Origin of the sequence: Gorillibacterium massiliense (assembly GCF_000455485.1) — a bacterium.
GTDB classification, from domain to species: domain Bacteria; phylum Bacillota; class Bacilli; order Paenibacillales; family NBRC-103111; genus Gorillibacterium; species Gorillibacterium massiliense.
Window position 1 is genome coordinate 1 of sequence record NZ_CBQR020000149.1, and the last position, 57,671, is coordinate 57,671.

A 57,671-nucleotide genomic window follows, 5' to 3' on the forward strand; every position below is an offset into this window, starting at 1 on the left:
TAGCACCTCTTTGGAGGTGCACTTCGGAAGCCAACACAGGTAATAGATAATCTAGCGCGATTGCTTCGCATCCGGTTTTCAGGGCATAAGCCTTGTACGTTTGGTGATGATGGCGGAGGGGAACCACGCGTTCCCATACCGAACACGACCGTTAAGCCCTCCAGCGCCGATGGTACTTGGACCGCAGGGTCCTGGGAGAGTAGGACGTTGCCAAGCACAATGAACCTCGCACGATTACGTGCGGGGTTTTTTGTTGCGTTTGGCCGTCCGTACTCGAACCAGTCCCCGGTCAGACCGTACCATCTCGAGATGAGACTTGGGCCAAGTGAAGCCGAGATCTGGGGAGATAGCCACGATTATCGTGCCGGGTTGATTATTAGTTTAAAGTTAAAACTTCATTATATACAGCGCATTAGAACGGTGACGCAGCAGCGTGTTGGTGCTGTTTTCTCCCTTTTAAGGCATAAAAAGCACGAAAAAACGTTAATTTTTTCCCAGCATAGAACCAATGCTTAGTTACACAGGCTAAGAAGTGAAAAAACGTAACGTGCTGCCTTGACATGAAAAAAGGGGGTTTGTTACACTACCAATAATATTTAAAGGGTATTCTAACAGGGGGGGTTAAAAAACGTGTGGGAAAACAAGTTTGAAAAGGAAGGTTTAACATTTGACGATGTGCTGCTGGTGCCCCGTCGGTCTGAGGTGTTTGGACCAAAACAGGTAGATGTTTCTACCCGGTTGGGAAGTAACCTGAAGCTAAATATACCGCTGCTCAGTTCAGCCATGGATACGGTAACGGAGGCTGTACTGGCCATCGCTATTGCCCGTGAAGGCGGAATTGGGATTGTACACAAGAATTTATCTATTGCTGATCAAGCCGGAGAAGTGGATCGGGTAAAACGCTCCGAGAGCGGCGTCATTACCAATCCATTTTCCCTGACTCGGGAACATCGAGTTTATCACGCTGAAGAGTTGATGAGCAAATACCGGATATCCGGCGTGCCGATCGTGAATGAAGAGAACAAGCTGGTGGGTATCATTACCAATCGGGATTTGCGGTTCGTACATGATTATTCGATGAAAATCGAAGACGTCATGACGAAGGAAAACTTGGTTACTGCACCTGTTGGTACAACGCTGCAAGAAGCGGAAATTGTCCTGCAAAAGCATAAGATCGAGAAGCTGCCTCTGGTGGATGAAAATTATGTACTGAAGGGCCTCATCACCATCAAGGACATCGAGAAAGCCATTCAGTTCCCTAACGCTGCAAAAGACTCTCAAGGGCGTCTTGTCGTTGGAGCGGCTGTCGGTGTGTCTAAGGACACGACGGAGCGTGCTGCGGCGCTGGTTGAAGCTGGCGTCGACGTTTTAGTTGTAGACTCGGCGCACGGTCATCATATCAATATTTTGAATACGGTGCGCAACCTTCGTGACAAATACCCGGATCTGCTGATCATTGCCGGCAATGTGGCTACAGGAGACGGCACCCGGGATTTGATTGAAGCTGGGGCTTCCATCGTTAAGGTGGGCATTGGCCCAGGCTCGATCTGCACGACACGGGTTATCGCCGGCATCGGTGTACCGCAAATCTCCGCGATCTATGACTGCGCTACGGTAGCAAGAGAGTACGGAGTGCCGATTATTGCGGACGGTGGCATCAAATATTCCGGTGACATCACAAAGGCGTTGGCTGCTGGGGCGGACGCTGTGATGATCGGTAGTCTTTTTGCAGGGACGGAAGAAAGCCCAGGTGAGCAAGAAATTTATCAAGGCCGACGCTTTAAAGTATACCGGGGTATGGGTTCCATTGCCGCAATGAAGGAAGGCAGCAAGGACCGCTACTTCCAGGAAGACGAAACAAAGCTGGTGCCGGAAGGGATCGAAGGCCGCGTTGCTTACAAGGGGCCTTTGAAGGACATCGTGCATCAAATGGTGGGCGGTTTGGTTCAAGGCATGGGCTACTGCGGAACACGGACTCTCCTAGAGTTGAAAAACGACACCACTTTCGTACGCATCACAGGAGCAGGGCTCAAGGAAAGCCATCCACACGACGTGCAAATTACGAAGGAAGCGCCGAACTACTCCCTGTAAAATGACGATAAAATGGGTTAACTTGTTGGATTAGGGAAGCCGGGGTGGAAAACCCCGGTTTTTCTTTTTTTGCACGGGGGGCTATGTTACAATAGGAAAATGCAAAACTAGTAAAGTGGGAGTGTGAGCAGTGAAAGTCTTGTCTCGAATGAAGAAAAAGCTGGCGATCGTCACCGTGTTAAGTTTAGGGGCTGCTTATATCCCCTTTTCGTCCACTTCTACTACTGCTTATGCGGCAGCAGACACCAAGTTGGACATTCAGGCCAGTTCGGCGATTTTGATCGAAGCAGCCACTGGTCAGGTTTTGTATGAGCAGAATGCGGATGAAATGCGCGCGCCTGCCAGTATGTCGAAAATGATGACGGAATACATCGCACTGGATCAGATTGCCCAAGGAAAATTAAAGCTGGACGACATCGTGACGACCAGTGAGTACGCGGCTTCCGTTGAAGGTTCAGGTCAGCAGCTGGCAGAAGGCGATCAGCTTACTGTTGACGACATTTTTTATGCAATCTCGGTAGGTTCAGCCAATGACGCGGCGATTGCCCTCGGCGAACGCATAGCAGGCAGCGAAAAAGAGTTTGCCAAGATGATGAATGACGAGGCCAAAAAGTTGGGCCTTTCCGATAAAGCTTATTTTGTGAACGCCTCCGGATTAGAGCATATTGACGTCCCTAAGAAGTTCCAGGACGAAATGCTGGAGGGCGAGACTACTTTGTCCGCGCGGGACACTGCCAAACTGGCTGCCCATTTGGTTAATGATCACCCAGAAATTTTGAAATATTCTTCCACCGTTACGAAAGATTTGCCTGGCAAAGACCCCATGGAAAACTGGAACTGGATGCTGGAAGGGAAAAAGAACACCAAATTCCAAAAGGATTACGCCTATGTAGGAATGGACGGTCTTAAAACCGGGCACACCGACAATGCAGGCTGGTGCTTTACCGGAACGGCTGAGCGCAACGGAATTCGCTTGATCAGTGTCGTTATGAATACGAAAGCGGAGAAAAACCGCTTTACCGAAACCCGAAAGCTAATGGACTACGGATTCAGCAATTTCGAGTTCAAGAAGGTTATTTCCAAGGATGAAGTAGCGGACGCCGTGAAAACCATCAAGGTGAAAAAAGGAATTGCCCTTGAGGTGCCGGTTGCCACCGATTCCGAAGAAACGATGCTCGTAAAGAAAGGCGCCAAAGACGAGGAGTTTGTGAAGTCGGCGAAGGCGGAAGTTGAGTTTTTGAAAGCCCCGGTGAAAAAAGGTACGGAAGTGGGCACCCTGACGGTGAAGTACAACGGCATGGAGAAGACCGTTAAGCTGGTAGCGACCGAAGACGTTAAGAAAGCTGGATGGTTCAAGCTGTTTATGCGGGGGACCGGCGACTTTTTCTCCAGTTTGGGAAAGAAGATTAAAAAATTATTCTAAGATTCATTCAACCGTGAATCTTGGGAAAATACTTTCTATATAGGGGGTCTGGAGATGTCACTTACGGAAACAGGAACGAGCCGCGTTAAAAAGGGAATGGCCGAAATGCAAAAAGGCGGCGTCATTATGGACGTTATGAATGCGGAACAGGCGCAAATTGCTGAAGCCGCTGGAGCTTCCGCTGTTATGGCGCTGGAGCGGGTACCTTCGGATATTCGCGCCGCCGGCGGCGTCGCTCGTATGGCCGATCCGACGATAGTAGAGTCTGTTATGAAGGTCGTCACCATTCCGGTTATGGCGAAAGCCCGGATCGGACATTTTGTGGAAGCGAAGGTGCTGGAATCTCTGGGTGTCGATTACCTCGATGAAAGCGAAGTATTGACCCCGGCAGACGAGCTGTACCATATCAACAAAAAAGAATTTACTGTACCTTTCGTTTGTGGAGCACGGGATTTGGGCGAAGCGCTGCGGAGAATCAATGAAGGCGCCTCGATGATCCGTACCAAGGGTGAGCCGGGAACCGGCAATATTGTGGAAGCCGTACGCCACATGCGCATGATGTGGGCACAAATCCGCAAAGTACAAGGCATGTCCAAAGACGAGTTGTTTGCGGAAGCTAAAAATATCGGTGCTCCGTATGAATTGCTGCTGTATGTCCATGAAAACGGCAAGCTGCCGGTGGTCAATTTTGCAGCTGGCGGCGTAGCAACTCCGGCGGATGCGGCACTGATGATGCATCTGGGTGCGGACGGCGTGTTTGTTGGTTCGGGTATTTTCAAATCGGAGAATCCGGAAAAGTTCGCGAAGGCGATTGTGGAAGCTACAACCCACTATACGGACTATGCTCTGATTGCCGAGGTTTCCAAAAACCTGGGGACCCCGATGAAAGGGATCGAAATTTCCAAACTAGCAAATCATGAGCGTATGCAAGAGCGCGGCTGGTAAGGTTCGATAACGAAACCGAATAATACGCCGCCGCGAAACAGCGGCGGCGGTTTGTCGCTTAAAGGAGGGTCTCCAAAATGAGGATCGGGGTATTAGCCCTGCAAGGCGCAGTAGCCGAGCATGTCCGCATGCTGGAGAGCGCAGGTGCTGAAGGTGTCGCGATCAAGCGTACCGAGCAATTGGATGAGATAGATGGGTTGATCATTCCGGGCGGAGAAAGCACCACTATCGGCAAGCTGATGCGAACATACGGATTCATCGATGCGATACGGCAATTTTCCGCAGACAAGAAGCCGGTGTTCGGCACATGTGCAGGCCTGATCGTTATCGCCAAGGAAATCGCAGATCAACCGGAGGCGCATCTGGAACTGATGGGCATTCGGGTTGCCCGGAACGCTTTTGGCAGGCAGAGAGAAAGCTTTGAGACTGATTTAGCCGTAAAAGGTGTGGCGGATGATGTGCGTGGTGTATTCATACGTGCGCCGCTCATTGAATCGGTGTATGATCATGTTGATGTGCTTGCTGAATATAACGGGCAGATCGTAGCTGCTAGGGAAGGACATTTGCTCGCGGCTTCTTTTCACCCGGAGCTGACGGATGATTTCCGGATGCATTCGTATTTTTTGGATATGGTTAGGGAATACCGACATTAAAGAAGGGGACGAGCCGGTGTAACCGGTTCTGAACCACTCCTTGGGAGGAGTTTTCAAGTGTACGACGCCAAGCTGTTGAGAAATGATTTTGAGTTAGCAAAACAAGGAATGGTCAATCGCGGTAAGTCGCTCTCGGATATGGAGCGTTTTACGGATTTGGATATCAAGCGACGGACGCTGCTTCAAGAGACGGAGCAGTTGAAAAACCGCCGAAACGTGGTGTCCCAGGATGTAGCTGCCAAGAAAAGAGCGGGTGAGGACGCGGAATCACTTATCGTGGAAATGCGGGATGTTTCGGATCGCATCAAGGCGATGGATGATGAAATCCGGGTCGTTGAGGCGGAGTTGAACGAAATTTTGCTTGCGCTGCCGAATCTGCCCCATGCCAGCACACCGGTAGGCAAATCCGAAGATGACAATGTGGAAGTTCGCCGTGTGGGTGAGCCTACGGTTTTTGAATTTTCGCCAAAAGCCCATTGGGAGATTGCTGATGATTTGAAAATCCTTGATTTTGAAGCCGCTGCGAAGGTGACCGGTTCCCGTTTTGTTTTCTATAAGGGATTGGGAGCGCGCTTGGAGAGAGCCTTGATCAATTTGATGATGGACCTCCACAGCAACGAACATGGATACGAGGAGATGCTGCCGCCTTATCTTGTTAACCGCGACAGCTTGACCGGCACCGGACAACTTCCCAAGTTTGAAGAAGACGTGTTTAAAATCGATGGGATGGACTACTTCCTCATCCCGACGGCAGAAGTGCCGGTGACCAACTATCACCGGGAAGATATTTTGGCAAACGATGATTTACCAAAGTATTATGTAGCTTTTAGCGCCTGTTTCCGTTCGGAAGCCGGGTCGGCTGGGCGGGATACCCGCGGGCTAATCCGCCAGCACCAGTTCAATAAGGTGGAACTGGTGAAGCTGGTGAAGCCGGAAACGTCCTACGATGAGCTGGAAAAGCTGACTGCGGACGCGGAACACGTTCTGCAGCTGCTGGGGCTGCCTTACCGGGTGATGAGCCTGTGTACGGTGGATTTAGGCTTTTCTTCGGCGAAGACCTACGATTTGGAAGTTTGGCTGCCTCAAAGCGGCATGTACCGGGAGATTTCCTCCTGCAGTAACTTCGAGGATTTCCAAGCACGCCGCGCCAACATCCGCTTCCGTCGGGAAGCGAAGGCGAAGCCGGAGTTCGTGCACACACTGAATGGATCGGGCTTGGCATTGGGTCGGACCGTAGCGGCTATACTGGAAAACTACCAGCAAGCCGATGGCTCTGTTATCGTTCCGGAAGCGCTGCGTTCGTACATGGGTGGAGTGGAGCGAATCACCGCCAAATAATAGTGGTTGCTGACCTATGGCAATCTATGATAAAATGCTTTTGCTGTGCATTGCGCCGGAAGACCCGGTTCAGTGCCCACCTGGAGAGGTGGTCGAGTGGTTTATGGCAACGGTCTTGAAAACCGTCGTGTCTGCAAGGGCACCGTGGGTTCGAATCCCACCCTCTCCGTTTAGAAAAAGTCGCCTGCGGGCGGCTTTTTTGTTTAGGAGAGGGCCTTGGGATGAAGAACCCAAGGAGTGGGGGCGTCGGAGCATATTCTTCAGGAGAGGGCCCTGGGATGAGAACCCACGAAGGGTTCGTCGGAGGTGGCTATGGCCGGCGACAAAAAGCGTTTGTTCCGAAAAAAAGACGCAGAGTACTGGCGGTCATGCCAATACTTTGCGTCTTTTCGGCGGACTAAGTTCATTTGCCTTCCTCGTCGGCCGACGGACCGTAGAAGCCCGGCATAGGAATATCGAGAAGCCGCAAATATAACCCGAGTTGCGCCCGGTGGTGGATCATGTGGCTTAACCCGAAGGAGCGAAGCGCGATCGCACGCGGTTGGCGTAAGATGATATGGTCGCCGTTCCGCAAGGTCCATTCCTCTCCGAGCGTTTTCTCGTCGCATTCGGCTAATAGCTTTTCAAGCTTGCTGACATTCGCGTCGAATTCCTCCAGCAAGTCCTCACGTTTTATCAAAGCTTCCCGCCGAAGCGGCACGGTCGAAAGATCGAACTCAGGGTAAAGAAAAATCGCGATTTGCCAGTTCAGCAGATTGATCAGGTGCGTGGCCAGCCCGCCCAACGTCATCGATTTTACGTGAGGCTTCCACGAAATATGCTCCTCGGGCAAGCGCTCCAGGATGCGTCGCGTAGTGGCCAGCTCGTGCATGGCGTCTCCGACGATCAGTTGTTTCACCATAGATTTCTTCTCCCTCCTTATATCGCAAGCATAATATAAACCCGGTCGAGTGAAAAGGCTTGTCTCGTTTAGTGGATACGGGGCACAAGCAGCGGTCTTGAAAACCGTCGTTTCTGCAAGGACACCGTGGGTTCGTCGGAGCTAAAGGATCTCGTAGGGATCCACTTGGGAAGCATATGCTTAGCTTCAGGAGGATCGTTCTATCATTCACTGAGCTGTCTCGGCAATCTCATGCTCTAGGTATAGCACCTTTGCTTTCTCATCATAGGCGAACAACTCGGCATATCGCCCCCAATCAATTAATGTATCTAATTGGTGAATGGCTTCTTCTGTACCGAAATGCTTCTCAAAAATCTCTACAAAGAATTCGCGATCCATTTTATTGTTTGACTTCGAGTGCAAGGTCCACATGATTTTTTCCATGATTCGAACGTGCAGTTGAACTTGATCTTTGAAAATTTCCTTCCGCTGAAGAACGCTAGCCTCCGCAAACTGGTGTCCTTTGTCTGTCAAATCGATATCACCCTGAAGGATTGTGGCAAACCCAAGCAGTTGGGCTGTTTCAACAATAGGCAGAAAGTCTTCGAGGTTCAGGCTTAATTGATCGGCCAGCTTGTATAGATCTACTTGATTGCCAAGATCGTCAATCAACTCGATAAAACCGGTGAGTGCCCCGGTTCGAACTTCGGGAATCTTCTCAATTTTCTTTTTTAGTTCTCCGGGCAACTCGACTGCTTTTATTTCGCGTTTTGTCAGAATCGAGTAGATGCGATCGACTAGTGCAGTGAACTGAGGCTCTTGTTTATCCCGCCAATGCGGCATCTGAATTTGAATATCGGATATGACACGTGCAGGATCCCTCGACAAAACGATTGCCCGATCTGACATATAGACGGCTTCCTCTATGCTGTGCGTGACCATGATAATACTTTTGGTCGGGATTTTTTTCTCGGTCCACAGCTCTAGCATATCGCGCTTCAAGTTCTCCGCTGTCAAAACGTCCAATGCAGAAAAAGGTTCGTCCATCAGCAGGATATCGGGTTCCATCACTAAAGCCCGGCCAATACCGACACGTTGACGCATGCCGCCCGATAATTCCTTCGGGTAAGCACCCTCAAATCCGTCTAATCCGACCATATCAATAACAGAGAGTGCTCTGCGTAACTTTTCTTCCTCCCTGAGCGGCCGGTTTTCGAGTCCGAGTTTTACATTTTCCAAGACGGTCAGCCAAGGGAATAATGCAAAGGATTGAAACACCATGCCGACTCCAGGATTTGTGCCTACGATCGATTTTCCATTATACAGAATTGCACCTTGCGATGGAGAAACAAGACCGGCAATGATGCGAAGGAGTGTCGATTTTCCCGACCCTGAAGGCCCCAGAATCGAGACGAATTCGCCTTCCTTGATACACAGGTTAACATCCTCTAGGATGGTTACATTCGATTGACTTGGCAGATCATACCGTTTGCTGATTTGCTGCAGCTCGATCAATTTTTTTTCCATGTTTATCACCTCTAATTAACGTGATACTTCTTTTCCGCTAATGCATAAAGCCTGCGCCATACCAAGCGGTTCACAAGAACGACCAGCAAACACATCACGATGATTCCCCATATGATTTCCGGCCAATCCCCTTTGGTTGTCGCTTGAGCGATAAACGAACCTAATCCCGAAGCTTGAAGATCATTGTTTTTCCAGGATACGATTTCGGAAACGATGCTGGCGTTCCATGCGCCTCCGCTGGCTGTTATACACCCAGTAACCAGAAACGGAAAAACAGCAGGAAGGATTAGCGTTTTCCATGTTTGCCAGCGTGTCAGTTTGAGTATAGCGGAAGCTTCCTTCAGATCAGACGGAATGGACATGGCACCTGCAATGACATTAAACAAAACGTACCACTGCGTTCCCAACATCATTAGAGGAACCGCACCGTATTCTAGCGATATCCCGATTTTCAAATAAAGGATGGTGATGATCGGAAACGCCATATTGGCGGGAAAAGAAGCAAGAACTTGCACAATCGGCTGCGCAAATCGGGAAAGACGCGGATTGGTTCCAATAAAAACGCCGACAGGCAATGTCCAGATAACGGCCAGAAGCGTAGAGAAAAACACTCGAAAAGCTGTCAACAATCCAAGCACGATGACATGAGCAATTTGGCTCCAACTCAACTTGGCGATTTCAAGAATTCCTTCCACTAAATATTTCAAGGCGAACGCAGCAAGGAAAATCCCAAGAGTCCATTTCAAGCCTTTTCTGAAGATTGAAGGAGATTGCCGCAAATGAGATCGTGAACGTTTGGCCATGAAATGAATGAACTGATCGTGTAGGTGTGCTCGAATATTGTGATTAAGAAGTCTGACAAACCGCGCCCTTTTAAAAATATCGAATACCCACGATTTCGGTATTTCTCCGGCTTCTGTTTGTTCGTTTTTGAACTTCTGACTCCATGCCACAATCGGACGCCAGAATAACTGATCGACCGCAACAATCATCATCACCATGGTCAAGATAGCGTATAGGATGGCTCGGATGTTTCCTTCATCCGCTGCTAAAGCCATGTATGATCCAATTCCGGGCAATCTAATATCCTGATTCAATACGGTGATGGACTCGCTGGCCGCAAGAAAGAACCAGCCGCCCCCAAAGGACATCATGCTGTTCCAAACAAGTCCGATCATGGAATAGGGAACTTCCAATTTGGAGAAACGATGCCATGACCCCAATCGATTCATTTTGGCCGCTTCGTTCAGATCATTGGGGATCGTTGTCAATGAATGATAAAAACTGAAGGTCATATTCCATACCTGTCCGGTAAAAATAGCAAAGATCGAAGCGCACTCAACCCCCATCAAGCTTCCTGGAAACAAAGCCATGAAAGCAAGTACGGTAGCGGATAGAAAACCAAGGACCGGTACGGATTGCAAAATATCGATCGCCGGAATCATAACCTTTTCTGCAATGCGATGGTTGGCGGCAATACGGCCATAAACGAATGTAAAGACCAAGGATGCGGCAAAGGCGATGAACATGCGAAGCAGAGAACGTCCCGCGTAATAGGGGAGCCATATCGGATCGAGACTCAATGTCGATTGCTGCTTGGGAGAAAACGGCACGCGCATACCCGAACCCAGTTTTACCGCGGCATAAAGAGTCGATAACAGAAGGAGAATAACCAAGATATCCGCCGCGCCGAATTTCTTTTTAGGATGGAATAGATTCCGTAACATAGGTAACAGCCCCAATCTTAACAAAATAAAAAAACTCTCCACTGGCAGGGGCAGGGAGAGTTCCGTATTCTTTCTTCATGTATGGGTAAATCGGGGCTGCCTAATTTCAGTCATAAGGGGTGTCGTAAAGATTGACTGAAAATAGACAGTGCCATCCCGCCATGAAGGAATGAATGAGCTTCCTGCCTGAAAATAAAAAGGAATGGTGGTTTAATCCGTATAATCGACTACTACTGTCCATTTTCAGTCCCCCCTTTGCACATAAATATGAAAATCCCCTTGGTTTGGTTCCAAGGGGTTCGATTTCATGACAAATAAACCGATTCCCCCTAGTCCAGTTTTGGCACTATACAACGTAAAGAGTTTCCCCTTAGCTACCTTAAGAAAAGCCTTAATCCGGCAATTCCTGTTCTACCCATTGGCATCTTTCGATATTTCCGGGCAGCAGCCTATGTTTGTATAGGAGCCTCACCTAACGAGGACATTATAATTTCCAAGGTGGATATTACTCCCATTTCATTTGCATGTCAACGATTATTATCAAAACCATTGTGTGCATCAGCTTCGGTTGTGCGAAAATGCCGATCCAGCGGGACGAAAACCGTACGGCCGGGTTGCGCGACAGCGAGCATTAAAGCCAGCTTATCCCACGGCGGGCATTACATAAAATCTCCGCATTTTCGCATCTTAAGCAGGAGGGAGGTGACGCCAGTGGAGAGGGAAGCGAGAACGCATATCGACGATGCTTTGCTGCAAGGATGGCAAGAGCATCTTCCGGAGACGCTGAATGCGGCGGATCGGGCTCAAGTGGTGCGGGATGGGGCTGATCCTGGGAAATTGCGCATCCATATCGACACGGAAGGCCGCTCGGGTTATACCTTTGATTTTGCGGTGAAATACTTGGATGACCGGGAGATCAAAGTGGATTTCATCGACGTGGACAAGGATCGAATCAACGTGGATGAAAGCCCGGAGCCTATTCAAAACTTGATTGAGGACTATGTGCGGCATATTCATGAGTGTGCGCAGCTTATACACTAACCCCATGTCCCGCTGAAGGGTTAAGGAGAGGCGACGATGACCAAACAAAAAGCAGTGGACAAAAACGCTCAAAATACGATAGACGAGTTGGAGCGGAATCCCGTTAACAGCCTTGATGCGAGTCAATTGCAGCGGAAGCAGGATGACCGCAGGCGTATAAGCGCCAACAATCACCGGGCTTCCAAGTCCTAAGGAAAGAGGTGCATGTGAATGCCAGTCGATAATCCTCAGCCGGTGAACCAACCGGGAGAAAACCGCTCGCGCAATGAAGGTCGAGGGCCCCAAGAGCCGCTGTCCGGCTCGAAAAAAGTGAAGAACCGCAACCACTCCCGGTCAAACAAAGGCGAAGGCAGATAGCCTGTGAGGGCGACAAAACATACAACGACAGCAAGCTGGAGCTCCATTTCAAAAAAATGGAGCTTTTTTATTTCCCCATATTGACAAAATAATCCTGTTCCTTTATTGTGTGTATATAGATATACACACATAAACACTGTGAGGGGAAAGGAGTATCTCATGTCAAAACCAAATCTAACCGCACTTCCCTCGGCGCGAAGCCGAATATGGAAACTGGCCCGAATCGATATGACTCGCAATTGGATCGGACTTTTGTTTTCAGCTGTTTTTATTCTTTATATGGCTAGTATGAGCTGTTTATATGGTTCCGCTAATTCAAATTCCGGAACAGGAAACTTTCATATGGGCCCGTTTTTACAAGATGTCGCATATCTAGCGGCTGCCGCCGTTATGGGATTCGCCATGAGCCGGGATTATTTGGAGTATTGGAAAACGCGGCCGTTTACGAGAAAGCTGACGGTACTGTGCACACTTCCTATCGAAACGAAGGATCTGGTGGCTGCCAAGTACTTGACGACTACCCGCAATCTATTAATTAACGGACTTGTCTTTTTTGGCACACAGTATTTGATTTCAGAAGATATAAGAAAAACACTTCCCGGATTTCATTATGTGTTATTCGTTATCTTTTGGTTGGGAATTTTCATTGCCTTCACGGCGTTCTATCTCTACTTGGAAATGGGTTGCACCGAGAAGAAATACTTGCTCAGCAATATGATAATTGGAGCCATTCTGTTATTAGTTTTCGGGCTGATAAACGGAATAACAGGAAGCGGCCTCATTTCTCATTCCATGGAATGGATATCGTCGTATGGAATCGCCGCCTCACTGCTTTCTCTTCTTGCGGGGCTAGTTATAACGGCTTATGTCGCGGGAAAAACAGTGCAGAAGCTCGATAATCGGGACGTCGCATAGGGGGGAACAGCATGCGTGTTCCGATTCGGATATCAACTGAAAGCGCCGAGCCGATGTATCACCAGATCAAGCAGCAGCTTCGGGCCTTGATCATCAGCAATGAATTGCCGGAAGGTACACTGCTGCCGTCAATCCGGGAGCTTGCGGGGGACTTGGCTTGCAGTGCTATTACTATACGTCGAGTCTATCAGGACCTGGAAAATGAGGGGATGATCCGGACGAAACAGGGTGCCGGAACGTTCGTGGCCGGGGTAGCACCGGAAGAACGGGAGCAGCATCGGATGACGAAGTTGCGGGACACTTTTCGCCAGGCGGTAGAAGAAGGACACCGGTTAAACTGCAGCGACGATGAGATGCGCGAGATGTTGGAACGGCTGTTGATGGAGGAGAGGCAATGAAGGAAATGAGCAAGATGACATTGGCGGGCAGCGGTCATTACGGGATTGGATCAGCGCCGTTCGCTATGGAACTGGAAGCATCGTCTGCGGCTATGACGCTTCAGCGTGTCGTGAAATCGCGGGATAACGGCTTCATGCTAGGCCCGCTTGATTTTGAAGTAAAACAAGGGCTTGTCACGGCCGTCCTGGGACCGAACGGTTCCGGAAAAAGCACACTCTTTCGCTTAATCATGAACTTGCTGAAGCCGGAGGAAGGGGAGATCGCCATCCTTGGTGGAACTGCCGCTCATATCGATGTGCGGGCCCGAATCGGTTATGTCCCCGACTTGACGGATTATGCGGGAATCGCCAAGACGGTTGGGGAGTTGGCTGACTTTTACGCCTTTTGGTATCCCCGGTGGAGTGCCCGCCAATTTACCGAACTGCTGGATGCTTTTCGTCTCTCCCGCAGCTTCAAACTGAAAAGCCTGAGCAAAGGAATGGAGCGGAAGTTGGCGTTTTCTCTGGCGCTCTCGCAAGAACCCGATTTTCTGCTTTTGGATGAGCCTACCTCGGGTATGGATATGACGTCCTTTAGGCTGGCGATGGATTTCTTGCAGTCTTTTATGGAGGAAGGAAACCGCACGATCCTGCTCGCTACTCACAGTGTGGAGGAAGTGAAACGGTTGGCGGACTATATCGTATTTTTAGATCAAGGAAGCGTACACGGCGTTTATGAAAAAGACTCCTTGTTTGAAAACTGGCGCCGCGTATGGGTGGATCGGATGCCCGAAAATCCGGGAGTCATAGCAGGAGTCAGGGCGGTCGAGATGAACCCGACCCGACTCATTACAGAGGATTGGCAGAACACGGAAAGGGATTTGAACCAGCGGGACATCCGGATTTCTCATGTTCAGCCGCTTGAGCTGGATGAGTTGGCCGGTTATTTACATCAGGAGAAACGATAAGGCAAAAGCTTGCAGCAGTCGCAAAATCGGGCCGCATTGCAGTCCGAAAGAATGAGTCGATGGGAGATGGGTGAAAGTATGTACGCACTCCAACTGGAGAACATCACCAAGCGCTACGGAGAAAAGACAGCGGTAAACGGGTTATCCCTGAATGTTCAGCAAGGGGAGATTTTTGGTCTACTTGGCGGCAATGGGGCGGGTAAGACAACGACGATGCGGATGGTATTAGGGCTGATCAACCCGGACGAAGGTAAAATTCAATGGGAAGGCAAAGGCTATTCCCAGGAGCTCCGCCGCAAGACCGGCTATTTACCGGAGGAGCGGGGGCTTTATGCCAAGGTGAAGGTGAGCGATCAACTTCTCTATTTGGCGGAGCTGAAGGGCAAGTCCCGCAAAGATGCGGACCGGGCCTTAAAAGAGTGGCTGGAACGCTTCGGGGTACCGGAATATTACGACCGCAAGGTGGAAGAGCTGTCCAAGGGCAATCAGCAAAAAGTCCAATTCATCGCCGCTATTATTCATGACCCCGATATTCTCATTTTGGACGAAGCCTTTAGCGGGCTGGATCCGGTGAATGTGGAGCTGCTCAAGTCGACGGTGACGGATCTGCGAAAACGCGGCAAAACTATCCTCTTCTCCAGCCACCGTATGGATCACGTGGAAGAGCTTTGCGAGAACATCTGCATCATGCACAAGTCCAACACGGTGCTGAAGGGGAGCCTGAAGGAGATCAAGCAGTCTTTTCCGAAGGAACGGGTGCTGCTGGAAACGTCCGGCGTCCCTGTGAACGGGTTGGAAAGAATACAAGGGGTTACGTCGGTCAAGCCGTACAGTGAGAACACCTATGAAATCCGCATCGACCGGCTGGATGCCGCGCAAGAGGTGCTGCGCCTTGCCTTGGAGCAAGCGGGAAGCATCAACCGGTTTCAAATTATGGAACCGACGCTGAATGAAATTTTCATCAAAAAAGTGGGGGCTGACCATGAATAGCTTGCTGACGATTATCCGTTTTACGCTGATGAACCGGCTAAGGTCCAAGTCGTTTCTCGTGACGACGGTGCTGTTCGCCTTGCTTATCACCATTGGGGTCAACCTGCCGAATATCATCGATTCCTTTACAGGCGAAGGGAAAGCCGTGAAAGTAGGGATGCTCCAAACCAGTTCGGCGGTCCCCGACAAGCTGTCCGCACACTTCAAAAAGGATGAAAAGCCGGACGTCGAGATCGTCCAATATCCGGACCAAGGGTCTACAACGGCTAACGATGCGTTTATCCGGGAAAAAGTGGACGCCGGAGAAGTGAAAGGCTTTCTCGTACTCACCGAAAATCAATCAGCGGGCTTCCCCGATGTGGTGTACCGCTCCCATGCTTCTTTTTTGAGCGGCAGCAGCACCCAAACCAAACTGACCCAAGGCCTGCAAGCGGTGAAGCAGGAATTGGCGATCCAAGGCGCTGGGTTGACTCAGGAACAATTGAAACAGCTGTATTCCCCGCTTACGTTTAAAACGGAAATGCTCAGCCAAGGAGAGGGAACCGGCGGCGGAAAAGACAGTGGTATGAGCGAGGATCAGGTAGCGGCTTCCTTTATTCTGGTATACGCATTGTTCATCCTCATGTTCATCGTCAATAACCTGTACGGCAATATGATCACTATGGAGATCACCTCGGAAAAAAGCTCACGGGTCATGGAGATTCTCATCACCAGCGTATCTCCCGTGAAGCAGATGTTTGGCAAGGTGTTGGGCATTTTCATTCTGGGCTTCGGCCAGACGCTGCTGTTTATCGCCATCGCTGCTCTCAACTTACTGATCCCGGCTAACCGCGTCTTTTTCGATAAACAGAACTTACACTTCGGCGCTGTACCGGCTTCCTTTTATGTCTACTTCGCCTTATTCTTCATCCTCGGCTTCTTCCTGTTCGCGATGATCTATGCATCCGTCGGTTCGGTTGTGAGCCGTACGGAAGAGCTGGGGCAGGCGACTATGCCGGTGGTTCTGGTGCTGCTGGCGGGCTTTTATATCGGGATCTACGGGTTCAACGATTCGTCTTCTCTCTTCGTCAAAATATGTTCGTTCATTCCATTTTTCAGCCCATCGGTTATGTTTATGCGGATCGGGATGGTCGGCGTCCCCCTTTGGGAGATCATTCTATCCCTGGCCATTTTGCTGGCGTCCAGTCTTGCTATGGGTTGGCTTGCGGCGAAAATCTACCGCACTGGCGTGCTGATGTACGGCAAGCGCCCTTCTTGGAAGGAAGTCATCAAGGCGATGCGGGCGTACAACGGGTAAAAGGAATGGAAAAGAAAACGGTGAGGATCGTCTGAACTATAGGCAGATCCCTGCATGGTTCCGAATGTCATGCGGAGAAAAAGCGGAAAACCTTGATGGCCGATGGGGCTCATCAAGGTTTTTTTCGATGAAAGAAATGAAAGCGTTGACAATTCCAAGAGCAGCGTGCTACTATCTTTGTAGAAAATAGATAAAACGTTTAACCAAGTGAAGGAGAGGGGAGGAGCCAATGCCCATCACGATAAAAGATGTCGCTCGTGAAAGCGGTTATTCCGTTGCGACCGTTTCCCTCGTGCTGAACGATAAGGAAAGCCGAATTTCCAAATCAGCGCGTGCGAAGATTTTGCAGACTGCAGAAGCCATGAATTACCGTCCCAATCGGCTGGCTGTCGGATTGGTGACGCAAAAAACCCATACGATCGGACTCATCGTACCGGATATCAGCAACATCCACTTTGCGGAAATGTGCAAAGCCATTGAGCAGGAGTGCCGCAATAACGGCTATATCGTGCTGCTTGGAAGCTACGGATCTTCCGACGATCAAGCCTACGAATACTTCAAGGAGTTTATCGATAAGCGTGCAGAAGGCATCATCCTCGCCAAGCCGCTGATGACCGAGCTGAGCGAGAAAGAGAAAATGTGCTTCAGCTTGGCGGAGAAAGCCAAGGTTCCCGTGGTGACCTTTGAACCGATTGCCGCTGCCAAAGGCGTACGGACCGTCGGTTTCGATTTTGAGACCGGAGGTTATCTGGCAACGAAGCATTTAATCGATCTCGGACACCGGCGCATCGGCTGCGTGACAGGTCCTCAGAAAATGCTCTCGTCTCTCGGCCGTCTTTCGGGCTACAAGAAAGCGCTTGCCGAAGCAGGCATCGAGTTCGATCTCGACCTTATCTATGAAGGTGACTTTACTTTAGGTAGTGGAATACAGGCCTTGCCCTATCTGCTGGGACAAAATGTAACCGCCGTTTTTGCGTTCAACGACATGATGGCGATGGGAGTCTACAAGGCAGCCCGCAGCTATCAATTGAGAATTCCGTCTGATCTTTCCCTGGTCGGCTTCGATGATATCGATCTGAATGAAATTTTGGAGGTTCCGCTCACTTCCGTCACGCATCCGGCCAATGCCATGGGCAAGGAGAGTGCTAAGCAGATCTTGAGTATGATTGAAGGCGAGGAACGGGAGCACGGCATTTTGTTCCGTCCGTCGTTGAAAGTAAGAGGAAGTGCTCGCAGGTTGTAGCACTTTTTTTTCAAAGTTGGTAAAACGTTTTACCAAAATGTACCGAGTCTTAAGGAAAAGAGGTGGCCACATGCGGACACAGGAAAGCGGCGATCTGTTGCTAACGATGGAAGGCATTTGCAAGTCCTTTTCCGGCGTGAAGGTGCTGGAGGATGTTTCCCTCCGCTTGCGGAAGGGAAGCGTACATGCCTTGGTAGGAGAGAACGGCGCCGGCAAATCTACGCTTATGAAAATTTTGACCGGCATGTACGACGATTACGAGGGGACGATTACGCTGGATGGGAAAGCGGTGAGGTTTCCCGACGAACGCGCCGCTCTGAATGCCGGCATCTCCATTGTCGCTCAAGAGCTCACGCCCATTCCGGATTTGACGATTGCGGAAAATATTTTCATCGGCCGGGAACCGACCCGGTTCAAAGGGATCATCTCCTATAAAAAGCTGTACGAGATGACCCGGAAACTGATGAACACCCTCGGTCTCGACTACGATCCGCGGACTAAAATGTGGGAGCTGAGCGTGGCGGAGACGCAAATGGTGGAGATCATCAAAGCCATTTCCCGCGACAGCCGCTTGATCGTCATGGACGAGCCCACATCCGCGCTGACCGATGCGGAGACGCGCTACTTGTTCGGGCAAATCGAGCAGTTGCGGGCGAAAGATATCTCCATCATCTTCATCTCCCACAAGTTTGATGAAATATTCCGCATTTGCGACGAGGTGACCGTCCTGCGGGACGGCAAGTTCATCGGGTCTCAGCCGATTGAAAATCTCGATCAGGACAAAATCGTCACCATGATGGTTGGCAGAGAAATATCGGATATTTATCCGACGCTCTCCCCTTCCGGCGATACCGTCGCTTTCGAAGTGAGCAACTTGGGCCGCTCCGACAAGTTCAAGAATGTTTCCTTTCAGGTTAAAAAAGGTGAAATCGTCGGCATTTCGGGCATTATGGGCGCGGGACGAACGGAAGTGGCCCGGGCGATTTTCGGCCTCGACCGCCTGGATGTGGGCGAGATTATGCTGGATGGAGAGAAGCTGGTCATCCGCTCGCCAAAGGACGCGATTAAAAAAGGCATCGCCATGGCGTCGGAAGACCGGAAAAACCTCGGACTTGTGCTGGTGAAGTCGATAAAAGACAACATCTCGCTGCCGAATATGGATATCTTTTCGCGCAGGTGGGTGATTAAAAGCAAGAAGCTTCAGAACGAAGCGAAAGCCATTAGCGCCAAGCTATCCATCAAGGCGCCTTCCCTCGATACGGATGCGGGAAATTTAAGCGGCGGCAATCAGCAGAAGGTTGTTTTGGCCAAGTGGCTCGTTCGTTCGCTTAAGCTGCTCATTCTGGATGAACCGACAAGGGGCATCGATGTTGGCGCCAAAACCGAGATTTACCGGCTCATGCGGGATTTGGCCAAAGAAGGGCTGCCGATTTTGATGATCTCTTCGGAGCTGCCGGAGGTGATCGGGATGAGCCACCGCGTTCTGGTTATGGCAGAGGGCCGCATTCAGGGGGAATTGTCGCGGGAGCAGGCGACGCAAGAGAATATCATGCAGTTGATCGTCGCTGCAGGGAAAGAAGAACATGAATCGGGGGAGGCAACGAGATGAGCACACCTGCTAGCGCTGAAAAAGCCGTCCGTGAAAGTCTGACGGATTGGAAGCTGCTGTACCGCAGATACGGGATCGTTTTGATTTTTATCGCCATTTTTATCATTTCCGCCATGTTGAATTCCAACTTCCTTGAACCGCAAAACTTGCTGAACATCGTCAGGCAGAACTCCGTCATCGCCATTCTGGCCTGCGCCCAGACGATCCTGATCGTCAGCGGCATGATCGACTTGTCCGCCGGCTTCGTGTTAGCGCTTTCCGGCTGCGTGGCCTGCGGCGTCATGGTGAGTACCGGCTCGGTATCCGCCGCGCTGCTTACCGGCATCGCCATCGGTGGCCTTTGCGGCTGGCTGAACGGTTTTCTCATTACCCGCTTCTCCTTGCAGCCGTTCATTGCGACCTTGGCCATGGCGAACGTGGCAAACGGCATCACTCAGGTCTACACCGGAGGCAGCGCCATTTCCGGCATTAAAGATTTGAAGTATGTCGGCCAGGGCAAGGTTGGGACGATTCCGCTGCCTATCATCATCATGGTCGTTATCGTGCTGCTTATCTGGTTTATCATGAAGCACACCAAATTCGGCCTTTATATCTACGCCATTGGCGGCAATGAGAAAGCGACAATCGCTTCCGGCGTTCAAGTCAACCGGATGAAACGGCTGATCTTCCTGCTGAGCGGTCTGCTGGTCGGTCTTGCCGGCGTCGTCTTGATGGCACGCCTGAATTCCGGACAGCCCTCGGTCGGCACCGGCAAGGAGTTCGACGCCATCACGGCGGCCGTCGTCGGCGGGACCAGCTTCAACGGCGGAATCGGCAACGTATTCGGCACTCTGGTAGGCGCGCTGATCGTCGGGATGATCAACAACATTCTGAACCTGATGAACGTGTCCACGCAGTACCAATTGATTATCAAAGGCCTTTTGATTGCCGGAGCAGTCATTATCGACATCCGCACGAAGACGGCCAAATCCTAAGGGCCCGAACACCCGAGACGGAAAGGAGGCGAGGCCGCGTATCCGGCAGTTCTCTTGATTCCCTAAACAGCACTACCAGGCAAGGAAGAAACAACCATCATGAATGTGGAGGTCTTTCAGAGATGAAAAAATCGATTCTCAGCATCCTTGCAATCCTTCTCGTCTTATCCGCTTTCACGGCATGCTCCAGTAAAGCGAACAACTCCGGCGGGGACAATTCTTCTTCCGGCGGCAAGAAGCCGTTCACGATCGCCTTTGCCAACGTAAATGACGTGTACGCCTATTGCGTGAAAGTGCGCGAATACTTGAAGGAGCTGGCCGGGAACGAAGGCATGAAAGTATTGGTTGCCAACGGCGCCGGCGACGTGAAAACGCAAAACGACCAAATTGACAATTTTATCGTCCAGAAAGCGGACATGATCGCCGCCATTTCCATCGACCTGGATGGTTCCGTACCGGCCGTGGAAAACGCGAAGGCGGCGAATATCCCATATATCTCCCTTCTGACCCATGTGAACACGGACGGCTATATCTATATCGGTTCCGAGAACAAGCAAGCCGGCGAGGTTCAAGGCGAGTATTTGGCCAAGGTGCTTCCGCAAAACGCGAAAGTGCTTTACATGACCGGACAAACCAATGACCAGCAATACGTGGACCGCAAAGCGGGACTGACCGAGAAGCTGTTTAATGCACGTCCTGACGTGAAGTTGCTGGCCGAGCAATCCTCGGACAACCAGAAAGATAAAGGCATGTCCCTGACGGAAGATTGGCTCCAGCAATACCCGGAATTTGACGCCATCATCTCTCAGAATGACGACGCTGCTCTTGGAGCGATAGAAGCCTTGAAGGCGGCTAATCGTTTGAACGGGGTTACCGTGGTCGGCATTGATGGAAGCGACGAAGCTCTTAAATCCATCGAAGCCGGGGAAATGACGATGACCGTATTCCAGGATGCAAAGGCTCAGGCACAGGCCGTCGTAGACGTGGCGAAGAAAATCCGTGACGGTGAGGACTCGAAATCGATTACGAATATAATGATTCCGTTCAAAACGGTAACGAAAGAAAACGTTGGCGAAGTGAAGTAAAGAGAGCTTCACGAATGAACAAAAGGATAGGGTGAAAAGAGATGGATTTTCTACAGGTAAGCGGGCGTGCTATCGTAAAAGAAGACGGAAGCGAAATCCGTCTGCGCGGCGCGAATATCGGGGCTTGGATGAACATGGAAAACTTTCTGAACGGTTATCCGGGCTCGGAAAACGCTCTGCGCCATGAATTCAAAGTGCGGCTGGGCGAGGAGAAGGCGGCTTATTTCTTCGACCGCCTGCTGGATGCTATGTTCAGCGAGAAGGATGTCGCGTTCCTGAAGGCTTCCGGCATGAATCTGCTAAGGATTCCGGTGAATTACCGGCAGTTCGAAAGTGATCTGGAGCCGTTCCGCTACAAGGAGGAAGCGTTCCGCCGGTTGGATCTGGCGCTGGAATGGTGCGAGAAGCATCAGATCTACGCCGTCATCGACATGCATACGGCGCCGGGTTTTCAAGGACCCGACTGGCACTCCGACAATTCTTCCCAGCGGTCATTCTTTTGGGAGCAAATCCAATTCCAGGATCGGTTCGTTGCACTTTGGGAGGAAATCGCCAAGAGGTACAAAGGGCGCGCGGTAGTCGCCGCCTACGATTTGTTGAACGAACCGGTTTCAAACTCCACCTTCGGTCGGTTTCCGTCTCCGTATAAGAGCGACTGGGATACGATCAACCGGGTATACCGGAGAACAGCGGAGGCGATTCGCCGCATCGATCCCCGGCATATTATCGTGCTGGAAGGTGACTACCTCGGGTTCTATTTCTCTGGCTTTGAGGCGCCGTTCGCGGACAATCTCGTTTACAGCAGCCATATCTACCCGGTGCCGGCCATTCGGGAAGGCGAATATCCGGGAGTAATAGACGGGGAAATGTGGGACAAGGCCAAGCTGCAGGCGGAATTTTTCAATTCCGAAGGCGCTGAATTTTCCCGGAAGCACAACGTTCCGTTATGGGTCGGCGAATTCGGAGTCTCCTATTCCCGGGACGGAGAAGAGAATTCCCGCAGCCGGGCGCTGGCTCATCTGATCGAAGCTTTCGAGGCATTCGGCGCGCAATGGACGGTTTGGACGTTCAAGGATATCGGCCATATGGGCCTTTTGCAAATCGATCCGCAATCCGATTATGCCCTGAAGATTAAGCCGATCTTCCAGGCGGAATATCAGTTTACGCGGGACGGAGGCGAAGGCAGGCGCAGGGTTTGCGATCTAGCTGACTTCATGAAGGAGAAGATCGGCGATCCGGACATTGATCAGGGTCTTAATCGGTATTTGCTGGAGATGAGCATTAAGGAAAATTACCTGCACCTGCTGCTTATCCCCTCGTACGTGCGCATTTTTGAAAACCTGTCGCCGAAGGAAACCGTCGAGATTCTGGATGCTTTTTCTCTTGACCGGTGCATCCGGCACGAGGCGTTTGAAGTCGTGTATAGATACTTACCATGCTCATGAAGTCGTTTGGCTGAAACCGCAAGAGAAGAAGGCTGTTTCCTGGCTGCGTAAGCAGTGAGGAGACGGCTTTTTTGCGTCTTTGTTGTTTTTCGGACACCCACTTTGTGGGGATTATTGCCAAATTGCGGAAGAGAGTGTAAGCTAGTGTTAGTATGTTAGTACATACTTACATTTTGGGATTGAGGGGATATCCTATGGGGATTGGGACATTTCACCTAAGCAAAAGCAAATGGCGAACCGCCATCGGTCTGTTTGCGATCATGATCGGTTATTCGATGGCATTGCTGGACACGACAATCGTAAATATCACGCTGCCGAAGATGAGCGAGTTTTATGGGACCGACATGAAGACGATCTCCTGGGTGCTGAATGGCTACAACCTTGCCTTTGCCGTTCTGCTGGTTACCGCTTCGCGGCTAGCCGATCAGTTTGGCCGTAAGCGCGTTTTTTTGATCGGAGTTGGATTGTTCACGTTATCCTCTTATTTATGCGGCGTATCGTCCAGCGCCGATCTGCTCATCGCCTTTCGGGTTATGCAAGGCATTGCAGGAGCGATGCTAGTGCCTGTAACGCTGCCGATGTCCATGCTGCTCGTGCCGAAGAATAGGCAGGGGCTACTAATGGGCGTGTGGGGAGCCTTAGGCGGATTGATGTCTGCGGGCGGGCCGGTTCTCGGCGGGCTATTGGCAGAACATGCGGATTGGCAGTGGATATTCTTTATCAACATTCCGACGGGCATCATCACATTCCTGCTTTGCCTGGTTTTGATTCCGGAATCCATTGATACGACGGCTTCTAAGCGAATCGATTGGGTGGGGGCGCTGCTTTTGACTGTCTCGATGTTCTCCTTGACTCTGGCCCTTGTACAGGTTAGCGATAAGGGTTGGACATCGATTTCTATCGAGCTGCTTCTTGCCATTGGGATTGGCGCGCTGGTACTCTTTTTCCTTGCGGAGGCCAGGGTGACTGAACCGATGCTGCCGCTGTGGCTGTTGAAGGTTCGGCCGTTTTCCGCCGGTATGGGCGGCATGTTTACCTTGAGCGTGGGAATGACCGGCATCGCTTTTCTCGTCACGTTCTATCTGACGATGTCGCTGGGCATGTCCCAGCAGGCGGCAGGCGACACCATCGCGGTGATGCCGCTGGTATCGATTGTCTTTGCCGGAGCGGCCGGGCCGCTTTCGCAAAAATTCGGCAGCCGCTGGTTATCCATTGCCGGTTTGTTAATCTTCGGTGCGGCGATATACCTGTTCGGCTGGTTAACTCCCGATTCGACCCGCGCCGATGTGATCTGGCGAATGGCCGTAGCCGGTATGGGACTTGGCATCGCCATGACGCCCATGACGATGGCTTCGATGCAGGCGGTGCCTGCCGACAAATATGGGATATCCTCCGGCGTCAACAATATGACGCGCACCCTCGGGCAGGTCATCGGCATCGCCGTGTTGGTTACTCTTTTCAATGCCAACGTCAATAGCGAGATGAGCGGTGCCAAAGCGCAGGCTGTCGCCCTTATACAGTCCGATGCTGGCTTGAATGCTCAGGCCAAAAGCAGTCTGTTGGCCCATCTCGAGCAGATGCAAGGGGCTCAAGGCAACTCTGTGCCGACGGGTGATCAGGAAATGAGAGGAATTTCGGAACAAATTGCGAAATTGTACAGAACCGGATTTTCCCGGGCTTTTGACGACACGTTTAAAAGCATCAGTTGGTTCATGGTGCTCGGTGCGGCAAGCTGCTTTTTCCTGGAACCGGTTCGTCGAAGAAGTGAGAAGAGAGGATCGTTACGATGAAGAAAAACGATACACGGGAACGGCTGCTGGCTGCTGCCCGGGACATGTTCAGCGAAAAAGGCTACACCGCTGCAACGGTCCGGGATATCGCCGATCGGGCAGGTGTCCGCGAGATCACGCTGTTTCGGCATTTCGAGTCGAAAGAGCGGCTGTTTTCCGAGGCCATCACAGACAATATCAAAAAGGTAACGCCGCAGGGTTTGCTTCCGGAAATCTTTCAAACGCAGCTGTCCGGGGACTTGCTGTCAACTCTGCGCGAACTGGCCAAAACGTACCTTGCTTTTTGCCGGGAAAGCATTCCCTTTATGCGGGTGGGTATGATAGAGGCGCCGCGAAATGCCGAATTTGCCGGTTTCATAACGGAAATTCCCCGGATGCTGGAACAGCAGCTGGCTTCCTACCTGGAGGCGCTTCATACGGAGGGGAAGATCCCTGCTACCGATACCCTGAGGATGGCGAAGATGTTTTACGGAGTGTTGTTCTCGCACGTTTTTGCTCAGTATATGTTTAAAGGCGACAGCGAGATCAACCTTGAGCAGGACGAGGCCATGCTGGAAGCCTGTGTAAGCTTGTTCTCCAAAGGAATAGGCGCGGTTGACGCCAGCGGGAACTAATCCCTTCGCGTCAGCCCGCGCCTATTTTTTTGTTCCTTTAGATCGTCTCCAGCGGCTTGCGGAACCCGTATGTCGGTGCTTCGCGTTCTACCGGTGCAGCCCATTTTACGGCGTTGGAAATGACTTTCAAGACATTCGGATCGTAGTAGGTGGGGAAGGTCTCGTGGCCGGGACGGAAGTAGAAGATCTTGCCCGCGCCTCTTGTGTAACAGCAGCCGCTGCGGAACACTTCTCCGCCCGCGAACCAGCTAACCAGCACGAGTTCATCCGGTTCAGGGATGTCGAAGTGCTCGCCATACATTTCTTCCTTCGGCAGTTCAAAATATTCTCCAATGCCTGCGGCGATAGGGTGTCCCGGGTTGACGACCCAGATCCGTTCTTTCTCGCCGTCGGCTCTCCATTTCAGGTCGCAGGTGGTGCCCATCAGCTTTTTGAATATCTTTGAAAAATGGCCGGAATGCAGCACGATCAGCCCCATACCCTGCATGACCCGCTTGTGTACCCGTTCCACGATCTCGTCATTGACGTCGTCATGAGCCATGTGTCCCCACCACAACAGCACGTCGGTGTCCGCCAGTACCTCTTCCGTTAGCCCATGCTCCGGTTCGTCCAGGGTGGCTGTGCGGATCGATGCGCCATCCACAGAAAGACCCCCAGCGATGGCCGTATGCATGCCATGGGGATAGATGTCCCCAACCTCTTTGGACATTTTTTCATGCCGGCCTTCATTCCATATCGTAACGTTGAGTTTGTTTGCCATCACGGTATCGCTCTCCTTATCCGTCGGTTTTCACCATCATTTTAAGGGATGCCTCCGTCTGACGAAATGGCCGCTTGGGTCAAAAACTTCCGGTATTCTGTCATGCGAGTTGCGGAATCACGGGTTTATGGTAAGCTCTTTTTATATGATTCTGTAGTCGGATTTTAGCCGGAAGGAGTAGAAGGCTCTCTATGCGTCATCCTGATATGCGCCATGAGCAGGTGGTTTACCAAAACCCTTTTCTCCCCATAAAAATTTGGCATTTGGAGGGCGTTTTCCCCGAGCCGGAGGAACGCCTTCGCAAGAAGGAGCAGGACTGGCGCCAGCAAAAATATACCGAATGGCACTACCATGAGGAAGTGGAGTTCCTTTTGATTTTGCGGGGGGAATTGACCTGTTTCCGGCGGGAGGAGCAGTTCGTTCTGCGGGAAGGGGATATGGCTGTGTTCGGCTCGCTGGAGCCGCATATGACGATGATGGCGAAGGAGGGCGGGGTGAGCTATCTCGTCCTGCAGATTGATCTTCGCAAATATTGGGATAGCAGCGTCATTGGCAGCATGCAGCATTTTTCCGAGGTGATTCGGCCGCTTAGTTCGTTGAATTACATTTATCGCGAGAACGATGCTGTCCGGCATCAGACCGCTGCGCTGTTGTACGAAATAGATGAAGAGATGAAACGCAGCGAAATTGGCTATGAGCTGGCTGTATCTGCCCGGATCAAAACCATGCTGCTGCTGCTCCTCCGCAACGACACCCGGAAGATGCTGACTTATAACGATAACGGTCTGATCGGACGGCTTCAGCCGGTGCTGGATTTTATTGAACGGAACCTGGGCGGGAGACTGTCTGTATCGGAGCTTTGCGTTATGGTGAACATGAGCTATACCCATTTCATTAAAACGTTTAAAAAAGCGATGGGCCTGTCGTTCAGCGATTTTGTCGTCTTTAAGCGCATACGCAAGGCGGAGCAGCTTCTGCTCACCGGAGACAGCAGTATTGCGGAAGTGGCGGAAGCGGTGGGGTTTTCGAATCTCGGTCATTTTTATGAAATGTTCCGGCGGTACAACGGCTGCTCGCCCAAGCAGTTCAAAGATCGGCTGCGGGGTCCGGATAAGCGGGCGTACGATGTTCACCGGGATATTTTTCAAGGGGAGGCTATCGGATCATCTTTATAAATTCGCTTGCGGCAATAGATAGCGGCATGTTTCGCGTCGTCATGATCCCGACTTGAGCGGGGGGCAGCGGGATGTCCAAGCGGATCTCGAACAACGATCCCTCCTCCAGCTCTTGCTTGACAAACTCCCGGGTTACATACGAGATGCCGAGACCTTTTCGCGCTAACTCGATGAGCAGTTCGACGCTGCCAACCTCGATTTCCGGTTTGAGGGAATAGCCGTAGCCTTTAAAAACCTCGGTAATCGCCATGCGGGCCCGGCTGTTTCGGGAAAACAGGATGATTGGGTACTCCAGCAGTTGCTCCAAGGTGAGAACCTTATCTTTTAACTCGGAAAAAAGCGAACCGGCGACGAAACTGTCCTGCAGTTGAAAGCTCTCTTTAATTTCCAGCTGGGGATCGGTGATAGGCATGCGGACGACGCCCAGATCAATTTGCCCTTCCTTTAAAAAGGAGATGATTTCTGGTGTCGTGCCATGATTCAGGTAGAGCTTCACTCCGGGATGCTTGCGGTGGAAGTCTTCCAAATAAGGAAGCAGATAATGTTTGAACAGCGAGCCGCTTGCGCCGATTCTTAGCTCGCCGTCATCCATGTTTTTGAGCGCGGTCATTTTTTCTTCGGCTAAGGAGATCAATAACTGGGACTGCTCGATATAGGAGTACAGAATGGTGCCTTCTTGGGTAAGGGTGACGCCGCGGGCATTCCGGTGGAACAAGGGGAGGCCGAAGCTGTTCTCCAGTTGTTTAATGGCGTGGCTGACGCTGGGTTGGGTGAGGTACAAGGTCTTGGCGGCCTGGGTCAGGCTTCCCGTTTTTGCGGCCCAATAAAACACTTTATATAATTCGTAATTGTTTATTATAGACATGGTTTATAGCTCCTGTAAAATATATCGATTACTTATATAGGTGCTAATCGTATTATAGTGAAATTATGTGGAATAGACCAGCGTTTGGCCTATGTCGAGCCATTCCAATCCATACCAAAAGGAGGACAAATAGATGTCTATTACGAAAACGATTGACCAGCTAGCTGTCGATACGATCCGCACGTTGTCCATCGATGCCATCAATGCCGCCAACTCCGGCCACCCGGGGCTTCCCATGGGAGCTGCGCCGATGGCTTACGCCCTTTGGGCCCAGCATTTGAGCCATAATCCCGGAAACGCCAAGTGGTTCAACCGCGACCGCTTCGTGCTGTCGGCGGGCCACGGCTCCGCTCTTTTATATAGCCTTCTGCACCTGTTCGGCTATGGCGTATCCATTGACGATCTGAAGCAGTTCCGCAAGCTGAACAGCCTGACCCCAGGTCACCCTGAATACGGCCATACCGATGGCGTAGACGCGACGACGGGACCTTTGGGACAAGGCATTGCGATGGCAGCCGGTATGGCTATGGCGGAAGCTCATCTTGCCGCGAAGTATAACCAAGAAGGCTTCCCGGTAGTCGACCATTACACCTATGCTCTTGTAGGTGACGGCTGCTTGTCAGAAGGTATTTCTTACGAAGCCATGTCTATGGCCGGTCATATGAAGCTCGGCAAACTGATCGTGCTGTACGATAGCAACGACATTTCTCTGGACGGCGAACTGAATCTTTCCTTCAGCGAGAATGTGCAAAAGCGGGCAGAATCCGCCAACTGGCAATATCTGCGCGTAGAAGAAGGCAACGACGTGGCCAAGATCGCCGAAGCCATTGCCGTGGCTAAGCTGAACGCAGAGCAACCGACGCTGATCGAAATCCGCACCATCATCGGATACGGCAGCAAAGCGCAGGGAACGAACAAAGTACACGGCGCTCCTCTGGGCAAGGAAGAAGCGAAAGCGACCAAAGCTAACTACGGCTGGAACTACGAAGAAGAGTTCACCGTTCCGGAAGAGGTTAAAGCGCATTTTGCCCAATTCAAAAATAAAGGCACGGCTGTTGAAGCTGAGTGGAACAAGCTTTTCGCTGCCTACTCCGCCCAATACCCTGCTGAGGGCAAGGAACTGGCCGGCGTTATCGACGGTTCCCTTGTGATCGATGCTGCCGACATTTTGACCTTCGACAGCTCCAAGACGTTGTCTACCCGGGTAGCCAGCGGCGAAGCGATCAACCATTTCGTAAAATCCGTACCGTCCATTTTTGGCGGCAGCGCAGACCTGTCCCACTCCACTATGACCGAGATCAAAGACGAAGCTATTTTTGCCGTTGAGTCCTATGCTGGACGCAACGTATACTTCGGCGTACGTGAACATGCCATGGGCGCAGCCGGCAACGGCATGGCGCTGCACGGCGGCGTGAAGCCTTTTGTCAGCACGTTCTTCGTGTTCTGCGATTACCTGCGTCCGTCCATCCGGTTGGCGGCCCTGCAAAAGCTGCCGGTTATCTATGTCTTTACCCATGACTCCATCGCCGTCGGCGAAGACGGCCCTACCCACGAGCCGGTCGAACAATTGGCTGCGCTGCGCACCATCCCGGGTCTTACGGTCATCCGTCCGTCGGATGCCAATGAAACGGCAAGCGCATGGGCTTACGCGCTGGAGCAAAAACAAGGTCCGGTCGCGCTCATCCTGAGCCGCCAAAACCTGCCGATCTACGAAGCGACCCGTGGAAACAAGGCTGATGTAGCTAAAGGCGCTTATGTTTTGACCGAAACGAATGCTAACCCGGACGTCATCCTCGTCGGCACCGGTTCTGAAGTTTCCCTGGCTGTTAACGCCAAAGCCGAACTGGAAAAGGAAAACCTGTCCGTTCGTGTCGTAGCTATGCCGAGCCGTGAACTGTTCGACCGTCAATCCGCTGAGTACAAGGAAAGCGTCCTTCCTGCCGCTGTAACCAAGCGTCTCACGCTGGAAGCCGGCATTTCCCTGGGCTGGGACCGCTACGCCGGACCTGCCGGAAAAGTGCTGTCCATCGACACCTTCGGCGCATCGGGCAACGGCAACGAAGTGATGGAATACTTCGGCTTCTCCGTCAAGAACGTGGTTTCTCTGGTAAAAGAATTGCTGTAAGAAGATTACGCCTGAGGCGGCAATCTTATAAAGATAAAAGCTCAATGATCGGGTTACGACCGATCATTGAGCTTTTTTTCTACATAAGTATTTTATTGGTTTGCCACTATAATAGCCTTACTCCGCTACGGTAAATGCCGCTCGACCAGTGTCTGGGGTCCCCGCTAAGGATTTGTTAAAATTCAAAGCTGCCGATTTTCCAACTTCCGCCCGTTTTAACGAAATTATATTGGGCTTGAGTGGGACGAAGTTCCCCGTCCACTTTTAGGATCGAGTCCACAAGGACGTCTGCCGATGTATCGGTGACATTGCGAAATTCGTAATGGAAAGTGGCGATGACTTTCTTTTGCGGAAACTCGGGAACATTACGTTTCCCTTCCGGGGTGAAAAGGGTCCAGTATGTTTTTTCGTCCTGGTTATTGATGCTTTGCAACTGTTTGTTGATGATGGTGACCCAATCGCTTTCGGGAGAGCTGTACTCATCGGGGGAAACAAAGGTAGTAAGCTCGTTAATTTCGATCTGGTTCTTTTGCGGATTCCACTTCGCCTGCGTGCCGGTGAGTTTGTCCAGATCCTTCAGCGCCACATAGGTATGTCCTTCATAATTCAGCAGGGGCAATTCCAACTGCGCCTTTGATTGTCCTACTATCACGGGATAATCGGCTTTCGTCAGGATGTACTTGACTGCTTGGGGGGAACTGGCGGCGGCCGTGCCTGTAAGGACGATGCCGGATAGCAATATGCATGCGAAAAGCTTGCGGTGTCTCATGATACCCTCCTTGTCCATAAAAGGCGAGGCGATTTATCCATTTTCAGGATATCAAATAGACAACGCAAAGCGGATAATAGTTGCATGGGTTAAACGTGAATGATTTGAAGGTGGGGCCAGAGGAGATGCCAGTTTTTCTTGGCGATGCGGGCCTCGTAGACGGCTGCCGTCTCCCGGCTTGCCAGCATGCAGGGGTTCGCGCGGACAATGCCATTTACGGCATCGGCTATGCCGAGACGGGCAGTGAGGATCAGTTCGCTGTCATCGGTCATGGTAAGCCCCAAAGCCGTAGCCGTCTCGGCAAATTGGGAGATAGCATCTTCAGCGGAGTCGAACGGGGCGAATCCGTTGACGAGGTGCATGCGTGCTTCGTTCTTGACCGACCAAGGGACAGATGGGTCCAGACGGCGAAGCTGATCCTCCAGCGTTTTTTCGGTTTCTTCGGAGATGTCGGACGGATCGAAATAGACCACATCCACATCCGGAAGCGGCGTACGCTCGGTATAATCGTAGATCGTATCCCATATTTTCGAACGCACAAAACCGGCGCATACCCACCAATCGGGCAGCCCCAACGTTTTGGCTTTTCTCAAGATTCCCATCATCCACTCGTCCTGCAGGACCACTTTCAAAATATCCTCTTTCGTTTCCAGCCGCACGATCATCCCTCCAACGCGAACGCATATTCCTATTATAAAAGGAAAACCGACGAATGCAACCAGAGCACAAGTATGCAACCATATTCTGGCATACGGAGTCTATTAAAAGAATGCAGGAGTTGGCGAATGCATAAACGGAGGTTGCCTTTATGATAAAAAGAAGACTGGCCATCGGGCTCGCTCTGGCCTGTGTCGCTGCGGCACTTGCCGCGTGCCAAGGGGCAAGAGGGGCAAACGGCGGTGTTAAGGCAGCCGATTCTGCTCTGCCGACGGCAACCAAGCTTGAAGGAAGTCCGACGAATGCCCGTAAAGCGGGCGACGTGTCAAGTCCGGAAGCCACCACAGAAGAGACAACGGCACCTGCGCAGCTGCTTGACCAGTCCGAGGTGTGGACGCTGCCAAAAAACGGCGATAAATTCCCTCAGACGATTTTGGATGACACTGTCCCCGTGCAGGATGACGGACAGACGCGCATCGTCGGCCGTTCTCGGTACGGCACACTCAGCTTGCGGTCGCTGGATAATGAGCGAAAGACCAAATACGATTTCATTTTTCATGGAGATTATGAAGTGGTATGGAAAAAAGCAGACGACAGCAAAGAAACGCGCATCAGCCTCTTGTATGATCTGTATCTGCCCTCGGATGCGGGAACGGCGGAGATGCAGGTATATACCTTCGGCGATTATGATGTGCTGCTGATGCAACCGGTGTATGCCTGGTATCAGTCTATCGGCGTGCCGCAAACGGAAAACGTATACGCTTTTGCCGTTGGAGCGGATGGTGTAGCATTTCCCCTGCGATTCTTTTCGGAAAAGGCGGGAGAGAAGACGGACAGCGCCATTATTCCGGTGGAAATCAACAATCGGATCACGCAGGAAAACGACCGGCTCCTGATGGATACGCTCTTGCCGGATCTTACGAAGGTGGAGTTCACGCCGGATTTTCCGCAAAAGCGGCTGATGCTCATCTCTCGTGAGGATGTCAGTGTGGAGCATAAAAAAGCGTTTGATCTCGCCGTTCGCTATGCCGATGTGCTGGAAGCAGCTATCACGCTGGAATGGCAGGAAGCGCGTTTATACATGAGGGGGGAAGTGAAAACGATGGCGGACGTGCAGCCGTATTTTACCGATGCGGGATGGAACAGCCCGGTTTTGCAGGAGGCCATTCGCCAGGGGCGTCTGCCGGATAACGGCGGCACCTTCAGCCGCCCCTTCCGCTGGGACCCGATTTACTGTGAATTCGCGGGGGAGAACGAGCTGCATTTTACCTATACGATGAATACGGTGAACGCCATCGGCGTGGCCTACTATATGGATGTCGTGGTGAAAAAAGATGCTGCCGGCTGGAAGATCGCCCAAGTCGACAACATGCGGCGACAGCCGCCTTATGATTTTCAAAAGACGAACGGGTCGTAAAGGGAGAAGGCAGTAGACGCATTACCTTTGACGCCGGCCTTAGCCCTTGGGTATACTAGTGTAAAGAATAAAAAAGCATGAACTGGAGGAGCCTGTCATTGACGGGCTCTTTTTGCGCTTGTTCATGTAAAAAATTTCCACAAATCGGGAGGTTGGAGATGGACCAACAAGCGCTTATCGCCATCATTATCTTCATTGCCAGCTATGCTCTCATCATTTCGGAGAAAATCCACCGCACCATCGTCGCCATGATCGGCGGGATTCTCATGGTGCTGCTCGGGATCGTCGATCAGGAGACGGCCATTCACCACATCGATTTCAACACCATCGGCCTGCTGATCGGCATGATGATCATCGTCGGTATCACCGCCGATTCCGGGGTGTTTCGCTATTTGGCCATTTGGTCGGCGAAAAAGGCGAAGGCCGATCCCATGCGGGTTTTGCTCATATTGTTCGTCATGACGGCGGTGGGTTCCGCCTTCCTGGACAATGTAACAACGGTGCTGCTCATGGCTCCGGTTACCCTCAGTGTGACGCGACGTCTGCAAGTGCCGCCGGTGCCGTATCTGATCTCACAAATCATCGCCTCCAATATTGGGGGAACGGCGACGATGATCGGCGATCCGCCCAACATCATGATCGGCAGCGCGGTGAAGGAGCTGTCGTTCCTCGACTTCATCGTGCATTTGGCGCCCATTGCGGTGGTTATTTTGCTGGTTACCGGGGCAATCTTTTGGCTCATGTACCGTAAAAAGCTGTCAACTTCGGATGAGCTGAAGCAGGAAGTCATGGAGCTGGACGAGCGGGCAGAGATTACAGACCGTAGGCTGCTAGTCCGCAGCTTGATCATCCTCGGGTTGACGCTGGTCGGCTTTTTCCTGCACCAGTCCCTGCATTTGGAGTCGGCCACGGTGGCCTTGGCGGGGGCCTTCCTTTTGCTGCTGCGGTCGGGGGAGAACCAATTGGAGCGTTCCCTGGAGAAGACCGAGTGGACGACGCTGTTCTTTTTCGTTGGCTTGTTCGTGTTGGTGGCAGGGCTGATCGAAACCGGCGTTATCGGCGATTTGGCGAAAGGCGCCATGAAGTTGACCGGGGGCAATCTCGCCGGAACGTCCATGCTGGTGCTGTGGATGAGCGCTATCGCTTCGGCTTTCGTGGACAACATCCCCTTCGTCGCTACGATGATTCCCATGATTCAGGAGATGGGGACGCAAGGCGTATCTAATCTGGAGCCAGTCTGGTGGAGCCTTGCTTTGGGGGCGTGTCTCGGCGGAAACGGTTCGCTGGTAGGTGCCAGCGCCAATTTGATCGTGGCGGGTCTTGCGGCAAAAGAAGATCATCCCATCACCTTCGTCCGCTTTTTGAAAATCGGCTTTCCCCTGATGCTGCTGTCCGTCCTTCTCGCCAGCGGGTATGTTTGGCTGCGGTATTTGCTTTAGAGGTTTGCAAAAGAGCAGCCGGTGCCATTTTCCCGGTAAGCAAAAAAAATCCCGCTGCAGCTTATTAAAGCAGGCAGCGGGATTTTTTAATCACGTGAGAATGGAGCAAGGGAATGGGCGGTCAAGAACGTCAAGCCATTGACGACCTTCACTGTAACCGGAATGAGCAGCAGCCCGACTGCGGTGTAGCACCAGGCTTCCGTCCATGTGGAGTAAGGAAGGTTCAGGAGGTGGAACAAGCTGTTCTCGAAAATATCGATGTTTAGCGTCTGCTCCAAAATGTAATAGACAAGCGGGCTGGAAATGCAGGCGATGGTTACGGACAGAAAGGTGACGACGAAGACGAAATTGATGATGCCCAAAGGAAAACGCAGAAACAGGCAGAGCATATCGGTGTAGGATCTTGGGTTCTTGAGCATCGACCAGATTTGCTGGAAAAGGGGCAGCTTCAGCTCTTCGCGGACCGTTTCTTTTTCCGGTAGAGCAGTTGATAGGAAAGGGCGGGCCAACTGCCGTTCCAAATGGATGAAGCCCCGGGATGCGGTGAGGACGATGACCAGGAGCGGGAAGCCGATCAAGGTGATCATCAGACCGACGGACACACTCAGGCCGGTGACGAGAAACACGAAATAGAAGATGCCGAGGGGAAAGGACAAAAGCAAATAGACAATTTTGTAGAGAAATGCGGCTTTCCGCGGCTTCGGCGGATTTTGCGCATGAATTTCATTTGCAGGGAGCGTAATCATGGGAAGTCTCCTTTACGTTTATTTGATATCAGCTTACCGAAAAAACACTTTCCGCATAAGTAACAAACGTAATTCCTTTTCCGATTGATTTGACACTTAAGCCATGAATAATGTCATATGACATTTCATTGCTCGTACTTATTGAGATGTCATATGACATTCCCAATGCCAATTTATTTGAAGTGTCATTAGACATTTCCAATACCGAAATTCGGGATTTACAATAAATGGCCGGCGGTGGTATGATTTTGGAAACGTTTCCGAACACGTACGGGGCAACCAGGCGCAATGGACATTTGAAAGAAAACCGGCAAGGGGCGAATCGTTCGACACCATAAGGCTTTTTTCGGAAACGTTTCCGATGAAGGAGAAGACGGACGGGAGGTTGGAAGGGCGAATTCAGGATAGAAAGGAAGTTTAAACTTGAAGACGACGATAAAAGATTTGGCCCGAGAGCTAGGGCTAGCGGTAAGCACCGTTTCCCGGGCGTTGAACGGAAGCTACGGCGTCCATCCTGAGACGATTGAACGGGTAAGACAAAAGGCGATGGAGTTAGGGTACATCCCCAATATGGGCGCTCAGCAGTTGGTGGGCAAAAGCAGCAAACTGATCGGGGTCTTTATTCCCGAATTCGAGTTCGAGGCGACTCCCGAGTTTATGGAGTTTTTTCCATTGCTGCACCAAGCTTTGCGTAGCTTTGGCAAGGACGCGATTCTATTTTCCATCCCTTATCCGGGGGACACCGGCAAGACGGGCAGCCGTTTGAACGAGTGGATTGTCATGCGCAATCTGGAAGGGTGCCTATTTCTCCCTCCGTTTTCTACGAATCATCCGCTCATTCGCGACGCGCTGGAACTGAACATTCCCTGCGTCAATTTCGCAGACGCTCTCGGTCCACGCTGCTCCATCGTCAATTCCGACGACAGGGAAGGGGGACGAATGGCTGCTCGGTATTTGGCGGAAAAGGGTCACCGGACGATCGGCTATATTAACGGCCCCGGGCATCTGCACATTTGCCGGGAGCGGTATGCCGGTTTTTGCGAAGGGCTGGCGGAGTTCGGTATTGCCCATAGCCCGGATCAGGCAGCTGAAGGTGATTTCAGCGGGACAAGCGGTGGAAAGGCTGCCCATATGCTCCAGAGCACGGTAGATGGCATGACCGCGGTGTTTTGCGCTAACGACTTGATGGCGATGGGCGCCATGTCGGCTTTTGCCCAGGAAGAGCGGCGGGTTCCCCAGGACCTTTCGGTTATCGGGTATGACGGTACCTTTTTTACCGCATACGTCTATCCTCCTTTGACCACTATCCGGCACCCTTATGAGCGGCTGTCCACAAAAGCGGTGGAGCTGCTGATGGAATTGCTAAACGGAGGGACGGGCAGAAGAGTTGTGATTCCCCCTGCCATAATGGAGCGGATGTCGGTGAGCCAGCGGGAACTCGGCATGTAGGCATTTTTACGGAGATTAGTTTAATTCTTATGCCTGTGCCTAACCCCATAGATGCTCGTTTGTAGGATGAGCTATAATGGTTGAAAGTTGAAAAAATGGATAAATATCCACTGGTTGATTTGAAAAGAAGAGGGATATTTCAGGGATGGTTGGGAGGCGAACTATGACTGCTGGATCAGGCGATGCTCTCATCGAGGTTGAGGGCGTCAAACGAATTTTCGGCCGCGGCAGCGGCGCGGTGACGGTATTGCACGATGTCAGTCTGGAGATCCCCGCAGGCAAACTCATCGCCTTCAAAGGAAGATCAGGTTCCGGCAAAACGACACTGATGAATCTGCTCAGCACCCTGGATCGGCCGACAGAAGGCCGGGTGTGTTTTGAGGGGCAAGATTTGACCGGGTTATCGGACCGGGAACGGGACGAAATCCGGCGGACGCAGATGGGGCTGGTGTTTCAATCCTTTGCTCTCATTCCGCTTATGTCAGCTTACGAGAATGTGGAATTCGTCCTACGGATATCCGGTATTCCGGCCAGAGAGCGGGAAGCGGCGGCCATCGCCGCGCTGGATTTGGTGGGACTGAAGCCCCGTATGCACCATCGTCCCTTTGAGCTTTCAGGAGGGGAACAGCAGCGGACGGCCATCGCCCGCGCCATTGCCCATAAGCCGAAGCTGATTTTGGCAGATGAGCCTACGGCGGAGCTGGACAGCCGGACCGGGCTGCACATCATCAAGGTGTTTCGCGATCTGGTGCAGCAGGGCTTGACCGTTGTGATTACCACCCACGATCCGGCCATTATGGAAATCGTGGATCACGTTTATGAATTGGAGGATGGACGCATTGTCGCAAACCATTAAACGGTGGGTCGTTCTTGTAAGCGCTGTCTCCCTTGCCGCGGCCCTCAGCGGCTGCTCGCTTTTGCCCAAGGAGGATGAAGCTCTCGCTCCCCCGCTGGTGAAGCCTGCACAGGAAAACTACAATACCGTCAAAGCGGAAAAGGGTACGATTACGAAAAGCATTCAAGGTACAGCTACTTGGGAGTCGGTTTCCACGGATGTGGCGATGTTCAAAGGGCAAGGAGGACGCATAGGCGAAATCCTGGTATCTGCGGGTGATAAAGTCAAGAAGGGCGATGTGCTCATTAAGTTGGTAACCGACGGCCTTGATTTGCAACTGAAAGAGCAAGAACTGTCGCTGGAACGGGCGAAGTACGGCCTTAAGCAAGCGCAGCAAGGCGGACGGGACGCGGAAGAAGTACGGATCGCCAAGCTTCAGGTGGAAGTTGAGCAGATCAAGTATGACCGGATGCAAGAGTTGTACAAGAGCAAGCAGCTTGTCGCCGATATCGACGGCCAGGTGGTGTTCGTTGAGGACTTGCAGCCGGGGGACATGGTGGACGCCTACCAGACGTTGGTGACGGTGGCCGACCCGACGAAGCTTCATCTGGCGATGCGAGTGGATAACAGCTCCGAAATCAGCACTGCGGAAGTAGGTATGGCTGCCAATGTGGAACTTAAGGAGGGCACGAAGCTTGTAGGCAAGGTCGTGCAAACGCCATCCTCCTCGCCGCAGACGATGAATAAAGATTTGGCTGAAAAATACGCCAAAACCTTGTTCATCGATCTGGATAAGATTCCCGGCAGCGTGGAAATCGGCGGCTCCGCCAATGTGGAGATCGTGACGCAGCAAAAGGAAAATGTGGTTAAGATTCCGAAGGGCGGACTGCGCAACAATTTCGGCCGCTATTTTGTACGGATCTTGGAAGACGGGACTAAGCTTCGGGAAGTGGATGTCGAGACGGGATTAACCGCATCGACGGAAGTGGAAATTACCAAAGGACTGGAAGCGGGCCAAACCGTCGTCCTGCAATAGCTTGGTATTCTTGATGACAGGGAGGCTTTCGAGTGGCCTTATTTCTCATGTTGATCCGAAAAATGGCACAAAACAAGTGGTTAGCCGGGAGCCTGTTCTTTGGAATGCTGATGACGGTGGCGCTGGTGAGCACGATGCCGATCTATACCGAGGGCGTTCTGTCGCGAATGCTGGTTAAGGATCTGGAGAAGCTGCAAACCGACAGAGGCATCCGCCCCGGCATCCATTATTCGCTGGTGAACTACATGCAATCAACGAACGATTCCCGGAAAAAGGCGATGTACGACCTGGATCGTTTTATGGAAAGGGAGCATAAGGATTTCGGCCTTCCGGTGATCGAATACGTTACTGATCGAAGGACCCAGTCAGCCCGTTTGGTACCGGAACAGTTCGACCCGAAAAAAGCCGATTATCCGTATACCGCCTTGCGCTCCTATAGCGGGATCTATGACCATATCAAATTGACCGACGGCAGGCTGCCTTCCGACAAGCCAGTGGATGGGGTTTACGAGGCGCTGGTAACCGATCAGACGCTGCGGAAGTACAAGATGGTATTGGGGAATGTGTTCTATCTCAAGGACAAGAGAATAACAGAGACGATCAAAGTAAAACCTGTCGGCGTCTTTGAAAAGAAGACGGATAACGATCCCTACTTTTATAATGCGCCGCTCAGCGATTTTGCCAATTTTTTAGTCGTCGACGAAAACTTGTTCCAGACGGAGATTCTGGATAAAAACAAAGTCGATCTGCAGGGGAGCTCATGGTATACCGTTCTGGATTATTCCAAAATCGAACTGAACAATGTCCACCAATTTCTTGCCGCTGACAAACTTGTTCGTAAAACGGTAAACAGCAAAGTCAGCAGCATTTATGCTTCCTACGACATGCCGGCGCTGGACACGATCTCCCGTTATTTTGACCGGGAAAAGCAGCTGCGCAAGCTGATGTGGGCGCTGAACGTGCCGGTACTGATCATGCTGGGCTTTTACATGTTCATGGTATCGAATCTCATCGTAGAGCGGCAAAAGAATGAGATCGCCGTCCTCCGCAGCCGCGGGGCCTCCCGCTGGCAAGTGATCACATCTTTCGCCGGGGAGGGATTGATTTTGGGGGGAGCCGCCCTGGCTTTAGGGCCGCCCCTCGGCTTGTTCCTGACGGATATGCTGGGTGCGTCCAGCGGCTTCCTCGTCTTTGTTCAACGGGCGAAGCTGCCGCTGCATTTGACGGGCAAAGCGTATCTTTACGGAGCCGTCGCCGCCGCCGTCGCTTTTGTCATGACGATGATTCCCGTCCTGCTGGCAACCCGGGTGTCCATCGTCGGGCGCAAGCAGGAGATGGCCCGTTCGTCGAAGCGGCCTCTTTGGCACAAGGCGTTTCTGGACGTTCTCGCCTTGGGCGTATCCATTTACGGGTTGATTACCTTCCGCAGCCGGTTGAAGGATATGAAAAATCTCGCTCTCGGCGTGGACGATCTGAAGCTGGACCCGCTGCAATTCATCGTTCCTGCCCTGTTCATCCTGGGGGCCGGATTGTTTTTGCTCAGGCTTTATCCGTACGTGCTGCGGTTCATATACTGGCTGGGCCGCCGCTGGTGGTCCCCTGCAGCCTATTCCACGCTGATTCAAGTGGGCCGCTCCAGTAGCCAGTACCAGTTTCTGATGATATTCATGGTGCTCACCATTGCCGTAGGCGTGTTCAGCGCCGGGGCGGCCCGGACCATCAACAGCAACATTGAGGAGCGGATTCGCTACGGCAACGGTGCGGACATCGTGATACAGCCCGTTTGGGTCAACGACGCCCCTACGCCGACTGGGCCGGGGGCTCCTTCAGCGGCCAGCCAGCCTTCTTCCAGCTTGTCGAAGCCGCTGCACTACCTGGAGCCCGCTTTTTACCCCTATACCAAGCTGCCGGGAGTCGAGCAAGCGGCGAAGGTGTTTATCAAAAGGGAGGCGACCTTTACCGCCAACCAGAAGAATGGCTCCGCCTCCTTGGTCGGCATCGATACCGATGATTTCGGGCGAACTTCCTGGTTCCCGGATGGGCTGCTGGCGCACCCGTTTAATGAATATTTGAACGTTTTGGCGTCGGATTCCCGGGGTGTGCTGGTTTCCAAAACATTGGCGGATCAAATGAAGGTAAAGGTCGGCGATTCCATCTATGTCGGCTGGGAAGGCGTGAATGAGCAGCCGTTTATCGTTTTCGGCATTATCGATTATTTCCCAACGTTCAACCCCAATCCCAGGGGGGTAACTGCAGGAACGACCATCAGTGCGCCTATGCTCATCGTCGGCCATTTGTCCCGCATTCAGTTCCAATTGGGGCTGGAGCCGTATCAAGTTTGGCTGAAATTGAAGCCGGGAGCTTCTATCGCGGCGCTTTACGACGGAATTGAGAAATCTGCTGTGAACATCAATGGCGTCGTGAATACGCGGGATAGTCTAGTCAATGCGAAAAATGACCCGTTCTTGCTGGCAGTAAACGGTATCCTCACGCTGGGGTTCCTGTTATCCATGACCGTAACCTTCACCGGCTTTCTGCTCTATTGGATTTTGTCGCTCCGGGGAAGAACGCTGCAAAATGGTATCCTGCGGGCGATCGGCTTGTCCTTGCGGCAACTGATCAGCATGCTGGCGCTGGAGCAATTACTCACCTCCGGCGTGGCCATCGGCATCGGCGTGGTGGTCGGAAACGTCACGGGCCGGTTGTACGTGCCGAATTTTCAGATGGCGTTTAATCCCGGCAGCCTGGTGCCGCCTTTCCGGGTGATCTTCGCTTCCGTCGACTTTGTCCGCTTGTATACCGTTGTCGGGGTGATGTTGGCCGTGGGCTTGATCATTATCGGTTACATGCTGTCCCGGTTGAAAATTCATCAAGCGCTGAAGCTAGGGGAGGACTAACCGATGATACACTGCGAAGGCTTGGTGAAAATCTACAAAGCTGCCGATCTGGAAGTATTCGCTCTGCAGGGGTTGGACCTTCATGTCGAGGACGGCGAGTTGATGGCCATCATCGGCAACAGCGGCAGCGGCAAATCGACGCTGCTGAACATGTTGGGCGGCCTGGACCGGCCGACGGCGGGAACGCTGACGGTGGACGGGCGCAATATGCTGAAGATGTCGGAGAAGGACCTGGTCCGGTACAAGCGGGAAAGCGTTGGTTTCGTCTGGCAAAACAACGCCCGCAACCTGATCCCTTATTTGACGGCGATGCAAAACGTGGAGCTGCCCATTTTGCTGAAGGGTCGCCGCAGAAGGGAGCGGGCGATCCAGCTCTTGGAGGCGGTGGGGCTGAAGGAGCGGATGCACAACCGGCTGCATCAGCTCTCCGGCGGGGAACAGCAACGGGTGGCCATCGCTATCGCCTTGGCTAACCATCCGAAGCTGCTCCTGGCGGACGAACCGACAGGGTCGCTTGATTCCCGCATGTCCGATCAAATTCTCGACTTATTCCGGGAATTGAACCGAAACATGGGCATCACCGTGGTCATCGTCACCCACGACCCGCTGCTCGCCAAGAAGGTCGATCGGGTGGTCGCCATCCGCGACGGCAAAATCTCCTCGGAAATGCTTCGCAAACGCTCTTACTCGGAGGAATTGGCTGAGTTGGAGCAGGGCGGTGTGACCGGGGATGGAGCGGACGAAGAGACCCACGTCGAATACGCCATCCTGGACAAAGCCGGCCGGCTGCAGGTGCCTGCCGATTATTTGAAAGCCATCGGCATCAAGAATACCAACAAAGTGAAAGTGGAGCTGGTGGAGGGCACCATTGTGCTGACTCCTCCGGAGGAAGCGTCGTAACGGCTAGAATTATGGAAACAGCGGCAGATTAGGACCGGAACCGGTCCTTAACTGCCGCTGTTTTATTGCATAGAGGTTCTCATTTTATGAAATAGTGGCCTAGTTCAAGATCTTCGATTAACCTGGGGTACATTGGCAGCCATCCTAGCAACTCCTGAGTTTGCACACCCGATCCCGGCATGACGCTCGGAATGTCCACCCCTGCAAGAGTGCCGAGAAAGCCGAAGTGGGCGACTGCCTCATCTTGTGAAAGGCTGACCAGCGGAACGTTCAAGTGCTTGCCGATGACGCCGGCGATGTCGCGGATAGGCACCCCTTCTTCGGCGCGGCCGTATAAAAGCGAACCGGCGGGCGCCTTTTCCAACGCGAGGCGGTAGAGCCGCGCGGCATCCAGCCGGTGTACGGCCGGCCAACGATTGGTTCCGTCACCGACATAGGCGGAGACTCCCTTCGAACGGGCGACATCGATCATCATCGGCACGAAGGCTTTATCACCTTCGCCGTGTACAGTGGGAGAAAGCGACACGACCGCTGATCGCACCCCGCGCTCCGCCAGGGCGACGGCCGCGTTGTTCGAGGCCTCCCCGTTGACGTGAGCTGTGATCACAAGCGGCTTGCCCGAGCCCTCGAGTGCGGCACCCATTGTCTCGATGGCTCGCACATCGGTCTTCAGCGCTTCGGGAAATTTCGAGAAGTCGGACGTAAACGCTAGATGAATGATACCGTCGGCTGATTCGGCGCAGCGGCGAAGGCCTTCGAGATCGTCCATTGTCCCGCGATATGCCTCTGCTCCGGCTTCCTGCAGCATTGCGGCTCCCTGGTCCGTACGGGTAAGACCTACGACTTGATGGCCGGCCTTGATAAGCTCGCGAACGACGGCGGAACCGACGTAGCCTGTTGCTCCTGTTACGAAAACACGCATGATGAAATCCTCCTTAACGGTTGATGATGGAACAATTGGAGTATAAACTATAAAGTGAACTCTAAGGATAGTCTGTTTAAGGAGAAATTTACATGAAAATTCAGGAGCTAGCGGATAAGGCGGGATTAACCCCTCACACGATTCGTTTTTATGAAAAAGAAGGCTTGTTGGACAGCCGGCATGTCCGGAGAGAGGAGAACAACTATCGTACCTATTCAGACGAAGCGTTCGAACGGCTGAAGCTCATCAAGAAGTTTCAGGGTATAGGTTGTTCGCTGGCTGAACTGAAGGGGATTTTGCAGGAGCATGATGCAAATACGCAAACCAACGAGCAAGTGATCGAATGGATTTGCCAAAAGATAAAGGAGATCGAAGGCAAGAAGGCGGAATATGATCAAATGCTTGAAACGCTCAACTGGATGCTGGAATACAGGATGGCGTTGAAAAACGACCCGGAAAAGGCTCATGCGATGATGACGGCTCTACACTCGATCAAACCGTAAAAAGGCCCTTTCAGCAGAAAAGCAGGCATTGCCTCAAAAATAGGGGGCAATGCCTGCTTGCTGGAAAATGAATGCCGTACGCTCGTGCCGTGAACGTTTCAACCCACTTATCGCTGAATCGGTTCCAACCGGTACGTTGCTTTGCCTTCATCCAGGGATTCGCCGATTTTCTCGATGCGCCAGCCGAAGGATAGCGCCGTCTCCAGCCTTTCCAGCTGAGCATTCGTCAAGATCGCCGTTACCCCTTCCAGCCCGGGACGCCGGTCGATATGCGGCTCCATGCCGAAGGCCACGTATAGCCAACTGCGAAGGCCGCCCAGCGTATTAAACTTGATCTGATAGCCTTTGCGCACCGCCGATTCGTAGATCTCCGGCTCCCCAGCCGCGAACACCGCCAGTTCTTCGTAATCGAACTCAAAGACGCTGTTGTCCTTCGGGAGACCGTTCTTCCTCTTCGCCAGTTCGGCCAGCTCATCCTCGGACCATCCCAGGCCCCGCAGCGATTCGATCAGCAAGGCGATCTGCTGGGATACTTTAACCGTTGTTTGCTGCGTCATGGTTGTTCCCCTCCTTCAAGCTTGCTTGCCGTTATCCATGGGCAATCGTTTATGCCTTGGCAACGAAATGTCCCTTGCTTACCTCTACTAATACTGCCGATTCCGCATCCCAGTCATGGGGTTGATAAATAATCCGCTTGCTTTCCGCATGCGGGTCCGGCACGGGGATTGCGGACAGAAGAGCCTGCGTATACGGATGGAGCGGGTTCTCATATAGTTCATCGCTGTCGGCCAGCTCGACCAGGCGTCCGCGATACATCACGCCGATCCGGTCGGAAATATGGCGCACCATCGACAGGTCGTGGGCGATGAACAAATACGTGAGCCCGAACTCATCCTGCAAATCCTCCAGCATATTGACGACCTGCGCCTGAACGGACACGTCCAGCGCCGAGATTGGCTCGTCGCAGACAACGAACTCCGGCCGCACCGACAAGGCACGGGCAATCGAGATGCGCTGGCGCTGTCCGCCGCTGAACTCATGGGGATAACGGTACAGGTGCTCGCGCTTTAGTCCCACCTTCTCCAGCAGCGTGGAGATGACTTCCTTGCGCTCTTCGCCGTTACGGTACAACCCGTGAATATTCATCGGCTCGCCGATCAGTTCCAGCACGTTCATGCTCGGATTGAGCGACGAATACGGATCCTGGAAGATCGATTGGATCCGTCTCCGAAAAGGTTTCAACCGCTTCTCTCCGAGCTTCGACAACTCTTGTCCGTCGAAACGAACTTCTCCGTCCGAATAATCGTACAGTCGCAAAAGGCAGCGCCCTACCGTCGATTTGCCGCTTCCCGATTCTCCGACGAGCCCGAAGGTCTCGCCCCGGCGAATCTCGAAGCTGACGCCGTCCACCGCCTTAAGCACGTCCGTTGCTCTTCCCCAAACGTCGCGGTTCTTGACGAAATGCTTCTTCAGGCCGCGGACATCTACTAATGGCTCAGGATAAGGCTTCACCGTCACTTGCTGCGCCTCCTTCCTTAAGGGAACCGTTTCGAATCTGTGCTTGAACCGTCTCGTCGTTTAACCAACACATCGACCGATGTCCCTCGCCGATGGTAAAATGCGGCGGCAGTTCCGCGCACTTCGTCATGGCATGGGGGCATCGATCGCGGAACGGGCAGCCCTGGGGCGGATCAAGCAGATCGGGCGGCGACCCTTCGATGGGCACCAGGCGCGTGCGCCCTTTGCCTTCGCGCTGCGGAATCGAGTGAAGCAGCCCTTGGGTGTAAGGATGCTTGGAACGGTAGAAAATATCGTCCACCGTGCCTTCCTCCATGACCATTCCGCCGTACATGACGATGACCCGGGAGCACACTTGTGCCACCACACCCAAATCGTGAGTGATCAGCGCGATGGATGCATTCGTCTTCGCCTTCAATTCTTTTAACAGATCAAGAATTTGCGCTTGAATGGTCACGTCCAGGGCGGTGGTCGGTTCGTCGGCGATCAGCAGCTCCGGCCGGCACGACAGCGCCATTGCGATCATGACGCGCTGCCGCATCCCACCGCTGAATTCGTGGGGATATTGCCGCACGCGCTTCTCCGGCTCGGGGATACCCACCTGTCGCAGCATCTCGATGGCCTCTTTCAATGCTTCCGTCCGGCCAAGCCCGCGATGGCGCCGGATGACTTCCGTCATCTGCTGGCCGATCCGTTTCACCGGATTAAGCGAGGTCATCGGGTCCTGGAAGACCATGGCCATCCGGTTTCCGCGGATTTTCCGCCATTTGCTCTCGGGTAGACCGATCACGCTTTCTCCTGCGAAGCGGATATCGCCACCGGTTATTTCGCCGGGAGGCTGAATCAAGGCCATGATCGCTTTGGCGGTTACGCTTTTGCCGCTGCCGGACTCGCCGACGATGCCCACCGTCTCTTCGTAGTCGATATGCAGGCTTACGCCTCGTACCGCTTTATTTTCGCCATCGCGTGTATGGAAAGACACTTGCAGGTTATCCACCTCAAGCAGTCTGTTTGTCATCTGGTCCAACTCCTTTCAGCTACATCGGAACGGCCGTCATCTCTTGCCCAGCTTCGGCTCCAGCCCCACGCGAAGCAGATCGCCCAGAACATTGAAGCTGAGCACCGTCAGCAGAATAAGCGCGCCGGGGAAAAGCGCCATATAAGGTGCTTGCGTCACGAAGCCCTGGGCGCCGTTCAGCATGCTCCCCCATGTCGCATTCGGCGGCTGTACCCCGAAGCCGAGGAAACTGAGGGAGGACTCCATCATAATGGCCGAGGCGACATTGTTCGTCGCGCCGACGACGATAACCGGAACCAAACCCGGAATAATGTGCCGCACGATAATCCCGAAGTTGCTCTGCCCCGAAGATTTGGCATAGAGCACATATTCCCGTTCGCGAATGGCAAGGGTCTCGGCGCGGATAATCCGTGCCATATGCATCCACATCAGCGACCCGATAATCAGCACGATGCTGGCAAGATTCGGCTTGAGCATGACGCTAAGCAGCAAAATCACGAGAAAGGACGGGATCGATAAGATGATTTCCAATAAACGCATGAGCAGGTTATCGATCCAGCCGCCGAAATAACCGCTCACGATGCCGACGCCAACGCCGATAACCGTGGCGAGAATCATCGACGCGAAGCCAACCAGGAGCGACACGCGGCCGCCGTATAGCGCCCGGGTAAAATAATCGCGTCCGTAATCGTCCGTTCCGAACCAGTGGCTGCCGCTGGGGGCATGCAGACGCTGGGTCACGTCCAGCGCATTCGGGTCATACGAAGACAAGAACGCCAGTATGGATGCAACGATAAGCACGACAAGAATAGCAAGCGAGAGGATCCCCATTGGGTTTGAGACGATCTCGCGTATTAGGATTCGTCCTTTTGTCCGTTTCATGGGTTCACCTCATCGTTTTAATTCGCGGATCGGCAAATCCGTATAACAAGTCCGCAAGCAGATTTCCAATAATCAGGAACAATGCGGAGAATAGCGTAATGCCCATAATGACCGGATAATCCATTCCTTTGACAGCCGTCATGCCCAGGGAGCCGATACCGGGCCAGGAGAACACCGTCTCCGTTACGATGGCGCCCGCGACCAAATCTGCCATCGATAAACCCAGCAGCGTGATGATCGGTAATAATACATGCTTCAAGACGTGCCGGAACAGCACTTGCCATCGGGTAGCGCCGAAGGCGTATTGGATTTGCACGTAATCTTCTCTTAATTGACCGATTGTGCTGGAACGGATATAGCGGACATAGGTAGATAAGAAACCGAAGGCAAGCACCGAACAAGGCATGATGCCGTGCTTGATCACATCTGACGCGGAATTGACGCCGATGGAGCGCATGCCCATGCTTGGAAGCCAGTGCAAGTAAATCGAGAACTGGTAGATCAGCAAAATGGCCAGCCAGAAGAGCGGCACGGAAATCCCGATATAGGCAACTAGGCTGATCAGTTTATCGGGCCACCGATTGCGGAACGCGCCTGAAATCAGACCCAGCGGGATTGCGAGCAGCACGCCAAGAGCGAGGGCTGCGCCCATCAAGCCCGCCGTTGCCGGCAACCGATCGAGAATAAGGGTGGCGACCGGCTGATGGCTGCGAAGAGAATATCCGAAGTTTCCCCGGAACATTTCCTTCAGCCAGATGAAGTATTGAACGTACGCCGGTCTGTCCAACCCGAGATTATGCCGCACCCGTTCAATGTCTTCCGCATGCATATTCGGCGTCACAAAAGAGAGCACCGGGTCTCCGGGCGCCATCTTGATCAGCGCGAAGCAGGCAATGGAGACGAAGAACAATAGCGGCAGCGTCTGCAATAGACGTTTGACAATGAGTTGTCTCATATTGTTATCTCCTCAGCTATTAAAAGCAAAAAAGCTGGAAATTCCAGCTTTTTTACCTTCATCAGTAAGTATATGTCGGCCATATCCTTAGCCTGATTACGCTACGGTAAACGTCGCCTGTCCTTTAAAGACGGCGTAAGCCGTTTATCCTTGGTGAGCTGTGTCTTGTCATGGTATACGGTTTATTTCAAATACAGCTTGGACGGATCTTCGAAAATGACGACAGGCTTCAGCACCGCTTCATCGATCCCGCCGAAGCGCTTATCGATGGCAACGACTGTCTTTGTGTAGGCGACAGGATAAATGACGGCGTCGCTCGCGATGGTTTCTTGCAGTTGTTTGTAGGCTTCGCCGCGCTTCGTTGCGTCCGCTTCGCCCGCACCTTTTTCGAACAATTGGTCGACGGTCGGATTCTTGTAGCGGGAATAGTTGGCGTCCCCGTTCGATTGATACAGAATACGGTAGGCATCGGGATCGTATCCCATAATATAACCCGCATAGGCCAATTCATAATCTTTCGCGGACAAGTCGCCGAACTTTTGTCCATAAGCGGATGCATCGATCGATTGCAGTTCAACGGTGATGCCGACAGCTTTCAGCTTCTGTTGGACATAGATCGCCGACGCTTCTTGAACCTTATTGCCGCTGGAAACGATGAAGCGCAGCTTCAAGTTGCTCTCGCCGGCTGCAGCCAGCAATTCCTTCGCTTTGGCAGCATCGTTGTCGTAGGACGTAACGTCATTGGTCCAGAACAGACCATCCGGAGTAACGAAGGATTTAGCCGGGTCTGCGTACTCGCTGGAGCTGTACACGGTCTGGATCAGTTCATCGCGGCTAAGCGCATAGGAGATCGCTTGACGGACCTCTTTCTTTGCCAGCGCGCCGGTATCGCTGTTTTCATTGAACAGCAGGTACGCCAGGCGGCCTTCGTTGTAAGGCTTGATGTCGAAGTTTCCGGTTGCCTCGATGGTAGCGACATCCTGCGGATTAATATAGTTCACATTCAGCTCGCCGTTCTGCAGTGCCAGATTCGCTGCGTTCGTATCTTTCGCGATGCGGTAGGTAATCGTATCCAGATGCGCTTTGCCGCCGACATAATTGTCGAAGCGTTCGAGGGTGACGTATTCGCCGGGTTTGTAATCTTTGAACTTAAAGGCGCCTGAACCGATGACGCCGTTCAAATTCTTGTCGCTCTTGTCGATGTTCGCTACATTCTCGAAAATATGCTTCGGAATCGGCGTCAACTGCACAAGGGTCGCTTCGAATGCTGGATTCACCTGCGGCAGCTTGAAGTCTACCGTCACATCGTCTACTTTGACGGCTTCAACCGGTTTTCCGCCGAACAGAAGGTTGGAGCGGAAGAAGCTGTTTTGCTTCTCGTCCAGAATCGTGTTGAAGGTGAACACGACATCGTCAGCCGTTAGCGGCTGGCCGTCATGCCAAGTCAATCCGCTTTTAAGCTTCAGGGTATAGGTTAGATTGTCTGCGGAGGGTGTAAGGCTTTCCGCCAGGTAATAGGTCTTTTTGCCGTTATTTACTTGAAAAAGCGGCGCGAACAGCGCTTGGTCGATGGTCAAGCTGACGCGGTCGCCTGCATAGATCGGATTCAAGCTCTCGGGATCGGCTCCTACGCCGATGATGAGATTTCCGCCGTCTTTAATGGTTCCGGCATTTGGTTCAGCCGATGTTCCAGCCGATGCGGACGGAGCCGCACTGCCTTCATTGTTGGTTTTGCCGGAGCAAGCGCCAAGAACGAGCACTAGCACAGCAAGGATCAGTACACTCGAAAATCTTTTAGACATGTGATTCCCCTCCATGATTTAGATATAACCTTAAGATGTTCTTTATTTCTGATATAATATAGTGTTTTACTCGGAATTTCAAGAGAACACGCAATTTGAAATACTTTCCAGCCCTCACCCACTGGGTTGACTCTTCCCGCTTGTTTGACTTTTCCCACTGGTTTGACCCTGTTGTCCGGAGCTTTTTCGGAAAGTCGAGACCAGCAAATAGATCAGCGGGATACACTCTACCATCACCCAGAAAACGTTCAGCGCCAAGGAGTTGTAATCTCTTTGATACCGGGTTGGATTGCGTGAATATTGGAAGGCATCAATCGTGACGCTGCCGGCCAGCAGCGGGAAGAGCGGTTCAATAGCAGGCAGGCGGAAGATTTGACCGAGGCAGCGGGAGGCGACGTAGATCAGAAACGAGCTGTGCATAAAAATGGAGGCAGCCCATAATCCCATAAGCAGAGGGTCTGCGTTTCCCAAGAGTCCGGTGAATGATGAGCTGCGGATCATATCCAGCAGCGGATATTGCAGATCACCTCCGAGTTTAGGTCCAAAATTGAGCAAGGTCATCGTCCATTGTCCGAGGAGTGCGAGTAAAATTAAAATGCTCGAGACGAACAGGTTGCGTACGACTCCCTTTTCAAAGCGGATGTCCGGGGCAATGAAGAGAAAGACGACCCATTCGGCGAGAAATGAGGTGACAACGATCGAATCTCGAAAGGCCGTACCCAAATCGTGATGGGTGATCAGCGCGGGCAGCATGTGAGGATCGGCACTTCCCGCAAAAAGAGTCATGGTGAGGATAAGCCCGATCACGAAAAGGATGAACAAGCCGTCTGCAATGTAGACAAGGGTGCTGAAACCCCAACGGGCCGTCAGGAAGATGACAAGGCCAACGGCTAGTTGGACGAGCCAACTGGGAGTTTCGCGCATATAATTCGACCCGAAATAAAGCGTGAAACCCTCGATATCCAACGACGAAAAGGCTAAACACCAAAAGGACAGGACGATCAGAATGGCGGTGTGGGCCCACCGGCTAATAATGGTTTCTCCAAACTGGACCCATGGCGTATCCGGATGCTTCATTCCCAGCCGTACAGAACACCATAACAGCACCATGCTCCAGACAAAACCGAGCAGGATAGCAAGCCAGCCGCTATAGCCCGAGCTTTTTAGGAGCGGGCCAATCAGATAAGTAAGCGGCTGGGAGGTCAAGTAGATAAACGCAAAGCGGCTGAGCTGCCAGGGCATTTTGAACAATGAGGTCTCCTCCTATGCCATTCCTTCTGCCATTAATCGACCCACCCGAATAGCTTGACAATGATGCCGTTCGGGTTCGGCCACCATGGAACAAACACGGCCATCAGGTTCCACAGCGTAAAGAATGCCCATATCCCACCCCATTTCCACTTCATGCGGGCCGGTTGTTTCTTTAGGCGTTTCCACTCCAGAAGCACAAATGCCGAAAAAATCAAAGCAAGCATAATCCTTCTCCTCGGGTCTCCCTGTTCATCAGCAGGCGCATCAGCGTTAATTGGTCTCCACCTCGACCAGCTCATCACCGATATTTTGAATTTTGATATCCGTCATGACATCAATTTTGGCATTGCTCCGATAATAATCTTTCCACTGGGGACCCAGCTCGCTCCACAGGCGCGGATAGCTCCAATCCAGTAAACTGCCGAGCCGCAGCACATCCACCCCCGCCTTTTTCGTTGCGGCAAGGGCTTTCCGCAAATCGTTGCCCACTTGTTTATCCAACCCGGCTTCAATTTGTTTATTGGTTTCCAAGCTGTCTTGATGCTTCTCCGTATGCAGGGCGAGAATATCGGCCCGGCCGATCAACTTGACGGTAAATTCGGGGCCTTCTTTCGTTATCCGCGCACTTCTTTTCGAGCGTACTTTCGTTAGCCGTACGCTGGCTCTATTTTTACCTTCATTCCAAGTGACCGTGTATACCGGAACCTTCAATTGTTCCAGAGCCCAGGTCAAAGCGCGTGCTTCCTTCAACGGAAGGGTTGAGCGAAGTTTTTTGTCTTGGAACAGGGCGGCTCCCTGAATCCCGACCCACCTCTCGGTTGTTTTTGTTTTTCCCTGAAAGAATCCGGGTTTGTCGGTTATAGAGAGATAGGGGAGCGCGAAACCTTCTCCGGACAAATCCGTCATCAGGCTCCTTCTGGCATCGGTTCGAAGCATGCTGTACTGCGTAAAAAACCGGGTGAGGACCTCGGACGGAAGTTGTTCGAATAAAGGCGTCAACTTCCCAATCTCTTTTGCTTTGCCTGGGGCGGCCAAAAGGATGATGTCCAAGTGGAAGGGAGGAGCGATCTTTATCCATTCCAGCAGCTCGTCGATGCCGGACTCCGCATACTCCCGACCGACAACGACTACTCGGATATGGCTCAGATTAACCCGCCGCGTCAAATCCTTTTGCATGGAATAAAGGGCTTCTGGAAGGGAGGAGCCGGATTTTGTAATAAGAGTATAGGGCCCTCCGCCGCCCCCACCCCACCCCCGCCTCCACTTCCCCCTCCCCCTCCACCAGATGATTGCTGGCTCGAGCTAAGACGATTGGAAAGCGTAAAGGCGACGGTGAGTTCCACCGGATCCTTTTTTCCCTTATCGACGTACATGGAGTACGCAAAGGCGCGTTGGTTGATCTCGACGCGCGAGCCGCAGCCAGCTAAGACGAATATCAATAAGACCGACAGAACGAGCTTTGGCACCTTCATTCTCCAGCCTGCCTTTTTTTGTTCGCCGCGGCATAGGCGGCGGGCCGTTGTTTCATCATCGACGAGGGTACCCGTAAAAAGACATCCTTCCAATCCTTTAGCACAAGTGGCGCCACCGGATAAAGATAAGGCGTATTGAATGACTTCAGGCTCGCCAAATGACCGTATATGAGAAAGGCAAAGATGAAAACGCCTAAAAGTCCCATATAACCGCCAGCGATGAGCAGCGGGAATCGGAGCAGCCGGAAAGTAAGCCCGAGCTCCAGGTGAGGGACGATATAGGATGAGATGCCGGTAATGGAAACGACGATGACTACGGGCGTAGAGACGATGCCAGCCTGCACGGCCGCCTGTCCGATGACAATCGCTCCGATGATGGAGATCGTCTGGCCGATTGGCTTGGGAATGCGGGTTCCCGCTTCCCGTAATGCCTCGAAGGTCAGTTCCATGATCATCGCTTCGGTTAAAGTGGTGAACGGGATTCTCTCCCGCGCGCCTTCTATGGCCAGCAACAAATCGCTAGGGATGATTTCCGGCTGGAACGTGGTAATCGCCACATACAGGGAAGGAAGAAACAGAGAGACGGCAGAGAATAGAAACCGGACCATGCGGACCCAACTGGCTGCAAAAAAACTTTGATAGTAATCTTCGGAGGATTGCAGCAAGGAAAACAAAGAAACGGGAAGCAGGAGAGCCGAGGGCGTTCCGTCCTGCAATATGCCAATGCGCCCTTCCAACAAGGAAGCCGCTACCGAATCCGGCCGTTCGGTGTATTGATATTGGGGAAATGGTGATTTTCGGCCTTCTTTCGTGTGTTCGGCAAGGGAGCTGACGCCTAAAATGCCATCGACCTTTAAATTGGTGAAATACTGGTCCATTTCTTCAATGATGTTCGGTTTGCTGAGTCCTTCGATATAGACGAGACAGACCGTGGTTTTCGTATAATTTCCGATGGTGTAGCTTTTGGTTTTGAAGTCTGCTTGCTTGATCTTGTGGCGCAGCAAAGACAGATTGGTTTTGATATCCTCGATGAAGGCTTCTTGGGGGCCGATGACCACCAACTCATTTTCCGATGCGGTAACCGAGCGCTTTTTGTAGCTGGGTATGGTAAAGGAATATAAGACGGGCATAGATTCGATGTAAAGAATCGCAGAACCCTCCACAAGCGCTTCAGTGGCTTTGACTGAATCATGCAATTGCTTAAAAGGTAGGGAAAAGATCGTCCCGTTGCCTAGCCTGTGCTCAAACTCGGCAAAGTCTTTTCCCCTGCGCTCTTCGTTTAACAGAGGGGAGGCAATTTGTACATGAAGCAGCTGAGTGTCCACAATGGATTCGATGTAGATCAGCATGCATGAGGTGTCAAACAAGCGCAGCGGCTGGTAGGTGACATCCGAGTTGCCCTTCATCGAATTCTGAATTCCGACAAGAAGATCGGCGTTGGCGTTGGTGTTCATCCGGTTTCCCTTCTTCTATAAATCTGAGCTGTTTCTCATAGTCGATGAAAAACAGCTCTTAGATGTTAACATGTCCGCCGGGTGGGAAAATTATCCGAATAAACGAAAAAACAAGGGCTAGCGTTATCCGCTGCCCTTGTTTTTTCGTTACCGTATCAGACGATATTCATTTTTGCGGTTTGTTGCGAGGTTGCGATCAAACCGTTGCTTGCATGGGGTTGCTGTCGTTCTTTTTCCCTAAACGGGATTGTACCGTCAAGTAGATGATCGTGAATACGGCGAAGATCGCCAGGAACACCAGCAGCATGCCGGCGTTATACCACATGGCCGAATAGTCACCGCTGGAGATGACTGCCTTGAAGGCAAAGACAGAGTAGCTCATCGGCAGGAAGGCGTGGATGTCTTGCATCCAGTTCGGCAAGAGCTCCAACGGGAAGGTGCCAGCCGAAGTGGTCAACTGCAGAATCAGCAGCACGATGGCGACGAAACGGCCGACGTCCGCCATAGCGGTGACCAGGAATTGAATAAGTGCCATGAAGGTCAAGCTGGTGAAAATAGTCAAGAGGATGAAACGTGGTACGCTCTGCACCTCGAGTCCGAGTCCGCTCAGCAGGACCACGTCTACGGCCAGTGCCTGCACGACCCCGACGATGACCATGACGCCGAATTTGCTCAGGAACCAGCTGATGCCCGAACGAGGCTGCCCGGCGGGTTGCTTCACCGGGAAGACGATGGTCAGAATCAGCGACCCGACAAACAGGGCCAGGGACATGAAGTACGGAGCAAAGCCGGTACCGTAGTTCGGAACGCGGGTGAAGTCCTCTTCATGAATCTTAATCGGGGAGGCGAACATCTTGGCAACGTCGTCCCCGGTGTTGACGCTTGTCGTTTCGGTTTTGGCGGCTTGCAGCTTGCCGGCCAGCTCGCTGCTGCCGTTGGCTACTTGCCCAGCGCCGTCTGACAACTGTTTGGTGCCGTCGGCCAATTGGGTGGTGCCGTTAGCAACTTGCTGCGCGCCGGTAGCCAGCTTGTGGGTACCGTCCGCTAACAGCTGCGTGCCGCCTGCCAACTGCTCAGCTCCGCTGACCAGCTTGCCCGTGCCGCCGGCCAGTTGGTCGGCTCCACCCGCGAGGGCGCCTGCGCCTGCTGCCAATTTCTGCGCGCCGCCGGCCAGTTGGTCCGCGCCGGCTTGCAGCTTGGCGCTGCCGCTGACCAGGTTCGTTCCGCCAACGCTAGCTTCGCCCAACTTGCCGCTCAGCTGTGTCAAGCCTTGCTGCAGCTGGCTGGCTCCACTGGCCGCCTGTCCGGCTCCCGCCGCCAGTTTCTTCTGGCCTTCGGTAACCGCCGTGAGTCCTTGGGAAACGGATTTACTCGTTTCCAGCAGCTTGGCGAAGCTGGCGTCTTGGGCCAGTTCCGGATGAGCGGCGGCGTATTGGGCCAGCCCGGTGGCCATGCCTTGGCTGCCGGCGCTCAGTTTCTCCAGGCTGTCGGCGGAGGCCGTCAGCCCTTCCTTGAGCTGCTCCGTGCCGCCGGCTACTTGGCCTGCGCCTGTGGCCAGCTGATCGCCGCCTTGCTTCAGTTGGGTCAAACCGCCTGCCAGTTGGCCGGCGCCTTGGTTCAACTGCGCGAGACCGGTCTTCAGATCGCCGGCACCGCTGGCCAAATTAGTGGCGCCTTCCGCCAGTGGCTTAGCGCCTTGCGAAAGCTTGCCGGCACCGCCGTCAAGAGTTTTGATGCCGTTAAGCAGATCTTGAGCGCCTGCCGTCAGCTTGCCGGTGCTGCCGTCGGCTTGGGTCAAGCCGCTGGACAGTTGACCAGCTCCGTCAGCCAGCTTGGCGACGTTGGTATCCACCAGCTGAATGCCGCTTTGCACTTGCTTCGCGCCGTCGGCCAGCTTTCCTGCGCCGTCGCCGGCTTGACCGATGCCGCTGGCCAGTTGCTGGACGCTGCCCAGCATCGTTTTTGTATAAGCTTCCGTTACACTTGCGGTCAATTGGCTTTTGATCTTCTCGATCGCCGTTGATCCGATTTGCGCGGCGAGGAAGTTGTAGCTTTGGTTCGGAATGTATTCGATTTGCGCCGTTGTCGGCTTGTCGCTGGTTACCGATGCGACTTTGGCCGAGAAGTCGGCTGGAATTTTGAGGGCCATGTAGTATTTGGTGTCGGCAAGCCCTTGAGTGGCTTCTTCCTCCGAAACAAACTGCCAATCAAAATTATTGCCTTCCTTCAGCTTATTCACCAGTTCATCGCCGACGTGCAGTTCTTTGCCATTCAGCGTCGCGCCTTGATCCTGATTGACTACGGCTACCGGCAGGACGTCCATCTTTTCATACGGGTCCCAAAACGCCCACAAAAACAGTGAGCAGTACAGCAGTGGGACCAGCGCTACCGCTGTGACGGAAATGAGCGTCTTCTTGTTTTTCAGAATCGCTCTGATTTCCTGCCAAAAAGCTCCCGATGTTTTCTTCATCTTTATTAATCCCCAATCCTTTCCCATTTCGCGCTTCATGCGCGTTTTGTCTCTATCGACCGTCCACTGTGGGGCGGATCGGTCTCGCGGATAAAGCTTCTATTACCGTTTGGCTCCGTCGGCTGCCAAGCCGTCGATCACGAACAACTGAATCAGATCCCAAATTTGGTCCGCGGTCAGCCTCTTTCCGTTTTTTTGCTCCCAATCGAAAACAATCGTCACATACAGCTTCAGCAACACAAACGCCGCTGCCGCCGGATCGCAAGGGCGGATTTGGCCTTTTTCCAAAGCCGCTTCCAGCTGTCTCGCCGCGTAGGAGCAGATGGCTTTTTCCACCCGGTCCAGCGCCTCCATGGCCATAGGCGTTCCCAGTACCTTCACCTCGTAATGAAGCTGGATCGTAAGCTCGTGGGATTGGCGAAATTCCAGCATAGCCAGGAGCACACGGTGCAGATTTTCGAAGAACGGCCGGTCGTGGTCGATGGCGTTGTCCGCCGCTTTTTTCATCTCGAGGACAAACTGTTCCATAATAGCGTGGAACAACTCTTCCTTGTCGGCAAAAAACGTGTAGATCGTGCCCTTGCCCACATTGGCATCTTTAGCAACCTTCTCCATCGTGGTCGCCTTGTAGCCGAAAATGCGGAAAGACCGTTCCGCCGCCTCCAGGACCTGCTGCTTCCTGTCTACCACTGCCAGTGTTCTCGCCTCCTTTTTGAACGGTATTTTTGACCGACTGACCAAATGACTAAATTGGTCAATTCGTAACGAAGTTCATTCTACTCCTTCCGGTGAGCAGAATCAACCCTGTTTTCATAATTATTTTCAAGTTTTTTCGCAGGCATCCAGTTTGTTTGTTATTCCAACAATTTGAAAAGATATCCTCGCGCATGGACAACGCGGTCGGCGGGGCTTTCCGTCCGGATGGATGGCTGGACAGATGGCTTCCCTAACAGGCTTCCTGTATACTTTGCTCTAGAAGGAAGGTTCGGCTAAAGGGGGTGTACGGTTTGCGCGGCAGTCTTTTTCAGGACGGACTTCTTGAGGGGGAGGTTCAACCCCGGGTTC

52 protein-coding genes, 1 tRNA gene, 1 rRNA gene and 1 riboswitch (1 of these 55 running past the window's edge) are annotated in these 57,671 nt (G+C 52.5%); of the genes, 33 read left to right on the top strand and 21 right to left on the bottom strand.

Features of this window, described 5'->3' with window-relative positions:
* The first annotated feature begins 99 nt into the window (after positions 1-99).
* The 7 genes from rrf to TJ79_RS20380 all read left to right on the top strand — a co-directional run bounded on the left by rrf (position 100) and on the right by TJ79_RS20380 (position 6,619).
* Positions 100-216: ribosomal RNA gene (gene rrf / locus TJ79_RS20345) — 5S ribosomal RNA — on the top strand.
* A 414-nt stretch (positions 217-630) separates the two neighbouring features.
* A complete protein-coding gene (guaB, locus tag TJ79_RS20355; protein ID WP_040952193.1) occupies positions 631-2,091 on the top strand; it encodes an IMP dehydrogenase in 1,461 nt (486 codons plus the stop codon).
* Positions 2,092-2,221: 130 nt separating this feature from the next.
* Complete coding sequence (locus tag TJ79_RS20360; protein WP_238323086.1) at positions 2,222-3,514, top strand: D-alanyl-D-alanine carboxypeptidase family protein; 1,293 nt, start codon at positions 2,222-2,224, stop codon at positions 3,512-3,514.
* 54 nt (positions 3,515-3,568) lie between these two features.
* Positions 3,569-4,459 (top strand): pyridoxal 5'-phosphate synthase lyase subunit PdxS, encoded by an 891-nt coding sequence (gene pdxS, locus TJ79_RS20365; RefSeq protein WP_040952194.1) that lies wholly within the window; start codon positions 3,569-3,571, stop codon positions 4,457-4,459.
* Positions 4,460-4,536: 77 nt separating this feature from the next.
* Complete coding sequence (gene pdxT / locus TJ79_RS20370; RefSeq protein ID WP_040952195.1) at positions 4,537-5,112, top strand: pyridoxal 5'-phosphate synthase glutaminase subunit PdxT; 576 nt, start codon at positions 4,537-4,539, stop codon at positions 5,110-5,112.
* A gap of 57 nt (positions 5,113-5,169) precedes the next feature.
* Positions 5,170-6,450: a serine--tRNA ligase gene (serS, locus tag TJ79_RS20375; RefSeq protein ID WP_040952196.1), complete on the top strand. Its 1,281-nt coding sequence runs from the start codon at positions 5,170-5,172 to the stop codon at positions 6,448-6,450.
* An 82-nt stretch (positions 6,451-6,532) separates the two neighbouring features.
* Positions 6,533-6,619: transfer RNA gene (locus TJ79_RS20380), tRNA-Ser, on the top strand.
* Between the two features lie 234 nt (positions 6,620-6,853).
* Here TJ79_RS20380 and TJ79_RS20390 read toward each other — a convergent pair.
* The 3 genes from TJ79_RS20390 to TJ79_RS20400 all read right to left on the bottom strand — a co-directional run bounded on the left by TJ79_RS20390 (position 6,854) and on the right by TJ79_RS20400 (position 10,584).
* Positions 6,854-7,351 (bottom strand): DinB family protein, encoded by a 498-nt coding sequence (locus TJ79_RS20390; RefSeq protein ID WP_040952198.1) that lies wholly within the window; start codon positions 7,349-7,351, stop codon positions 6,854-6,856.
* A 207-nt stretch (positions 7,352-7,558) separates the two neighbouring features.
* Positions 7,559-8,857, bottom strand: a complete 1,299-nt coding sequence (locus TJ79_RS20395) for an ABC transporter ATP-binding protein (RefSeq protein ID WP_040952199.1) — start codon at positions 8,855-8,857, stop codon at positions 7,559-7,561.
* Positions 8,858-8,868: 11 nt separating this feature from the next.
* On the bottom strand, positions 8,869-10,584 hold the full coding sequence (locus tag TJ79_RS20400) for an ABC transporter permease (protein WP_040952200.1): 1,716 nt from the start codon (positions 10,582-10,584) through the stop codon (positions 8,869-8,871).
* A gap of 318 nt (positions 10,585-10,902) precedes the next feature.
* Positions 10,903-11,071, bottom strand: a riboswitch (M-box (ykoK) riboswitch).
* A 224-nt stretch (positions 11,072-11,295) separates the two neighbouring features.
* On the opposite strand from TJ79_RS20400, the gene TJ79_RS20405 reads away from it, so the two are divergent.
* The 15 genes from TJ79_RS20405 to TJ79_RS20470 all read left to right on the top strand — a co-directional run bounded on the left by TJ79_RS20405 (position 11,296) and on the right by TJ79_RS20470 (position 25,289).
* The gene (locus TJ79_RS20405; protein ID WP_040952201.1) at positions 11,296-11,625 is read left to right on the top strand and encodes a hypothetical protein; all 330 of its coding nucleotides are present in this window, start codon (positions 11,296-11,298) and stop codon (positions 11,623-11,625) included.
* A 36-nt stretch (positions 11,626-11,661) separates the two neighbouring features.
* Positions 11,662-11,817 carry a hypothetical protein gene (locus tag TJ79_RS27790; RefSeq protein WP_202903350.1) on the top strand — a complete coding sequence of 52 codons (156 nt, stop codon included), beginning with the start codon at positions 11,662-11,664 and terminating at the stop codon, positions 11,815-11,817.
* 18 nt (positions 11,818-11,835) lie between these two features.
* Positions 11,836-11,982 (top strand): small acid-soluble spore protein P, encoded by a 147-nt coding sequence (locus tag TJ79_RS20410; RefSeq protein ID WP_040952202.1) that lies wholly within the window; start codon positions 11,836-11,838, stop codon positions 11,980-11,982.
* 342 nt (positions 11,983-12,324) lie between these two features.
* Positions 12,325-12,897: an ABC-2 transporter permease gene (locus TJ79_RS20415; protein ID WP_040952203.1), complete on the top strand. Its 573-nt coding sequence runs from the start codon at positions 12,325-12,327 to the stop codon at positions 12,895-12,897.
* A gap of 11 nt (positions 12,898-12,908) precedes the next feature.
* Positions 12,909-13,295 carry a GntR family transcriptional regulator gene (locus tag TJ79_RS20420; protein ID WP_040952204.1) on the top strand — a complete coding sequence of 129 codons (387 nt, stop codon included), beginning with the start codon at positions 12,909-12,911 and terminating at the stop codon, positions 13,293-13,295.
* Positions 13,292-14,242, top strand: a complete 951-nt coding sequence (locus TJ79_RS20425) for an ABC transporter ATP-binding protein (RefSeq protein ID WP_052339810.1) — start codon at positions 13,292-13,294, stop codon at positions 14,240-14,242. The genes TJ79_RS20420 and TJ79_RS20425 overlap by 4 nt, the downstream gene beginning before the upstream one ends.
* Positions 14,243-14,320: 78 nt before the next feature.
* Positions 14,321-15,232, top strand: a complete 912-nt coding sequence (locus tag TJ79_RS20430; RefSeq protein ID WP_040952205.1) for an ABC transporter ATP-binding protein — start codon at positions 14,321-14,323, stop codon at positions 15,230-15,232.
* Positions 15,225-16,529 carry an ABC transporter permease gene (locus tag TJ79_RS20435; RefSeq protein ID WP_040952206.1) on the top strand — a complete coding sequence of 435 codons (1,305 nt, stop codon included), beginning with the start codon at positions 15,225-15,227 and terminating at the stop codon, positions 16,527-16,529. The genes TJ79_RS20430 and TJ79_RS20435 overlap by 8 nt, the downstream gene beginning before the upstream one ends.
* A gap of 229 nt (positions 16,530-16,758) precedes the next feature.
* The gene (locus TJ79_RS20440; protein ID WP_040952207.1) at positions 16,759-17,772 is read left to right on the top strand and encodes a LacI family DNA-binding transcriptional regulator; all 1,014 of its coding nucleotides are present in this window, start codon (positions 16,759-16,761) and stop codon (positions 17,770-17,772) included.
* 70 nt (positions 17,773-17,842) lie between these two features.
* Complete coding sequence (locus tag TJ79_RS20445; protein WP_052339811.1) at positions 17,843-19,381, top strand: sugar ABC transporter ATP-binding protein; 1,539 nt, start codon at positions 17,843-17,845, stop codon at positions 19,379-19,381.
* Positions 19,378-20,355 carry an ABC transporter permease gene (locus tag TJ79_RS20450; RefSeq protein WP_052339812.1) on the top strand — a complete coding sequence of 326 codons (978 nt, stop codon included), beginning with the start codon at positions 19,378-19,380 and terminating at the stop codon, positions 20,353-20,355. Before TJ79_RS20445 ends, TJ79_RS20450 begins: the two co-directional genes overlap by 4 nt.
* A 122-nt stretch (positions 20,356-20,477) precedes the next feature.
* Entirely contained in the window at positions 20,478-21,440 is a 963-nt protein-coding gene (locus TJ79_RS20455) for a sugar ABC transporter substrate-binding protein (RefSeq protein WP_052339813.1), read from the top strand.
* A gap of 41 nt (positions 21,441-21,481) precedes the next feature.
* A complete protein-coding gene (locus TJ79_RS20460; RefSeq protein ID WP_040952208.1) occupies positions 21,482-22,885 on the top strand; it encodes a glycoside hydrolase family 5 protein in 1,404 nt (467 codons plus the stop codon).
* A 194-nt stretch (positions 22,886-23,079) separates the two neighbouring features.
* Positions 23,080-24,675: an MFS transporter gene (locus TJ79_RS20465; protein ID WP_052339814.1), complete on the top strand. Its 1,596-nt coding sequence runs from the start codon at positions 23,080-23,082 to the stop codon at positions 24,673-24,675.
* Complete coding sequence (locus tag TJ79_RS20470; protein WP_052339815.1) at positions 24,672-25,289, top strand: TetR/AcrR family transcriptional regulator; 618 nt, start codon at positions 24,672-24,674, stop codon at positions 25,287-25,289. Before TJ79_RS20465 ends, TJ79_RS20470 begins: the two co-directional genes overlap by 4 nt.
* A gap of 37 nt (positions 25,290-25,326) precedes the next feature.
* Here TJ79_RS20470 and TJ79_RS20475 read toward each other — a convergent pair whose 3' ends face one another.
* The gene (locus tag TJ79_RS20475; protein ID WP_040952209.1) at positions 25,327-26,049 is read right to left on the bottom strand and encodes a ThuA domain-containing protein; all 723 of its coding nucleotides are present in this window, start codon (positions 26,047-26,049) and stop codon (positions 25,327-25,329) included.
* A 191-nt stretch (positions 26,050-26,240) separates the two neighbouring features.
* Here TJ79_RS20475 and TJ79_RS20480 point away from each other — a divergent pair, with 191 nt between their 5' ends.
* Complete coding sequence (locus tag TJ79_RS20480) at positions 26,241-27,224, top strand: AraC family transcriptional regulator (RefSeq protein ID WP_052339816.1); 984 nt, start codon at positions 26,241-26,243, stop codon at positions 27,222-27,224.
* On the opposite strand, the gene TJ79_RS20485 is transcribed toward TJ79_RS20480, so the two are convergent.
* On the bottom strand, positions 27,205-28,089 hold the full coding sequence (locus tag TJ79_RS20485) for a LysR family transcriptional regulator (protein WP_040952210.1): 885 nt from the start codon (positions 28,087-28,089) through the stop codon (positions 27,205-27,207). The genes TJ79_RS20480 and TJ79_RS20485 overlap by 20 nt on opposite strands.
* A 139-nt stretch (positions 28,090-28,228) precedes the next feature.
* Between TJ79_RS20485 and tkt the strand changes: the two genes are divergently transcribed.
* A complete protein-coding gene (gene tkt, locus TJ79_RS20490) occupies positions 28,229-30,214 on the top strand; it encodes a transketolase (RefSeq protein WP_040952281.1) in 1,986 nt (661 codons plus the stop codon).
* 175 nt (positions 30,215-30,389) lie between these two features.
* Here tkt and TJ79_RS20495 read toward each other — a convergent pair whose 3' ends face one another.
* Both TJ79_RS20495 and TJ79_RS20500 read right to left on the bottom strand, forming a co-directional pair.
* Positions 30,390-30,983: a hypothetical protein gene (locus tag TJ79_RS20495; protein WP_040952211.1), complete on the bottom strand. Its 594-nt coding sequence runs from the start codon at positions 30,981-30,983 to the stop codon at positions 30,390-30,392.
* Between the two features lie 89 nt (positions 30,984-31,072).
* Complete coding sequence (locus TJ79_RS20500; protein WP_040952212.1) at positions 31,073-31,648, bottom strand: nucleotidyltransferase family protein; 576 nt, start codon at positions 31,646-31,648, stop codon at positions 31,073-31,075.
* 143 nt (positions 31,649-31,791) lie between these two features.
* Between TJ79_RS20500 and TJ79_RS20505 the strand changes: the two genes are divergently transcribed.
* Together TJ79_RS20505 and TJ79_RS20510 are read left to right on the top strand one after the other, a co-directional pair.
* Entirely contained in the window at positions 31,792-33,057 is a 1,266-nt protein-coding gene (locus TJ79_RS20505) for a hypothetical protein (protein WP_040952213.1), read from the top strand.
* A 77-nt stretch (positions 33,058-33,134) separates the two neighbouring features.
* Entirely contained in the window at positions 33,135-34,496 is a 1,362-nt protein-coding gene (locus tag TJ79_RS20510; RefSeq protein ID WP_081757044.1) for an ArsB/NhaD family transporter, read from the top strand.
* A gap of 86 nt (positions 34,497-34,582) precedes the next feature.
* Here TJ79_RS20510 and TJ79_RS20515 read toward each other — a convergent pair whose 3' ends face one another.
* A complete protein-coding gene (locus TJ79_RS20515; protein ID WP_040952215.1) occupies positions 34,583-35,242 on the bottom strand; it encodes a sensor domain-containing protein in 660 nt (219 codons plus the stop codon).
* Positions 35,243-35,665: 423 nt separating this feature from the next.
* Here TJ79_RS20515 and TJ79_RS20520 point away from each other — a divergent pair, with 423 nt between their 5' ends.
* From TJ79_RS20520 to TJ79_RS20540, 5 genes are all read left to right on the top strand, one after another.
* Positions 35,666-36,691, top strand: coding sequence for a LacI family DNA-binding transcriptional regulator (locus TJ79_RS20520; RefSeq protein WP_040952216.1), 1,026 nt, complete (start codon positions 35,666-35,668; stop codon positions 36,689-36,691).
* A 163-nt stretch (positions 36,692-36,854) separates the two neighbouring features.
* Positions 36,855-37,547: an ABC transporter ATP-binding protein gene (locus tag TJ79_RS20525; RefSeq protein WP_040952217.1), complete on the top strand. Its 693-nt coding sequence runs from the start codon at positions 36,855-36,857 to the stop codon at positions 37,545-37,547.
* Positions 37,531-38,562, top strand: a complete 1,032-nt coding sequence (locus TJ79_RS20530; RefSeq protein ID WP_052339817.1) for an efflux RND transporter periplasmic adaptor subunit — start codon at positions 37,531-37,533, stop codon at positions 38,560-38,562. Before TJ79_RS20525 ends, TJ79_RS20530 begins: the two co-directional genes overlap by 17 nt.
* A gap of 32 nt (positions 38,563-38,594) precedes the next feature.
* Positions 38,595-41,459, top strand: coding sequence for an ABC transporter permease (locus TJ79_RS20535; protein ID WP_040952218.1), 2,865 nt, complete (start codon positions 38,595-38,597; stop codon positions 41,457-41,459).
* Between the two features lie 3 nt (positions 41,460-41,462).
* On the top strand, positions 41,463-42,359 hold the full coding sequence (locus TJ79_RS20540) for an ABC transporter ATP-binding protein (protein ID WP_040952219.1): 897 nt from the start codon (positions 41,463-41,465) through the stop codon (positions 42,357-42,359).
* Positions 42,360-42,438: 79 nt separating this feature from the next.
* Here the strand turns inward: TJ79_RS20540 and TJ79_RS20545 are convergent, their stop codons facing one another.
* On the bottom strand, positions 42,439-43,281 hold the full coding sequence (locus tag TJ79_RS20545) for an SDR family oxidoreductase (RefSeq protein ID WP_040952220.1): 843 nt from the start codon (positions 43,279-43,281) through the stop codon (positions 42,439-42,441).
* A 92-nt stretch (positions 43,282-43,373) separates the two neighbouring features.
* Between TJ79_RS20545 and TJ79_RS20550 the strand changes: the two genes are divergently transcribed.
* Positions 43,374-43,784: a MerR family transcriptional regulator gene (locus TJ79_RS20550; RefSeq protein WP_040952221.1), complete on the top strand. Its 411-nt coding sequence runs from the start codon at positions 43,374-43,376 to the stop codon at positions 43,782-43,784.
* Between the two features lie 107 nt (positions 43,785-43,891).
* Here the strand turns inward: TJ79_RS20550 and TJ79_RS20555 are convergent, their stop codons facing one another.
* The 12 genes from TJ79_RS20555 to TJ79_RS20610 all read right to left on the bottom strand — a co-directional run bounded on the left by TJ79_RS20555 (position 43,892) and on the right by TJ79_RS20610 (position 57,296).
* Complete coding sequence (locus TJ79_RS20555) at positions 43,892-44,341, bottom strand: hypothetical protein (RefSeq protein ID WP_040952222.1); 450 nt, start codon at positions 44,339-44,341, stop codon at positions 43,892-43,894.
* A 49-nt stretch (positions 44,342-44,390) separates the two neighbouring features.
* The gene (locus TJ79_RS20560) at positions 44,391-45,302 is read right to left on the bottom strand and encodes an ABC transporter ATP-binding protein (RefSeq protein ID WP_040952223.1); all 912 of its coding nucleotides are present in this window, start codon (positions 45,300-45,302) and stop codon (positions 44,391-44,393) included.
* Positions 45,280-46,320, bottom strand: coding sequence for an ABC transporter ATP-binding protein (locus TJ79_RS20565; RefSeq protein ID WP_040952224.1), 1,041 nt, complete (start codon positions 46,318-46,320; stop codon positions 45,280-45,282). Before TJ79_RS20565 ends, TJ79_RS20560 begins: the two co-directional genes overlap by 23 nt.
* A 36-nt stretch (positions 46,321-46,356) precedes the next feature.
* Complete coding sequence (locus TJ79_RS20570; protein WP_040952225.1) at positions 46,357-47,202, bottom strand: ABC transporter permease; 846 nt, start codon at positions 47,200-47,202, stop codon at positions 46,357-46,359.
* A gap of 4 nt (positions 47,203-47,206) precedes the next feature.
* Positions 47,207-48,157, bottom strand: a complete 951-nt coding sequence (locus tag TJ79_RS20575; protein WP_040952226.1) for an ABC transporter permease — start codon at positions 48,155-48,157, stop codon at positions 47,207-47,209.
* Between the two features lie 182 nt (positions 48,158-48,339).
* Positions 48,340-49,959 carry an ABC transporter substrate-binding protein gene (locus tag TJ79_RS20580; RefSeq protein WP_040952227.1) on the bottom strand — a complete coding sequence of 540 codons (1,620 nt, stop codon included), beginning with the start codon at positions 49,957-49,959 and terminating at the stop codon, positions 48,340-48,342.
* A gap of 114 nt (positions 49,960-50,073) precedes the next feature.
* Entirely contained in the window at positions 50,074-51,201 is a 1,128-nt protein-coding gene (locus TJ79_RS20585; RefSeq protein WP_238323094.1) for a GerAB/ArcD/ProY family transporter, read from the bottom strand.
* 41 nt (positions 51,202-51,242) lie between these two features.
* Complete coding sequence (locus tag TJ79_RS20590; RefSeq protein ID WP_040952228.1) at positions 51,243-51,434, bottom strand: hypothetical protein; 192 nt, start codon at positions 51,432-51,434, stop codon at positions 51,243-51,245.
* Positions 51,435-51,480: 46 nt separating this feature from the next.
* Entirely contained in the window at positions 51,481-52,500 is a 1,020-nt protein-coding gene (locus tag TJ79_RS20595; protein ID WP_474995156.1) for a Ger(x)C family spore germination protein, read from the bottom strand.
* Positions 52,501-52,678: 178 nt separating this feature from the next.
* The gene (locus TJ79_RS20600) at positions 52,679-54,136 is read right to left on the bottom strand and encodes a spore germination protein (RefSeq protein WP_040952229.1); all 1,458 of its coding nucleotides are present in this window, start codon (positions 54,134-54,136) and stop codon (positions 52,679-52,681) included.
* Positions 54,137-54,332: 196 nt separating this feature from the next.
* Positions 54,333-56,606, bottom strand: coding sequence for a YhgE/Pip domain-containing protein (locus TJ79_RS20605; RefSeq protein ID WP_040952284.1), 2,274 nt, complete (start codon positions 56,604-56,606; stop codon positions 54,333-54,335).
* A gap of 102 nt (positions 56,607-56,708) precedes the next feature.
* Positions 56,709-57,296 carry a TetR/AcrR family transcriptional regulator gene (locus tag TJ79_RS20610; protein ID WP_040952230.1) on the bottom strand — a complete coding sequence of 196 codons (588 nt, stop codon included), beginning with the start codon at positions 57,294-57,296 and terminating at the stop codon, positions 56,709-56,711.
* Between the two features lie 317 nt (positions 57,297-57,613).
* On the opposite strand from TJ79_RS20610, the gene TJ79_RS20615 reads away from it, so the two are divergent.
* Positions 57,614-57,671: the beginning of an AraC family transcriptional regulator gene (locus TJ79_RS20615; RefSeq protein WP_040952231.1), read on the top strand. The gene runs 872 nt beyond the window's last position; only the first 58 of its 930 coding nucleotides appear in the window; its start codon is at positions 57,614-57,616; the stop codon falls past the right edge of the window.

What these genes read in the sequence shown, in the direction of transcription:
- TJ79_RS20480 (WP_052339816.1), top strand. Translation starts at nt 26,241, where the DNA reads ATGCGTCATCCTGATATGCGCCATGAGCAGGTGGTTTACCAAAACCCT.
- pdxS (WP_040952194.1), top strand. Translation starts at nt 3,569, where the DNA reads ATGTCACTTACGGAAACAGGAACGAGCCGCGTTAAAAAGGGAATGGCC.
- TJ79_RS20485 (WP_040952210.1), bottom strand. Translation starts at nt 28,089, where the DNA reads ATGTCTATAATAAACAATTACGAATTATATAAAGTGTTTTATTGGGCC.
- TJ79_RS20395 (WP_040952199.1), bottom strand. Translation starts at nt 8,857, where the DNA reads ATGGAAAAAAAATTGATCGAGCTGCAGCAAATCAGCAAACGGTATGAT.
- TJ79_RS20410 (WP_040952202.1), top strand. Translation starts at nt 11,836, where the DNA reads ATGCCAGTCGATAATCCTCAGCCGGTGAACCAACCGGGAGAAAACCGC.
- TJ79_RS20570 (WP_040952225.1), bottom strand. Translation starts at nt 47,202, where the DNA reads ATGAAACGGACAAAAGGACGAATCCTAATACGCGAGATCGTCTCAAAC.
- TJ79_RS20540 (WP_040952219.1), top strand. Translation starts at nt 41,463, where the DNA reads ATGATACACTGCGAAGGCTTGGTGAAAATCTACAAAGCTGCCGATCTG.
- TJ79_RS20515 (WP_040952215.1), bottom strand. Translation starts at nt 35,242, where the DNA reads ATGATTACGCTCCCTGCAAATGAAATTCATGCGCAAAATCCGCCGAAG.
- TJ79_RS20575 (WP_040952226.1), bottom strand. Translation starts at nt 48,157, where the DNA reads ATGAGACAACTCATTGTCAAACGTCTATTGCAGACGCTGCCGCTATTG.
- TJ79_RS20425 (WP_052339810.1), top strand. Translation starts at nt 13,292, where the DNA reads ATGAAGGAAATGAGCAAGATGACATTGGCGGGCAGCGGTCATTACGGG.
- TJ79_RS20600 (WP_040952229.1), bottom strand. Translation starts at nt 54,136, where the DNA reads ATGAACACCAACGCCAACGCCGATCTTCTTGTCGGAATTCAGAATTCG.
- TJ79_RS20545 (WP_040952220.1), bottom strand. Translation starts at nt 43,281, where the DNA reads ATGCGTGTTTTCGTAACAGGAGCAACAGGCTACGTCGGTTCCGCCGTC.
- TJ79_RS20525 (WP_040952217.1), top strand. Translation starts at nt 36,855, where the DNA reads ATGACTGCTGGATCAGGCGATGCTCTCATCGAGGTTGAGGGCGTCAAA.
- TJ79_RS20555 (WP_040952222.1), bottom strand. Translation starts at nt 44,341, where the DNA reads ATGACGCAGCAAACAACGGTTAAAGTATCCCAGCAGATCGCCTTGCTG.
- TJ79_RS20585 (WP_238323094.1), bottom strand. Translation starts at nt 51,201, where the DNA reads ATGCCCTGGCAGCTCAGCCGCTTTGCGTTTATCTACTTGACCTCCCAG.
- TJ79_RS20390 (WP_040952198.1), bottom strand. Translation starts at nt 7,351, where the DNA reads ATGGTGAAACAACTGATCGTCGGAGACGCCATGCACGAGCTGGCCACT.
- TJ79_RS20565 (WP_040952224.1), bottom strand. Translation starts at nt 46,320, where the DNA reads ATGACAAACAGACTGCTTGAGGTGGATAACCTGCAAGTGTCTTTCCAT.
- TJ79_RS20465 (WP_052339814.1), top strand. Translation starts at nt 23,080, where the DNA reads ATGGGGATTGGGACATTTCACCTAAGCAAAAGCAAATGGCGAACCGCC.
- TJ79_RS20505 (WP_040952213.1), top strand. Translation starts at nt 31,792, where the DNA reads ATGATAAAAAGAAGACTGGCCATCGGGCTCGCTCTGGCCTGTGTCGCT.
- TJ79_RS20460 (WP_040952208.1), top strand. Translation starts at nt 21,482, where the DNA reads ATGGATTTTCTACAGGTAAGCGGGCGTGCTATCGTAAAAGAAGACGGA.
- TJ79_RS20445 (WP_052339811.1), top strand. Translation starts at nt 17,843, where the DNA reads ATGCGGACACAGGAAAGCGGCGATCTGTTGCTAACGATGGAAGGCATT.
- TJ79_RS20500 (WP_040952212.1), bottom strand. Translation starts at nt 31,648, where the DNA reads ATGATCGTGCGGCTGGAAACGAAAGAGGATATTTTGAAAGTGGTCCTG.
- TJ79_RS20430 (WP_040952205.1), top strand. Translation starts at nt 14,321, where the DNA reads ATGTACGCACTCCAACTGGAGAACATCACCAAGCGCTACGGAGAAAAG.
- TJ79_RS20415 (WP_040952203.1), top strand. Translation starts at nt 12,325, where the DNA reads ATGGGCCCGTTTTTACAAGATGTCGCATATCTAGCGGCTGCCGCCGTT.
- TJ79_RS20475 (WP_040952209.1), bottom strand. Translation starts at nt 26,049, where the DNA reads ATGGCAAACAAACTCAACGTTACGATATGGAATGAAGGCCGGCATGAA.
- TJ79_RS20440 (WP_040952207.1), top strand. Translation starts at nt 16,759, where the DNA reads ATGCCCATCACGATAAAAGATGTCGCTCGTGAAAGCGGTTATTCCGTT.
- TJ79_RS20580 (WP_040952227.1), bottom strand. Translation starts at nt 49,959, where the DNA reads ATGTCTAAAAGATTTTCGAGTGTACTGATCCTTGCTGTGCTAGTGCTC.
- TJ79_RS20590 (WP_040952228.1), bottom strand. Translation starts at nt 51,434, where the DNA reads ATGCTTGCTTTGATTTTTTCGGCATTTGTGCTTCTGGAGTGGAAACGC.
- TJ79_RS20470 (WP_052339815.1), top strand. Translation starts at nt 24,672, where the DNA reads ATGAAGAAAAACGATACACGGGAACGGCTGCTGGCTGCTGCCCGGGAC.
- pdxT (WP_040952195.1), top strand. Translation starts at nt 4,537, where the DNA reads ATGAGGATCGGGGTATTAGCCCTGCAAGGCGCAGTAGCCGAGCATGTC.
- TJ79_RS20400 (WP_040952200.1), bottom strand. Translation starts at nt 10,584, where the DNA reads ATGTTACGGAATCTATTCCATCCTAAAAAGAAATTCGGCGCGGCGGAT.
- TJ79_RS20605 (WP_040952284.1), bottom strand. Translation starts at nt 56,606, where the DNA reads ATGAAGAAAACATCGGGAGCTTTTTGGCAGGAAATCAGAGCGATTCTG.
- TJ79_RS20495 (WP_040952211.1), bottom strand. Translation starts at nt 30,983, where the DNA reads ATGAGACACCGCAAGCTTTTCGCATGCATATTGCTATCCGGCATCGTC.
- TJ79_RS20550 (WP_040952221.1), top strand. Translation starts at nt 43,374, where the DNA reads ATGAAAATTCAGGAGCTAGCGGATAAGGCGGGATTAACCCCTCACACG.
- TJ79_RS20455 (WP_052339813.1), top strand. Translation starts at nt 20,478, where the DNA reads ATGAAAAAATCGATTCTCAGCATCCTTGCAATCCTTCTCGTCTTATCC.
- TJ79_RS20510 (WP_081757044.1), top strand. Translation starts at nt 33,135, where the DNA reads ATGAACTGGAGGAGCCTGTCATTGACGGGCTCTTTTTGCGCTTGTTCA.
- TJ79_RS20420 (WP_040952204.1), top strand. Translation starts at nt 12,909, where the DNA reads ATGCGTGTTCCGATTCGGATATCAACTGAAAGCGCCGAGCCGATGTAT.
- TJ79_RS20450 (WP_052339812.1), top strand. Translation starts at nt 19,378, where the DNA reads ATGAGCACACCTGCTAGCGCTGAAAAAGCCGTCCGTGAAAGTCTGACG.
- TJ79_RS20435 (WP_040952206.1), top strand. Translation starts at nt 15,225, where the DNA reads ATGAATAGCTTGCTGACGATTATCCGTTTTACGCTGATGAACCGGCTA.
- TJ79_RS27790 (WP_202903350.1), top strand. Translation starts at nt 11,662, where the DNA reads ATGACCAAACAAAAAGCAGTGGACAAAAACGCTCAAAATACGATAGAC.